Raw genomic sequence first — 55536 nt, forward strand, 5'->3', positions numbered from 1 at the left:
TGCCGCCGGTCAGATTCCAGAGGACCCAGGTGTCGGTGGTGCCGAAGAGGAGATCGCCCGCGTCCGCCTTCTCGCGCGCACCCTCGACGTTCTCGAGGATCCAGACGATCTTGGTGCCGGAGAAGTAGGTCGCGAGCGGGAGGCCCACGATCGACTTGAAGCGGTCAGCGCCCACGTCGCCGGCGAGGCGGTCGACGATCGACTGGGTGCGGGTGTCCTGCCAGACGATCGCGTTGTAGACAGGCTTGCCGGTTGTCTTGTCCCAGACGACAGCGGTTTCACGCTGGTTGGTGATGCCGACAGAGGCGATGTCATGGCGAGTGAGGTCGGCGCGGGAGAGGGCCTGGCCGATCACCTCGCGGACGTTGTTCCAGATCTCGACCGGGTCGTGCTCGACCCAGCCGGCGCGCGGGAAGATTTGCTCGTGCTCCTTCTGGCCGGTGGAGACGATTGATCCCTTCTTATCGAAGATGATCGCGCGGGACGACGTGGTCCCCTGGTCGATAGCAATGACGTAGTCAGCCATGAATGATTACTCCTTTGTAACGGGGTGAACGGCGGCTCAGAGGACAGGGAGCAGCGCCAACGAGGAGAAGCCTGCCAGCACACCGCCGACGATCGGGCCGGCGACGGGGACCCAGGCGTAGCTCCAGTCGCTGGAGCCCTTGCCCTTGATCGGGAGCAACGCGTGTGCGATGCGGGGTCCGAGGTCACGGGCCGGGTTGATGGCGTAGCCGGTCGGGCCGCCGAGCGACGCGCCAATCGCGATTACCAGGATGGCGACGGGGAGAGCGCCGAGTGCGGCGAGTCCGCCGTCGCCCTGGCGTCCGCCGCCGAAGCCGATGACGACGAAGACGAGGACGAAGGTGCCGATGACCTCGGTGACGAAGTTCCAGCCGTAGGAGCGGATCGCCGGGCCGGTCGAGAAGACGCCGAGCTTGTTGGCCGCGTCGGGCTCCTCGTCGAAGTGCTGCTTATAGGCGAGCCAGCAGAACACGGCGCCGAGGATCGCACCGATCATCTGGGCGAGGATGTAGACGAGGATCGAGGTGATGTTCACCGGGACACCCGAGCCGAATTCGGTCGCTCCGCTGGCGACGAGGCCCAGGGTGACCGCGGGGTTGAGGTGCGCCCCCGAGTTGTACGAGACGATCACGCCGGCGAAGACCGCAAAGCCCCAGCCGATGTTGACCATGAGGGTCCCGCCGTTCAGACCCTTGCTCTTGACGAGCGCGACGTTGGCGACGACTCCGCAGCCGAGGAGCACGAGCATCGCCGTCCCCACCACTTCGGCAAGGAACACCACTCCGAGATTGTCCACGTTGACCTTTTCCTTTTCGTGTGACGGATGCGCTGAGGCATCCGCGGCGGGCTGCGATGCCCGACGTGTGTGAAGTTATCGGCGCCCTGACGTAGCGACAAGGAACGGCGCGTGCACGTTTGTGCGTTGTCACGACGAAAGCCCCGGATGCGGTGTTATCGATCCGGGGCTCGCATCAGTCGCCGATCAGGAAGCCGGAACAGCGGTCGGGGCCTGCACCGAAGTGCCCCCGACATCGACTCCGTTGTACTCCTTAAGATGCGCGATGGTCGCGTCGACCTCGCTCGCCCGCCTCGCATCGTCCCACCCAAGCACAGCACCGGTGTGCTCGGCGAGTTCTTCGAGGAGCTCGCGGCTCAGTCCGCCGGTGAAGGCGTGATTGGTGCGGCGCATGACCAGGTCGATCAGGTGGACGACGCTCTCATGCTGTGCCAGGTAGCGGATCTCACCGGTGGTGAAGTCTTTATCGAAGTCGAGCGCCTCATCGTGGCCGTCGGCCAGCGCCTCGATGACCTCTTGCGCACGCGTGCCGTAGCGCTCGAGGAGTTGGCCTGTCCGTGCAGAGGACAATCCGGAGCGGTGCTGGCTGATCCACTGCGCGCGCGACGCGTCGGTGCGGGGGAAGCCCTTGCCACCTCCAATGGGGGTCTTCACCGTGGAGACGCGGCGAGTCACGCCGATCCGCGTGAAGACCTCGTTCGACAGGTGCTCGGACAGCGCACGGAAGGTCGTCCACTTCCCGCCGACAAGACTCAGGACGGTGGCACCCTTGCCGGGCAGCGTGGAGGGCTCGATGCGGTAATCGCGCGAGACGAAGCCGGGGGCCTCGTCGTCGTGACGAGGCAGCGGACGGATGCCGGAGAACTTGAAGACGATTTGCGAGCGATCCACCGTGATCGCCGGGAAAACGTGGTTCACGAGTTCGAAGAAGTAGTCGATCTCCTCCTCCGTGCACACTGCCGGCTTGGTCGGATCAGCGTCGATGTCGGTCGTGCCGACCATGACGCGGCCCTTCAGCGGATAGATGAGGACGATGCGGCCATCACTGTGCTCGAAGAACATCTCGCGGCCCTCGCACGCTTCGACCAGCTCGGGGTTGTCGAGCACGATATGCGAGCCCTTGGTGCCGCCCATGAACTGCGTCTTCGTGCCGAGCGCGGTGTTCGTGAAGTCAGTCCAGGGACCGGACACGTTCACGACGATGTCCGCTGCGAACGTGAACTCCTCGCCGCTCTCTCGGTCGCGGAGGACCACGCCCTTCTCGTCAGCGCCAACCGCTTCGACATAGTTGGCCGCACGGGCCTTCTTGCCGCCGACGAGCGCGTCGTGCAGCACGTCGAGCGCCAGACGCTCCGGCTCGTGCACCGAGGCATCGAAGTACGTGGCGGTGTACTTAATGTTCGGGTCAAGCTTGGGCAGCTCGGCGAGCGAGCGCTTGCGGCCGTGGAACTGGTGACGCGGAACAGTGCCGCCGTCGCGGGAGAAGAAGTCGTACAGCGTCAGGCCGACCTTGATCAGCAGCGCACCGCGTTCCTGCGGCTTGCCCGACTTGTGCGTCAGGAAGCGCAGCGGGGCCGCGAGGATACCCGAGAAGGTGGAGTAAATCGGAATGGTGGTCTGTAGCGGCTTCACATAATGCGGCGCAATTTTCAGCAGACCGTTGCGCTCGTGCACACCCTCGTTCACGAGTCGGAACTCGCCATTTTCGAGGTAGCGGATGCCGCCGTGGATCATGTGGCTCGAGGCACTGGAGGCACCCGAGACATAATCGCCGCGCTCGACGAGAGCCACGTCGACGCCGTTGAGCGCGAGCTCGCGGAACGTCCCGATGCCGTTGATGCCACCGCCGATGACCAGGACGGTTGCGCGGGGGGTGTCGCGGAGAGCAGCGACGCTCCCACGCAGAGCGGAGTTTTCGGGAGTTCCGTCGGACTGTGCCACTTCGTACTCGCCTTCGTGTCGTAGGGGTGTCGTCGAGGCCTTCACACATCATCGACGTCGGAGATGGACGATTGATTTCGCGAAGGAATACAGTCATCCTTGACCCGACAACACATCCGGTCAAGTCCGGTGGAAATCCGTGCAAGGAGCCCCAATGACCCCAGTCCGACCGGTCGTCGAACTCGACGAGACGACGCACGCAACTCACCCCGACAAGACACGGGACGCGCTGCGCGCGGCGCAGCTGTACTACATGCAAGACCTGACGATGGACGCCATCGCGCACGAGCTGCACACGTCCCGCTCCTCCGTCTCGCGCTTGCTGTCGCACGCCCGCGCGACCGGACTGGTGGACATTCAGATCCGCTCCCCCCTCGACCGAGCGAGCGCGCTTTCTGCCGAGGTACGCACTCACTTCGACATCACGGCACACATCGTGCCGGTGCCCGACCACACCAGCGAGATTGACCGGCTGGAGCGGGTGGCCCTCTCGGCGGCGCGCATCCTGGGGCAGTTCATCGACTCCAACATGATTGTCGGCATCGCCTGGGGATCGACGATGAGCGCGATCAGTCGCCACCTCATCGCCAAGGAGACCCATAACACTCAGATCGTGCAGCTCAACGGGGCGGGAAACACCGAGACCACGGGCATCAACTACTCCAGCGAGATCCTCCGCCGCTTTGGCGACGCATACGCGGCGAAGGTGCAGCAGTTTCCCGTGCCGGCGTTCTTCGATGACCCGATAACGAAGCAGGCGGTGTGGCGGGAGCGGTCCACGCGGCGGGTCCTCGAGCTGCAGCAGCGGATGGACGTGGCGCTGTTCGGGCTCGGGTCGCCGTTTGCAGCGGTGCCCTCGAAGGTGTACATCGGCGGCTACCTGGAGCCGACCGACTTCACCTCGCTCAGTGCCTCGGGAGTCGTCGGTGATGTCGCGACGGTCTTTTATCGGTCCGACGGAAGCTGGGACGACATCCCGATGAACGAACGTGCAAGCGGTCCGGATCTCTCCACCGTGGGTCGAGCGTCGCGCCGAATCTGCGTCGTCTCGGGCGCTTCGAAGCTGCCCGGCCTGCGCGGCGCACTCGCCGCCGGCCTGATCACTGACCTCATCCTCGATGAGGGCACGGCCCGCGCCCTCATCTCGGGCTAACGCTGCCCACTCCCTCCCTCCCCGCGAGATACGTCTTGGGTACGCGACACTCCGGGCGGGGCGTACCCAAGAAGCATCTTGCGGGCGGGGAGCGGGTCAGGGTTCGCGGGCGTGGGCGTCGAGGAACTCGTAGACCTCGGCGTCGTCAATACCGGGGAAGGTGCCGGAGGGGAGCGGGGCCAGCACGTGCGCATGCAAGCGGGCGCTGGGCCAGGCGTTGCCGTCCCAGCGAGCGGCGAGTTCGGTGGGGGCGCGGCGACAGCAGGACTCGTCGGGGCAGCGCGAGAGTTCGCGGCGGTCGGTGTCCCGGCCGCGGAAGAAGCGTGCCTCGGCGAAGGGGACGCCCACGGTGATCGAGAATTCGTCCGTCGCTGTCGTGCCGGTCTGTGACGCCGACCAAAAGGTTCCGGCCGGCGTATCGACGTACTGGTAGTACTCCGTCGTGCGGTTGGTACGGCTGAACGCTGAGCGCGCCGACCAGTAGCGGCAGACCACCTGACCCTCGACCGCACCGGTCACGTCGGTCGGGAGCGGGAGCCCGTCGTTCTCGTAGGCCTTCTGAATCGAGCCGTCGCCGAGGACTCGCAGGAAGTGCATCCGGATGTCGAGGTGCGAGGTCAACAGGTTTGTGAAGCGCAACGCCGCGGCCTCATGAGTGACGCCGAAGCCGTCGCGGAAGTCCTCGACCGAGATGTCTCGGTCGCGCTTCGCCTCGTGAAGGAACGCCACGGCAGGCTCGAGCGGCATCAAGCAGGCGGCGGCGAAGTAGTTGATCTCGAGGCGCTGGCGGAGGAAGTCGGCGTAGGTGACTGGGCGTTCGTGACCGAGGAGGCGGTGTGCCATGGCCTGCAGTGCGAGCGCGCGCAGGCCGTGCCCGCCGGGGATCGAGGCGGGTGGGAGGTAGATCCGCCCGTTGGCGAGATCGATCACCGAGCGTGCGGAGTACGGCAGATCGCCGACGTGAATGATCTCGAAGCCGAGGTGCCGCGCCATCTTCGAGACGGAGCTGTGCGTCAGCGCTCCCCCGCGGTGGCCGACGGTGCGCAGCATCTGACCGGCAACCTCCTCGATCTCGGGGACGTAGGAGTTGCGCTCGCGCAGCTCACGGCGCTGCGCCGTGTTCGCCCGACGCGCCTCCTCCGGCGTGGCGCTGGCCTCGCTGCGGCGGCGGGCAAGTTCGCGGTAAACGCCGAGGAACGCCGCCAAGACCGGCGTCGTCAGGCCCTTGTTGACCTTGAATTCGGGGAGGCCGAGCGAGCGGTAGAGCGACCCCTTCTGAACGCGGGCAAGTTCGATCTCTAGGGCGGCCCGGTCGCTGGGCGGCTCGTCCGAGAGCAGGGCGGCCAGCTCGACGCCGAGCGCCGCGGCAAGGCGCTGCAGGAGGGAGAGTCGCGGCTCGCGTCGGCCGGTCTCAATGAGCGAGAGCTGGCTCCCCGAGACGCCGACGCGTTCGGCTAGCTGGCCGAGCGTGAGTCCGCGGCGGGTGCGGAAGTGCCGCAGCCGTTGCCCGAGCAGCACGGCGTCGGAGCCCGGAGGAGTCGAGGGGTCGGTCACGGCAAACTCCTACGGTTAGTTGTGACGAAAGCGCAAAAAGGTCGATTCTTGATGGCTTTGATGCCGGGAATAGTACCTAATTCTCCGTCATTCTGGCTTCAAGCACCACCGAGAGCCCCTCCCGGCTCCGGCTGGCGACTCCCCACCCTCGTCGACGACGACCACCGAAAGCGGAGCCAGCATGAGCATCTTCAGCAACACCGTCCGACTTGAGCCAAGCACCTTGACTGCGCCGACCGCTGTCCCCGCGCCCGTCGTGCCGCCCGCGCCCCTGGCCCTGCGCCGTTGGGTGCGCGAGAGCGCCGCGGTCCTCAAGCCCGATGCGATCGAGTGGAGCGATGGCTCTCCCGCCGAGTGGTACCGGCTCACTGAGCGACTCGTTGCCTCCGGCACGCTCCTCCCGCTGAACCCGGAGTGGCGGCCCGGCTCGTTCCTCGCCCGCACCGACCCCGACGATGTCGCCCGCGTCGAGGACCGCACCTTCATCTGCACGACCGACGAGGCCGACGCGGGGCCCACCAACAACTGGAGGGAGCCGTCGGCGATGAAGGCCGAGCTCGCCCCGCTCCTCGACGGGGCAATGCGCGGGCGGACGATGTACGTCGTCCCGTTCTCGATGGGCCCGGTCGGCGGCCCGCTCTCTCAGCTCGGAGTGCAGGTCACCGATTCGCCTTACGCGGTGCTCAACCTGCGGATCATGGCGCGGGTCGGCGCGGAGCCGCTCGCCGCCTTCACCGAGGACACTGCGTTCGTCCGCGGTGTGCACACGGTGGGCCTCCCCCTCCGCGACGCCGACGGGGTCACCCGTGACGACGTCGCGTGGCCCTGCAACCCGGTGAAATACATCACGCAGTTTCCCGAGACGCGCGAGATCGTCTCGTACGGCTCCGGCTACGGCGGCAATGCGCTGCTGCCGAAGAAGTGCTTTGCGCTGCGGATCGCCTCGGCGATCGGACGCGAGGAAGGCTGGCTGGCAGAGCACATGCTTGTGATCCGCATCGTCTCACCGGAGGGGCGGCGCTACCACGTGGCGGCCGCGTTCCCGAGTGCGTGCGGCAAGACCAACCTCGCGATGATGCAGCCCGCGCTGCCCGGCTGGCGAGTCGAGACTCTGGGCGACGACATCACCTGGATGCGCCGTGGCGAGGACGGACGCCTCTGGGCAATGAACCCTGAGACCGGCTTTTTCGGCGTCGCACCCGGCACTGGCGAGAGTTCGAACCCGAACGCGGTACAGACGCTTTGGGGCAACACGATATTCACCAACGTGGCGCTTCGCGAAGACGGCGACGTCTGGTGGGAGGGATTGACCGATGAGGTGCCCGAGCACCTCACCGATTGGCGTGGGCAGCCGTGGACGCCGGAGTCAGACACTCCCGCCGCACATCCCAACTCCCGCTTCACCGCGCCAGCGCAACAGTGCCCCTCGCTCTCGGAGGAGTGGGATGCCCCTGCAGGCGTACCGCTGGACGCAATAGTTTTTGGCGGCCGGCGCGCGAGCAACGTGCCGCTGGTAACGCAGGCCATCTCGTGGCAGCACGGAGTCTTCCTCGGGGCGACCGTCGCCTCCGAGAAGACAGCCGCCGCGGAGGGAACCGTCGGTGAGCTGCGCCGCGACCCCTTCGCGATGCTTCCCTTCTGCGGCTACAACATGGCCGACTACTTCGCACACTGGCTCGCACTCGGCGCCGAGCTGGGCGAGCATGCACCGGCGGTGTTCCAGGTGAACTGGTTCCGCAAGGACGCGGACGGCGACTTTCTCTGGCCGGGCTTCGGCGAGAACGTGCGGGTGCTGCAGTGGCTGGTTCGTCGCCTCGAGGGGCTGGCCGAGGCGCGGCGGAGCCCGCTCGGCGACCTCCCGCTCGCGATCAATACCCACGGGCTGAATCTGACCCCTGAGCAGAAGCAGGAGCTGTTTTCGGTCCCGGTCGAAGCCTGGCTCGAGGAGTGCACGCTGACCGAGCAGTTCTTCGCTCGCTTCGGCGACCGCCTCCCGCCCGAGCTGACTGACGAGCTGCGGGCGCTGCGCCTGCGATTGCTGGCCGAGAAGCTGCCGTTGACCGCGTGAGCGGGGCGCCGGCTCTACTCCTCTCCTCGCTGACCGCCATTCCGCGCGGAAGTGGTGTTCGCAACCGAGGTCCAGACCGGCCAGGACGGCTTTTCACGGCCTCCACGGGCATCCTGACCTCGGTTACGGACAGGATCCCGGTCGTGAGAAGCGCCGACGCTAGGGTCAAAGCGTGAAACTCCCGATCCTCGTCGTCAACGGACCGAACCTGAATCTGCTCGGCACCCGCGAGCCCGGGCTCTACGGTTCCGAGACTCTCGCCGATGCGGAGGCACTCGCCGCCGCGACTGCGCGGCGCCATGGCTTCGAGATCGAGACCTTCCAGAGCAGCTCGGAGGGCGCGATCGTCGACCGGCTGCACGCGGCACGCGGTGCGGTTACGGGCGTCGTCCTCAATGCAGGTGCGTACACCCACACGTCGGTCGCCATCCGCGATGCGATCCTCGCGACCGAGCTGGTGATGGTCGAGGTGCACGTGAGCAACGTGCACCGGCGCGAGCCATTCCGGCAGCACTCCTACCTCTCGGACATTGCGCTCGCCGTGATCGTCGGTGCCGGCATCGCGGGCTACGGCTACGCGGTCGACGTACTCGCGCGGGCCGCAGTCCCGCGCTGAGCCGCCTTCGCCGGCCCGGGTCTGGGGCTCCTTGACCGGCCTCGGCGCGGGCGAGCGCGCCTCGCGCCTCCTAGACCTCGTTCGGGTCGCCGCCCACGCGACCCGCGCGCTCCAGTGAGGTGATGGCATCGCGCTCGTCGTCGGTCAGCTCGAAGCCGAAAAGGTCGATGTTCGAGGCGATGCGTGCCCTGGTCGCGGACTTGGGGAACACGATGTGGCCGCGGTCGAGGTGCCAGCGCAGAACGATCTGGGCCGGCGTCACTCCGTGCGCCTCGGCCGCGGCCGTGATGACGGGCAGCTCGAGGAGCGGGTACTTGTTCTGCCCAAGCGGCCCCCAGGCCTCTGTGGCGATACCGTGCTGCGCGCCGAACGCGGTGACGGCCGGTTGCTGGTGGTACGGGTGCAGCTCGATCTGATTGACCGCCGGGACGACCTCGGTCGCCTCGAGAAGTCGCTCGAGATGCGGAACGAGGAAGTTGGACACGCCGATGGAGCGAGTACGGCCGGCGGCCTGAAGTTCCTGCATTGCCTCCCAGCTCTCGACATAGCGGTCCTGCTTGGGCACGGGCCAGTGGATGAGGTAGAGGTCGACGGCGTCGAGGCCGAGCTTCTCGAGGCTGCGATCGAGCGCTACCGGTGCGCTCTGGCGGCCCTGGTCGTCGTTCCACAGCTTGGTGGTCACGTAGAGCTCGTCGCGAGGGATGCCGGCAGAGGCGAGCGCCCGGCCGACGCCCTCCTCATTGCCGTAGATAGCGGCGGTGTCGATGTGCCGGTAGCCGAGTTCGAGCGCCTCGGCGACGATGCGCTCCGTCTCCTGCGGGTCGACCTTGAAGACTCCGAAGCCGAGCTGGGGGATGCGCGTACCGTCGGTGAGCGTGAGGGTGGGGATGCTGGTCATGGCCCCAGCCTGTCAGCGGGTTACACGGTAGTCACCGGGTTGCGTCGAACACCGGGTTGCGTCGAACACCGAAAGCCCAGACTAAGTCACGCGGCATGTGCGGCTCGTCAGCGTAGTCGCCCGCCGAAACGGGGGACGATCCGGATACCCGTGTCGGCGAGTTCGCGCCGCAACTCCAGGACGATCCGGTCCCCTTCTTCGCGCCAGGCACGTCGGACAGCGGGCGAATCGAAGCCGCCGTCCCACGGGCGCTGGCTTTCCCACACCTCGTACCAGGCCGTGATCCTGTCCTCAAGTTCTTGGCTCGCGCCGAGCTCGGTTGCTGTGGGGGTGATATTTTTCACTCCCGACGCCCAGAGACACCACGACGCGGTCACGTCGGGGAAGAACCGAACTTCCCGGAACTCATCCTCCATTTAGCAAACCTCCTTAGCCTGGGGGAAACTCGTGATCAGGCGATCGCTGTCACTCGCCCACACCGCCCTCGCGCGGAAAGAATATACGGGCTCTCCGGAATTGACTCTGTAAAAAATTACCTCACTCACTGCACAACGTGTCTTATTTACCGTGTTCCCACCCCTGAACTCGGGATAGCGAATGGCCTGCCCCGCAGAGAAGGACATCAGATCATCCCAGGACTCCATCCTGTCGTTCTGAGGATCCCAGCCCGCCGCTCGCGCCGCGTCGAACTCATCCTGCCAGTTCCCCTCGTGCTCGCCGCGGATGTGCTTGTAGCCCCATCCGGTGTCCTTCCCTCCGGTGCCGCACTTCAACCTCACGTCCTGTGATGCGCCGTCCCACCAGTGCACGTACTGCGCGAAGACGTCGTCCTCATGATTCAAACTGAAACAGCCGTACCACTGGTTCCAGTCGATCAGCTGCGGCCTCACGTCTCCGCCCTCTCCGGGAGACCGGTCGGGAAGCCCGAGAGTCGCAGCGGCAATGTCGGCAGGGTCAGCGGGAGTCAGAACGCCGTCGATCATGACTCCGATCCGCACCTCTGTATCCGTGTGTGCCTCGTCGGCGAGCGTGGCCGGAGCGAGAAGGCCACCTACCATCGCGATCGACGCGATGTGCGCCAAGAACTTCGAATGGAACACGTGACTCCCTTTCATTAACTCTGACCGCACAATCACGCTACAAAGATCCGATGGCTCCGGGGCGAAAGTGGCGTGAGGGAGTTCTCAAGGGAAGCGAACGGAATCCCATTCAGCGCCGCGGCAAAAGTCGCGGGGGCGAGCGACCGCCCAGACTCTCACTGAGATCGCCCTACTTGACACGGATGTCTAACGCCGTTCGCTTGCTACGAGTCCACCGCCGGACGCCGAGCCACATGATTAAACCAATTCCTGGGAATAACAGGAGGACGACTCCCCAAACCACCTTATAATATGAGGAGATTCGTTCCTCTCGGACCATTATTGCGAGAGCCCAGATGGACCACGCCACGACGATAGCCGAAAGGCCGAGAAATATTACGTGAAAATATGAGGTATCAGTAATCATGATCAATATGCCTTCCTGGAGTGACGCTTCGTGCGCCTACGGCCAAAGATGCTGCCGACTCGAAGAGAACTGACGTGCACTTCATCGTCGTCTCCTCTCAATCGTCGGCTGCGAGTATGAGGCGAATGCAAAATTTAGGTGGGCTTGAGAAAGACCGAGGCGCGCTCATTGAGTATGCAAGAGCATTTTGCATAAGCTTCTCTGTAATCTCGTACGAGCAACCAGAACTTCGAAAGGAATATGTGACTCCTCTACGATTAACTCTGATCGCACAGTCACGCTAGACAGGTCTGATGTCTTCGATGCGAAAATGGCGTGAGCGAGTTCTCAAGGGATACGAACGGAATCTCTCACACGGACCGAACAACCACTTCCGCGCGGTTCGTCTCCGTCCGTTCACCTCGACCAGTGGGCGCGCGCCGTCAGACTCCTCGCCGGTCGGATGCCGACTACCCTCGGAAGGCGCCGAATGGCGTTCAGTATCGACGCCGAGCATCGAGAACACACAGGGAGAATCACACGTGAGCATCATTGCCGCCGCAGACGGATCCGCACTGGGCAACCCCGGCCCTGCCGGCTGGGCCTGGTACGTAGACGAAAACCGCTGGGCGGCCGGCGGCTGGGCGCACGGCACGAACAACATCGGCGAGCTCACCGCGGTACTCGAGCTGCTGCGGGCGACGAAGCAAGAGGAGGAGCCGCTCCACATCCTGTGCGACAGCCAGTACGCGATCAAGGCCTGCACCGAATGGCTGCCGGGCTGGAAGCGGAAGGGCTGGCGCAAGGCCGATGGCAAGCCGGTGATGAATGTCGAGATCATCCAGGCGCTCGACGAGGAGCTGCAGGGCCGCGCGGTCACTTTCGAGTGGGTGAAAGGGCACGCACACCACCGGATGAATGAAGCCGCCGATGTGCGCGCGCGCAACGCTGCGACCGCCTACCAGCGCCGGCAGCCGGTCGACGTGGGTCCCGGATGGCCGACCGCATCGGCACCCGCCTCCCCCGCCGCTCCTGTCGCCGAAGACTCGACGACGCTCTTCTAACCAGAGCTCTCCCGATCAGGGCAGGCGCAGCACACCCGTCGCGACGAGTTCGCGCACGCGCGGGAGGACCGAGTCGGCTACCGCCTGCTCCTGCACCTCCAGGAGCGACGCGACCGCCGCGACGATCGCCGCCACTGAGAGGTCGCCGTCGCAGGCGCCGACCACCGCGGCAAGCGCGGTGTCGACCTCCTCGACGCGCGCGAAACCTCCGCCCTGGCGCAGCCGCAGCACCGTCGGGTCGTCGTTGCCCGGCCAGTAGTGCCGCTCCTCCGTAACGTCGCCCGCCACCACGAGCGGCAGAGCCGCTAAGGCGCGGTCGTCCAGGGCCGAGAGTACCTCCGCTGCCTCGAGGCAGGACGCCAGGTGCCCGCCAAGCCCGGCCGTCGCGACCGCGGTGGTGATGCGCTCAAGGCGCCGGATCGGTGGCCTCGGCTGCTCGGGGAGGCGAAGGGTCACGAAGCCGAAGCCCACCCCCGTCACGCCGCGCCGCTCGAAGTCGCTGAGCCAGGCCTCGACCAGCGCGTCGACGTCGGCTCCGCGGACCGTACCGCCATCACGGATCCACGTCTCGGCGTAGACCGCGGGGTCCTGGCGCTCGCGCTCCACGATCCAGACGTCGAGCGGGGAGGCCGTGCTGCCGATCCAGGCGTCCAGACCGGCGGGCTCGGGCTCGAGGGCCTGCTCCAGAGGACTGCGGACGTCGGCGAGCCAGTCTGCGATCCGGTCGAACGCATCCGCGCCCTCCCGGTACTCCCAATTGCCAAGCAACTGCGCGACCCCGCCGGGCTTCAGGTGCTGGGCGGCGCCGAGGATCACCCGGCGAACGATCTCATCGCCCTCGAGCCCGCCGTCGCGGTACTCGTAGGAGGGGACGCCGGCGGCTCGCGGAGTGATGACGAAAGGCGGGTTCGTCACGATCTGGTCGAACCGCTCCCCCGCAACCGGTTCGTAGAGACTGCCGAGACGGAACTCGATGTTCTCGATCCCGTTCAACGCCGCGGTAAAGGCGGCGAGGGCGAGCGCCCGTTCGGAGATGTCGGTGGCCACGACATGCTCCGCATGGCGGGACGCGTGTAGCGCCTGGATCCCGCAGCCCGTACCGAGGTCGAGGACCCGACCAACGGGGCGCTGGATCATCAGCCCGGTGAGGCTGAGGCTCGCGCCGCCAACCCCGAGTACGTGGTCCTCATCGAGGGGGCGGCCGAGGGCGAGCTCGCCGAGATCGGAGGCGATCCACCACGAGGCCGCGCCGCGCTGGTCGACGACGTCGTATGGCCGCAGGTCGAGCGCGGCAGTGACCACCGCGCCGGCAGCGACCCGCACGAGGCCGAGTTCCACGGCACCCTCCAGCGCGAGAGCGCCGAACGCCTCCTCCGCCTCGTCCGCCGAAACGGGGTCGGCCAGGAGAAAGAGGCGGGCAAGGGTCGCCAGTGCATCGCGGTCGCCTGCGCGCTCCAACGCCCGACGAGCGGGGACGCGGTCGCCTCGGTGCAGGGCCTGGGCCGCCTCGTCTCCCCACAGCCCGCGCACCTTGTCGACGCGATAGTGGGCGCGGGTGAGGTCGTCGCGTAACAATGCGATGCGGGGGCGGTCCACGTGGTCTGCTGGTTGCACCGCTCCATCCTCGTGCACGTGGGTCGGCCGCCCGGCCCGCCGCGGCCGTACGATCGGAGCATGCCCCTGACCGGAGAGTACGAACCGAGCACGTCCGAGTGGGCCCGCGAGCAGGCGGAGCTCTACGAACGCACCGGCGGAGCCGAGGGCAACCTCCTTCGCGGTCGCCCCATCATCGTGTTAACCACCGTCGGCTCGACGAGCGGGAAGCTGCGCAAGACCGCGCTGATGCGTGTCGAGCACGACGGGGAATACGTCGTCGTCGCTTCCAAGGGCGGCGCGCCCGAGCATCCCGTCTGGTACGGAAATATGCGCAAGGAGCCCCACGTCGAGCTACAGGACGGGCCGGTGAAGAAGGACTACACGGCGAGCGTCCTGGAGGGGGAGCTTCGCGACACCTGGTGGGAGCGCGCCGTCGCGGCGTGGCCGGACTACGCCGAGTACCAGACGAAGACCGAACGTCAGATTCCGCTCGTCCTGCTCACGCCCTGGTCGTGAGCCGCGGCCTGGCGCCTCGGACCCTTGTGGCGCCTCAGACCCTCGTGGCGCCTCAGACCCTCGCCGCAATCAGGTCGAGCACCCTCGGGTGCGAGAGCAGCGCGAAGTGCCCGACCACCGATACCGCGATGTTCTCGTGCGCACCGACGAGCCTGCTCCCACCCGGGATGTACTGGTCGCGCATCCCGTAGATCGACGTGATCCGTGCGTCGGCCTCGCGCTCCTCGAGCAGCCGCCGAATGAGCGGGCGGTGCGGCGAGAATTCTCGCAGGCCTCGGGCCGGGGCAATGCGCGCCAGAGGCGACCCGTTGAACGGAGTCGAGACGGCGATCATCCGCTCGATACGCTGCTCGTCGCGGTCATCAACGACCATCATGTGCTTGCCGATCAAGCCGCCCTTGCTATGAGCCACGATGACGACTCCGCGCAGGTCGTGCTCGCGGAGGTAGTCCTGGCCGAGACCCGCCGCGGCGACAATCGGACGCGTGTTGTAGCCGAGCGCGGGGAGCACGTGGATGGGATGCCCGGCCGCATGCAGCCGTTGCGCGATCGGGCGCAGGAACTGCCAGGTCTCGTAGATGCCCGGGATCAGCAGCACGGGAGCGCCGTCGCCGGACGAGTACCGCGACACATCCCAACCCTCGCGCAGGTGCGTGAAGCGCGAGCCATAGGCGTAACGGTAGTCACGCAGATACGCGGCGCGGAGCGAGACCGAGCGGCGCGCGAGGCGACGGACGCTCCTGGCCGCGGGGCTCCCCTCGCCTGAGGTCAGAGCGGATTCACCCCGAACGCGGTCGCGAGCTTGTCGATCTTCTTTGCCCGACCCAGGCGCGGCAGGTCGCTGCCGTCGCGGATGACGCGGCCGCGGGCTTCGAACTCGTCGAGGAAATCGCGAGCCCAGGCGACGTCGGAGGGTGTCGGGCTGATGACCTCGTTGATCACGGCGAGCTGTTCGGTGTCGAGGCACAGCTTGCCCGTCAATCCGAGCGAGACGGTCAGCGCGGACTGCTCTCGCAGCACCGGGTGGCTGTTCGAGACGGTCGGTCCATCGATGGGACCGGGAAGGTCGCCGATGCGGGAGGCCACGACAAGACGCGAGCGCGGATAGGCCATCGCCAGGTCATCCGCGCTGGTGCCGGTATCGCGGCGGTAGTCGCCACTCCCGAAGGCGAGGCGGAAGGTGCCGCGCGCGCGGGCGATCGCGACCGCCTCCTCGATTCCCAGGGCTGATTCGACGAGCGCGAGCACCGGAGTGGCGCCGCCGAGCCGGTCGAAGGTCTCGGTGACGTGTTCGCCCGCCTCGGTCTTGGCGAGCATGACGCCGGCAAGACCCGGCAAACCTTTGAGCGCGTCGACGTCGTCCGACCAGAACGGGGTGGAGTGGTCGTTGATCCGGACCCAGGCACGCTTATCGCCCCTCAGCCACTCGGCCACGTCGGCGCGGGCGTCCGGCTTGGCCTTGGGGTCGACCGCATCCTCGATATCGAGGACGATCTGGTCGGCGCGGGAGGTGTGCGCCGCGTCGAAAGTCTCGGTACGCGCGGCGTTCACTAGCAGCCAGGAGCGCGCGATCTCGGGGGCTATGTCGCGCCCCTTGCGCTTCGCGAGGGTGGCGGCGGTGGTCTCGGGCAACGTCACAGGGGACTCCTCTCGGTGGCGCGGTGCTCGCTCCGCGGGCACTAGGAAAGCGGCGGCGCCGGGAACCAGGGTAGCGGTGAGCGTCGGCCGCTCGCTCCTCAGGCAACGTCTGGGCACACCCACAGGGTCAGCAGGACCGTGGGGAGACGGACCGCACAGCCCTAGGAGACCGAACGCTTCGCGAGCCCCTTCGCGAACGCCGCCTGGCCGACGTGCTGAGTGTCATCGTCGATCACCGACATCAGACGCACGGCGAGCGTGACGGGCGGATCCCACTGCTCGTCGACGACGCGGGTGAGGTCGTCGTCGGCGAGGGTGGCGAGGAACGCGAGCGTCTGCTCGTGGACGGCGTCGATATAGGCCGCGAGCAGCTCGGCCGGGACAGCGGCGAGCGCCGCCACCTCCGCCGGCTCCTGGCCGTACCCGGTGACTCCGGGGCCGAATGGCACTCCGGAGCGCTCATGGAAGCCGTCTGTGGTCCACACCTGCTCGTGGCCGGCGAGTGGGGCGAGATGGTCGTCCTGCACCCGCGTCAGGTGCCAGATGAGCCAGGCAGGGGAATTCGAGCGCGCATCAGCCCGGAAGGCGAGCTGCCCTGGGCTGCTGTCGTCGAGGACCGCGTGCACGTTCTCGTGCACCCGACCGAAGGCGTCGCGGAGGAGGTCGATGGCTGAACTCATTCCGCCAGCCTGCCGCTTCCACGTGTCGGGCGGCACCCCCCTTCGCGTGCCGTGGAGCAACTGCGGTGGCGCATACCGGATACTCGATTCGTGACTTCCGGATCCTCGAACCTGGCAACGAAGCCGTGGCTGTCCTCCTATGCGGAGGGCGTCCCCACCGAGATCGACCCGCCCACCCAGACCCTCGTCGATCTGCTCGAGGACTCGGTCGCCCGGTACCGCCGAGGCGTCGCGCTGGAATTCTTCGGCGCGAGCACGAGCTACGCGGAGCTGGGCGAGCAGGTCGAGCGCGCTGCGGAGGGGCTGCGCCGTCTGGGCGTCCGGGCCGGTGACCGAGTCGCGCTCGTGCTCCCCAACTGCCCCGAGCACGTCGTCGCGTTCTACGCCGCGCTGCGGCTAGGGGCGGTCGTCGTCGAGCACAACCCGCTCTACACCCCGAGGGAGCTGCGGCGGCAGTTCGAGGACCACGGCGCCCGCGTCGCGGTGGTCTGGAACAAGGTCGCCGACGTCGTCGCCACTATGCCGACCGACCTCGGGATCGAGCGCGTCGTGTCCGTGGACCTCACCCGCTCCTTCCCACTCGGCAAGCGGCTCGCGCTGCGCCTTCCCCTGCCGGCAGCGCGGGCGGCGCGCACCAAGCTGACCGCGAGGCCGCGCTCACGCTCCCTTGTGACGTTCGCGTCCCTCCTCCACCACCACCGCTTGTCCCACTCGTACCCGCGACCCGCTCTCGCCGACACCGCGCTGCTGCAGTACACCAGCGGCACCTCGGGCCTGCCGAAAGGAGCGATTCTCTCGCACGCGAACCTGCGCGCTAATGCTCTCCAGGGGCGCGCGTGGGTGCCCGGCCTGAGCGAGGGCGACGAGACGTTTTACGCCGTTCTCCCTCTGTTCCACGCCTACGGGCTCACCCTCTGCCTGACCTTCGCGATCAGCATCGGCGCGAAAGTCGTGCTGTTCCCCACATTCGACGTCGATTTGGTCAAGGCCGCCGTCACGAAATCGCCGCCCACCTTCCTGCCCGCGGTGCCGCCGGTGTACGACGCGCTCGCCCGCGCCTCCGAGCGCCATGAGCTCGATCTGCGCAGCATCCGCTTCGCCATCTCGGGCGCGATGAGCCTTCCGGTCGCGACGGTCGATCGGTGGGAGCGGGCGAGTCGGGGACTCCTGGTCGAGGGGTACGGAATGACCGAGAGTTCCCCCGTCGCGCTGGGCAATCCGGTCGGCCCCACCCGCCGACCCGGCACAGTGGGCGTGCCATTCCCGAGCACGACGATCCGCCTCGTCGACCCGGATGATCCGTCCGTCGATCGCGGTCCCGGCGAGTCCGGCGAGCTGCTGCTGCACGGGCCGCAGGTGTTCCAGGGCTACTGGAAGCGGCCGGAGGAGACCGCCGAGGCGCTCCTGCCCGGCGGCTGGCTCCGCACCGGCGACATCGCCACGGTCTCGGCCGACGGCTTCGTCACGATCGTCGACCGCGCGAAAGAGCTCATCATCACGGGCGGATTCAACGTCTCCCCCACCGAGGTCGAGGGCGTGCTGGAGACACATCCGGACGTGATGCGCGCGGCGGTCGTGGGGCTGCCCCGCCCGGATGGTGGCGAGAGCGTGGCGGCGGCCGTGGTGCTGCGGGCCGGCACCGCTGTGGATCCGGAGGCACTGCGCGACTTCTGCCGCCTGCACCTCACGCCCTACAAGGTGCCCAAGCGCATCGTGCCGGTCGCCGAACTCCCAACCTCGCTCATCGGGAAAGTGTTGCGGCGCGAGGTGCGCGCCAGCATGCTCGACTGACGGACGATTCGGGCGAGGAGGTCCGGACAGGGTGCCGTTTGCGCTCGAACGCGGTGGGCGCGTCGTTGCGACGGCAAGCTTGGCGGACCACGACGCCCTCACCGGCGCCGTCCGTTCGCTCTTACCGTCACGAAGGAGTCAGCCGTGCCGACCGATGACACCACCCCCGTGATCCTCCACGGCGCACGCACTCCGTTCGCCCGCTTTTCCGGAGTCTTCGCGCCACTCTCGGCCGTTGACCTCGGCGCGAGCGCCGTCAGGGCCGCCCTCGAACGCTCCGGTGTCTCGGCCAGCGACGTCGACGCGGTAGTCCTCGGGCAGGTGCTCCAGGCAGGCGCCGGGCAGGGTCCGGCTCGGCAAACCGCCATTCGAGCAGGCCTGGGCTGGGACGTGCCGGCGGTCACGATCAATAAGCTCTGCCTCTCGGGCCTCACCGCAGTCATCGACGCCGCGCGGATGATCCGGCTCGGCGAGGCGGACGTGATCGTTGCGGGCGGCCAGGAGTCGATGACCGCTGCGCCGCACCTGCTCCTCGGCGCTCGCTCGGGGCTCGGCGTGGGCGCGCGAGCCCTCGAGGACGCGCTGCTCCATGACGGGCTCCTCGACCCGTTCGATCAAGAATTGATGGGACGCGTTACCGACGCTGGAAACGCGGAGCGGGACATCCACCGCGAACGCCAGGACGCCTTCGCGGCGCTCTCGCACCAGCGGGCCGCGCACGCTCGCTCATCGGGAATCTTGGCTGAGGAGATCGCGTCGGTCACCGTGCCCGGTCGCCGAGGAGCGGACTTCGTCGTGACAGAAGACGACGGGATCCGCGACGACAGCACGGTCGAATCGCTCTCCCGACTCGCCCCCGCCTTCTCACCGGAGGGCACGATCACGGCCGGCAACGCGTCACCGATCACCGACGGTGCGGCCGCACTGGTCGTCGCTTCGCGCGGCTGGGCCCTCGCGCACAAGCGTCCCTGGCTCGCGGTCATCGCCGAGCACGGCCAGGTGGCGGGGCCGGACAACTCTCTGCACTCCCAGCCGTCCGCCGCGATCTTCCAAGCGCTCGACCGTCGAGGAGCCCCAGTGGGTGACCTCGACCTGATCGAGATCAACGAAGCCTTCGCCTCCGTCGTGCTGCAGTCGGCGGAGGATCTTGGAGTCTCGCCGGAGTCGGTCAACCTCGACGGAGGCGCTATCGCGCTCGGCCACCCCGTTGGCGCCTCCGGTGCTCGAGTGGCCCTGCACCTCGCCCTCGCGCTGCGGCGCCGCGGCGGCGGGCTCGGTGTCGCCGCCCTCTGCGGCGGCGGCGGGCAGGGCGAGGCGCTGATCCTTCAGGCATGAGGCGGCGGGCCCAGGCATTGCCGCACCCTCACAAGCCCAGCGGCACCTCCGGCTACGCTCGCGGGATGAGCATCCTCAGCGCCGACGGCCTCGCGTTCGTGACCGAGCGGCACCTCGCCACCCTCTCCACTCCCGGCCGTCAGGGCCGACTGCACGTCGTCGCCGTCGGGTTCACCTATGAGGACGGCGTGGTGCGCGTCATCACGTCGCGCGAGAGCCAAAAGGTGCTGAATGTGCGTCGCGGCGGAACCGCCACCGTCGGTCAGGTCGACGGCATCCGCTGGCTGAGCCTCGGCGGCTCAGCTTCCATCGAGGAGGAACCAGAAGCCGTGCAGCACGCCGTCGAGCTGTACTCGCAGCGCTACCGCACTCCGCGGCCAAACCCCCTCCGCGTCGCTATCAGGATCGACGTCGACTTCGCTCTCGCCTCGTCCGGGCTGCGCGCAGACTAGCCTGATGACTCGCGCAGACGCGCTCGGCGGCGCCATCAGCTCGCTGCGCACCTACCGCTACGTCCGGCTCTCAGTGGTGGCCGCCGTTGTCCTGCTCGGCGCCGGTATCGCGTGGCAGTTCGCCACCATCGGACCGCTGAGTTCGATCAGCGCCTCGTACTACGCGCCGATCCGTTCCGTGTTCACCGGTGCGCTTTTCGCGGTCGCAGTGGCGCTGGTGGTCCTCGCCGGGAGGAGCATCCGCCGCTTCCTCCTCCTGCTCGCCGGGATGACCGCTCCCGTGGTCGCTCTCGTCCCGGTCCCGCTGGCATCGGATCAGATTCAGCACCTCTTTGGCACGGCCTGCTCAGGCGATGCCGTCACCTGCCTGCCGCCACAGACAGTCGCCGAGGTCGCCGCGGTGCTGCCCGCCTACCTCATCACGGCCGCCACTCTTCTGCTCGTCTCGGTGGTCCTCCTCGCACTCGACCGTGCCCTCGACCGCTGGGCGATCATCAGGACGGGGATCGCCGCAGCCCTCCTCCTGGCACTCGTCGTCTGGAGCACTCTCCCCTCCTTCCTGCTGCTCGCCCACTACGCGGCCGCCGGCGTCTTCTTCCTCCTGATCGCAGTCACGGCCGGGCTCCATGCCGTCGCCGTGCGCGAGGAGGGCGCCTCCGGACCCGGGACCCCGCGCTTCTACTCCCGCTGCTATGCCACTGTCTCGGTGCTCATTGCCGCAGTCGACGTCATAGTGATCGTCCTCCTGCTGACACGCAGCGGAGCCGCCCTGCTCGGCGAGCAGTGGCTCCTTCTCGGCGAGTCGGCGGCGCTCACACTCTTCGGCGTGTTCTGGATACTGCAGACGGTGGAGAACTGGGATGAGCCGGACGCCACACTGCTCGCGACCGGTGATCCCCGGATGCCTCGCCGACCCGCGCGAGGGCTGTAATGCCTCGGTGCCCAGGTCGGGTGCCTCGGCCAGCAAGGGGCATCCGCGGTTCTCTCGCTCTGCTCTGCCACATGGTGCAACGGGACGACGGGGAATTCGCACGAAGAACGATCCCGGCCGTCGCCCCGCTGATTGATCCGCTGGAGGCGATCCGTCCTCACTGAGGAGAACGAAGGGAGGGAGTCGCCAGAGACGCCCCCTCCCTGCCTTAGCGAGTGAGGACGATCGAGGAGCTGCGTCCATAGTTGCCCGCCGCGTCATAGGCGTGCGCGACGATCGTGTACTGCCCGTCCGGGTAGGTCCAGGAGGAGACGGTCAGCCGCCACGAGCCGTCGGCCGACTTCGCCGCGTCGCCCACCTTCGCCGCACCACTCCAGAAGCTCAGCCGAGTCGTGCCGACGGCGTCCTTCGACGAGGCGACGAGCGTCACCGAGCCTCGCACGGTTGAGCCGCTGGTCGGAGCGGTGATTCGAACCGCCGGGGCGGTCGTGTCACGCGCCGGAGTTGGCGTCGGAGACGGGGAGGACTGGTTGGCCAGACCCCACGCATCCCACAGCACGTCCGCAATCATCGCCTGACCGGCGATATTGGGGTGGAACCAGTCGATATTCGTCGAAAGCTGGCTGAGCGAGACCGGTGTCCTGGAGAGCGCGCCGCCGTCCCACACACAGTCGTTGACGGAGGCCGCGCAGGCCGATGCGAGCGCCGCATTGAAGTCGACGGCCCGCTTCGCAGCAGCAGCGACAGATTCCGAATACGCCGTTCCGGTAAGAGGGACCCCGGTCGCGGCATCGACACCCCGCGTGGTCCGGCAGACGCCGGCTCCGGCCCAGACTGAGGCCCCGGGCGTCGACTTGACGGCATTCCATTCGGATGCCACGTTCGGGACCGACGAGACAAGCACTGTCGCGGACGGCCACGCGGATGAGATCGAGCGCATGATCCCTGTCGCGGCAGAAGCAAAACTTGCAGCGGACGTCATCGCGTAGCCGTCGTTGGCGTTTGGTGAGAGCGTCAGCGAGCACAGGTCGTTACCGCCGATCAGAAGGGTGACGACCTGCGGCCGCTCCCCTGCTGCGACCGCGGCGCCGATACGCGACGTCACCCCGTTGATGAGGCTGCCCGACTTTGCGTAGTTCGCCGTCCGCACTGACGTCGCTGTCTCCGCCGCCTCGAGTCGGCTCGCGATCGAGTCGACCGCGCTCGCCGAGCCCGTTGCCCACGAGTTCACCGCGCAATCAGTGTTGATCCCGCACGTCGTCGCGGCCCGCGTGATTGAATCTCCTAGTGCAAGCACCGTCTGCGTTCCGGCCGCCTGCGCCGGTTGCGCAACGACGAGACCGCCGAGCAGCGCCAGCGCACCAACCCCCACCCCGAGCATCCGTCGCCAGGATTTTCCAGCTGTGTACCCCATGTCGCATCCGTACCCGTCTGTCATCTGAGTGAACATTCATGCCCCAAGGGCTAAGAAGGCCGAGCGTAAGTTCGGCTTTCTGCCCCGGCGGTTCGGCGGAGGACGGCTCCGACGCGGTGAAACCCAGACGGGGGAGCCCAGGCGCGATGTGGGATCACAACGCGCCAATTCCGAGCTGACCTGCCAACGGCGTTGGCAATCGCCCGCTTCTCCACGCGCCAGCGCCGCCGGGGTCAGGAAATCGCGTGCGCCGAGAGAAGCTGCTCGAAGCGGTCGCAGAGGTCGTCGGCCTGCTCCAGAGTGAGGATCAGAGGTGGCCGGATCTTCAGGACATTGCCGCGGCCATAGCGCGAGGTGCGGATAATCAGTCCGAAATCCATGGCCTTCCGTGCGAGCTCATTGGTGAGTTCGACGCTGGGTGTGCCGTCCGCTTTGGCGATCTCCACACCGATCATGAGACCGACACCGCGGACATCGTCGATCACCGCATACGTCTTCTTCATTTCCTGCAGGCGGCCAAGAATCCGGTCGCCGGTCGCCCGCACGTGAGCGAGGAACTCCTCGTCGTCGATAACGTCGAGTGTCGCATTCGCCGCCGCCGCAGCAAGCACGTTCGACCCGTAGGTAAACGAGTGCTGATCCGCGGGCAAGCCGGCCAGCTCGTCGCTGGTCAGGATCGCCGCGACCTGCGCTCCTGATCCGCCCAGACCCTTCGCCAGCGTCATCGCATCGGGCTCGACACCGAAATGCTCCGCCGCGAACATGCGGCCCGTGCGGCCAATTCCGGTCTGAACCTCGTCGAGAATTAGCTTGATACCCAACTCATTGCAGAATGTGCGCAGATGATCGAAATAGCCCTCGGGCGGAATGATATTGCCACCGTTTCCGGAGATCGGTTCGACGATGAACGCCGCGATGCTTCCGCTGCTCGCGTACTCCACGAAGTCGTACAGCCGATCGGTGCAGAGCATGCCACATGTGTCTCGGGAGTGGCCGTAGAAGCAACGATGGCAGTAAGGGTCGGGGACCTGGAGGGAGTTGTGGAACAACGTCTGAAACGGTTCGCGCCTGAAAGCATTGCCCGACATGCTGGTCATCATCATGGTTTGACCCGAGTGTGCGCGGAAGAGCGTCATCACGTCACGCTTCCCTGTCGCCCTCTGCGCCATTTTGACGGCACCCTCATTGGCTTCCGAGCCGCCACCTACCTTCAAGTGAGCCTTCGCGATCCTCGCTGGAGCGAGGTCAACGAGTCGCCGCGAGAGACGATTGATTGGATCTGTCTGGAAACCGCTCGAGACGTGGATCAGCTGATCCGCCTGCTCCTTGATCGCAGCCACAACAACAGGATGTGAGTAGCCGAGACTCAGATTGAACGTCGCCGACGCGCAGTCGAGGTAAGCGTTACCCTCATCGTCGAAGAGGAAGACCCCTTCGCCCCGCACCATCTTTCGAGCTGATACCGGGTAGTAGAGGGCACTCGGATCCGTCATCTGGTCGTTGCTGCTCGCGAACATTCTCTCCCGTTCCAAAGGTGATGATCGCCGCGAAAGGGACAGCAGTGCAGCACGTCCGCCCAGGTATCGGTCTACTCTGCGAATACATCTAGGCACGCTGCTCAGCCGGCGACCCCTCCCCCGGTGTCGCTCCCACGCTAGCCAGCGATGCCACAGAATGGTCGGATTCACTCGTTCGGGGGTAATCGGACCCATCGCACGTCACGAGAGGGACGATGCCTCGCGAAGCTGGTTATCCGTGCCCAGAGCCCGCGCACGCCGCCGCCAACCGACGCGATCAGGGTGTGCGGATCAGGGAACACACCGACGCGCTGACATCGCAACGTCGAGTACAAGCCGCCCGTCCCGGCGACGACGAGCCACGACGGATCGGACAAAAGAGAAGCCTTGCGCGAATCGACGTCAGCGTCTGAAGCGGTCGATAGACATTCGGTCCGCGGCATGTCCGATCATGCTGTCAGGACCTATGCCTCAAGATGGGCACACCCGAACGGGGCACCCTTGTTTTTCGTCAGGCATTCCGCCTCTTTGTACCCCGAAGTGTCCCCTCTTAAGACGACCTGCCTTCGCAGCTCTCTGCGCATAGTCTCCCGGTGTCGTCGGATTCAATAGTGAGAGCGTCTCTCAGAAAACCTGCTAGGAAGCTCTCGAGACACTTGCATCGGACGTCGTTCTTCTTCCAATTTTTTCACCTTCAATCAAGGAGATTCGACAAAATGAAGGTTCACACAATCGAACGGGCGATGACCGTCATCGGGATATCGCTCTGCCTGATCATCTCGGGAGCAACGGTCGCGGAAGCCGCACCAGGGCCCGGAGAAGACCGAATCAGGTGCACCGTCACTCTGGAATACCCACATCAGTCCGGGCTCGTGAACGGGACGATCAGCGCTCAAGGCCGGGTGGCGTGCACTGCAACAGTGAAGGAGATTTACATCACGACGTCCATTCGGCAAGTGGTCAACAACACAGTCGCATCCCAGACGTTCGATAGCTTCAACGTCAGCAGCGGATCCGCCGTCGGAGCGAGGCCGTGCTCTGACGGCCCTGCGACCTTCATGTCGCAGGCAGACGTCCGGGTCGACTTCCCCCTCGGTTATACACCGACACCGCAGATGGCGAGCGAGTACAGCCCGAATGTTTCTGTGGCGTGCGGTGACGCTCAGAGTGCGCCCGGGACAAGCAAAGGAGCTGACGCCGTGAGCCCTGACACCGCGACGTGGACGATAACGGCAGTCAAGAACTAGTCGTCAGAGCTGGTCATGTGAGCGGGCCGTCCTCACTCAGGGAGGCCCGTTCACGCCGAAGACGCTCGCAACGGCGAAACCATAAGATATCCATTCGTCACGGCCACGAACTCGCCCTCTTCGCCATGCTCATACGCACGCGCCGACAAGCCGCAGGCGACACGTCAGAAACACAAAAGACCCCCTCATGAAAGCAGGTCTGGTGCCGAAAATACTTTGGCACGCTTGCTTACGAGAGTAGTGAATAAGAACACTGTGGTGGATCCGAGGGGATTCGAACCCCTGACCTCTTCATTGCGAACGAAGCGCGCTACCAACTGCGCCACGGACCCGTGCCTTCGCACCGTCATCGGCACGAACAACTCCCCCACAGTATCACGGACGAACTGCCGCCCCGGACGCGCGTCAGGCCCCGCGCCGTCGCTGGAGCGCCTGGTCGAGATCGATCGCGTCGACCCCGTCCACAACGCCCATCGCAGCGAATCGGGACGAGGGCCGAGGAACGTCAGGAGCCGGGGCGGCGCGCGGGACGCGCAGTGGAGTGGCCTCGGCAGCAGCCGCACGCTGCGCAAGTTCTGCCTCCGCTGCCGCCGACCGAAGTCGCTCAACCGCATCGATTGACGCCATCGCGGAGGCCGCGACCGTTCCGCGAGAAAGATACAGCGGCTTCGGAAGCGGCTGTGGCGTCCAACTCGCGCGTTCGTCGGCAGCATCTTCGTCAACTGCTGACTCAGCCTCCTCTTCCGCGAGCTCCGCCTCGAAGACCTCAGCACGGCGCCGCTCGGTTGCGGCGGTCGTCGTCTCGACTGCGGCCGGAGCGACGGCCCTTCGGCGCCCGGGTGCCAACAGGATCAGCGTGCCGAGGCCCGCCGCGAACAAGAGGACCCCGACAAGCGGCACCACCCCTGCACCGCCGAACGGCAGCATCACGAGCCCCACTAGCGCGGCAACCAGGCCGACCAAAACGGTCAGCGCGGCCCCCTGCCGCCAGTGCAGGATCGAGGGTCCCGTCCGCGCGCTCCGCCGTGCGCTCGCGGTTGCCCGTCGCAGCGCCTCGCGCGCCGCCTTCTCCGCCTGTGCCAGCTCCATGGCCTGTGCCTTCTCTTCGGCTCGTCGTTGTGTCTCGGTCACCCGGAGCCGGCGCTGCTGTAGCGCGACCTCGCGGGCCGTCGCCTCCGCACGCACGTGCTCGGGCACTTCCGCGGTCTCGGCGAGGATCCGCAGCGTCTGCTGCAGCCTCACCGCGTTGCGCTCGGTCGCGTTGTACGACCGACGGCGCATCCATGTGGGGATCAGATAAGCGACCCACAGGACGGCGGCGAGCGCCCAGACGACGCCCCCACCTAGCCAGTCGCTACTCATGCGACCAACGCTAGGAGTACAGGGCACTCCCGTCCGTCATTACGGGTAGGTGTGTCCGTACGGATCGCGGATGAGACGGCTCCCTGTCGGGGGGACGCCGGCACCGTCGGGAGGTCCAGAAAGCCCTGATCGATGCGAAGCGCGCAGGTCGGCATCGCTCGGGACGCCGGTGTCCTGCGGCACCTGGCCATCGAGAAAGCGGCGGAGGACACCGCGCGGCACCTCCTCCGACACCAGCGCGAAGCAGAAATGGTCGCGCCAATCGCCGTTGATATGGATAAAGCGACGGCGCAGGCCTTCGTAGCGAAAGCCGAGCTTCTCGACCACGCGCAGGCTCGGTCGATTCTCGGGGCGGATGCAGATCTCGATGCGGTGCAGACCGACATCGAGGAAGGCGTGATCGGTGGCGAGGGCAACGGCCAGGGGGGTGATGCTGCGCCCAGCGAAGCGCTCCGCCACCCAGTACCCGATCGAGCCGGAGGACAGCGAGCCGTAGCCGATGTTCGAGATATTGAGCTGTCCGGCGAGTTCGCCGTTCCACTCGATGAGGAAGGGGATTCCTCCCCCTGAGCGGGCGTTCTGCTGGAGTGAACGAATGCTGGCGCGGACATCGAAGGCAGCGCCGCCGCGGGGATCCGAGGCCTCCCATTGACGCAGCCAGGCGCGGTTAGCGATCAGCTCGCGCTCCAGCGGGCGGGCATCGCGCACGCGAATGGGGCGAACGGTGACACGACCCTCGGAGAGTGTCGGGATCGGCAGCGGCATGATGCGACCCTACTGCTCTGCCACTCTCCGGGAAGGGGCTGGACTCGTCGCCGCTCCAACGGTCGCGAGATATGCCGGAACGGACGAAATCTCCTGCCGCGGCGGGCGATCTCGTCCGTTCGGAGGCATCTCGCGACATTTCGCGAGAAAGCAAGGGAGGGGGGCGGGAGAGGGGGGTTAGAGGGTGGCGACGAAGTCTTTGAGCCAGGGCTTGAGGTCGGTGCCGAGGTCCTCGCGGTCGGAGGCGAGCTGGACGATCGCCTTGATGTAGTCGAGCTTGTCGCCGGTGTCGTAACGGCGTCCACGGAACACGACACCGTACACGCCGCCGAACTCAGCCGGGTCCTGCGCCATTCGCTCGAGGGCGTCGGTCAGCTGAATCTCGCCGCCCTTCCCGGGAGCCGTGTCATCGAGCACTCCAAAGACGTCGGGCTTGAGGACGTAGCGGCCGATGATCGCGAGGTTGGAGGGCGCGTCCTCCTTGGACGGCTTCTCGACGAGACCGGTGACGCGCACCACGTCGTCCTCATCGGTCGCCTCGACCGCAGCGCAGCCGTAGAGGTGGATCTGGTCGGGGTCGACTTCAAGCAGCGCGACGACCGTTGTGTCGCGTGCCTCCGCCACCTCGATCATGCGTGAGAGAAGCGGATCGCGAGCGTCGATGAGGTCATCGCCAAGCAACACGGCGAAAGGCTCGTCGCCGACATGGCGTTGCGCGCGCGAGACAGCGTGGCCGAGGCCCTTGGGCTCGCCCTGGCGAACGAAGTGCACGTCGGCAAGGTCGCTGGCGTACTTGACGTGCTCGAGCTTCTTGTCGTCCTTCTTCTTGGACAGGTTCTGCTCGAGCTCGGGCACCGAATCGAAGTGGTTCGCAAGCGCGTTCTTGTTGCGCCCGATGATGACGAGGACGTCCTGGAGACCGGCGTCTGCCGCCTCCTCGACGACGTACTGGATCGCCGGCTTATCGACGACCGGCAGCATTTCCTTGGGGATGGCCTTGGTCGCCGGCAAGAAGCGGGTGCCGAGACCGGCGGCGGGGATGACGGCTTTGCGGATTCGAGTGCCCATGGGGCGTCATCATAGCGGCGGCCGAAGTCGCCCGAGTTTCACGCCTCTTGCACGCAGCACACAGCTCTCCTGATCGGACCGCTCGCTCCCGAGCAGCAGGGGTGGCGAGACCCGCTTGATCCCGCCGGTTCTAGACTGAATGTATGCCTGCCGACATCTCGCACGAGAAGCGCGCCCTACGCGCCGAACTGCGCGAGCGACGCCGTACGCAGACGTCGACAACGCGTGAGCAGGCGTCCGAGCAGATCACTGCTCACTTGATCGAGCTCGCCACGCGGATCGGCGCCCGCTCGCTCGCCTGCTACCTCTCCGCACCGGAGGAGCCAAGCACCCGCCCGTTCCTGGGCTGGGCCGAGAGCCGGGGCATCCGAGTCCTCTTCCCCATTTCGCGTCAGGACGGCCTACTCGACTGGGCCGTCGGCGACGGGCACACCGAGACGCAGGGGCTGTTCGGGATGCCCGAGCCCGTCGGGCAGCTGCTCGGACCGATCGCGATCAACGACGTCGACCTCATCGTCGTCCCAGCAGCAACTGTCGACCGGCAGGGCATGCGGATGGGCTGGGGTCGCGGCTACTTCGACAAGACCCTCGGCTCAATGGAGAAATGCCCACCCGTCTACGCCGTCGTCTTCGACAGCGAGTTCGTCGACCAGGTGCCGAGCGAAGTCCACGACCAGGCCGTCGATGGGGTCGTCACGCCGTCCGGCATCGTCGACCTGCGCCACTGACCTGTTCCCTCTTCCCTACCCGCCCTCGAGGAGCCTCCTGTGCCCACGTATTCCTACCGCTGTACACAGTGCGGCAACGCTTTTGACATCCAGCAGAAGTTCACCGACGACAGCCTCACGGAGTGCCCGAGCTGCCAAGGAGCACTGCGCAAGGTGTTCAGCGCGGTCGGTGTGACGTTCAACGGCTCAGGGTTCTATCGCACTGACTCGCGATCTGGCGGCACGTCGGGCGAGGGCTCGACAGGCGCGGCGGCACCCGCCACGTCCGGTTCGCCAGCGTCGGGGTCTGGATCGGGCGGCTCCGAGTCGTCCGGGTCGGGATCGTCCGCGTCGAACGGCTCCGGATCGAAAGGCGCGGGATCGAACGGCTCCGGATCGAAAGGCTCGGGCTCCTCCGGGTCGGGCTCTTCGTCCTCGGGCTCCTCCGCGTCCCCCTCCTCGGGGAGCTGACCGCAGCACCTCCGCCCGCCCGCAGAAACGGAACGACATGATCAACGGCTTCAAAGAGTTCATCCTCCGCGGCAATGTCATCGACCTTGCTGTTGCCGTCGTCATCGGCGCGGCGTTCACGTCGATTGTCAACGCGATCGTCACGGGAGTCTTCAATCCGCTGATCGGCGTGATCTTCGACGCTTCGTCGCTCGAAAGCCTTACCTGGACGATCCGCCCCGGCAGCGATGGTCGGGAACCCTCCGTCATCGCCTGGGGCAGCGTCCTTTCGGCGCTGATCCAGTTCGCTATCGTCGCGTTCGTCCTGTACTTCGCCTTCGTCCTGCCGATCAATCACCTGAAGAACGCCGCCTTCGCTCAGAAGGCCGCCGACGACGCCAAGGCACCCACAGAGCTCGAACTCCTGGCCGACATCCGCAACCTCCTCGCCCGCGCCCCCTCCGACTGACCCGCATCTCGCGAAATTTCGCGAGATGCGGGTCAATGGACGAAAAACCCTGCCGAGGCAAGAGATCTCGTCCGCAGCACGCAATCTCGCGACGCGTCAGTAGTGCGGGGGAACATCCTGGCGGAGTCGGGCGTCGTTCGGACCGGTGTCAGGAGTGGCCGCAAGCCCGGACACATCTGCGGGTGCCGCATGCGGGGACGGGTCGGTGCCGGGCTTCGCGGGGAGGGACGCGCGCCGACCACCGCGGGTGCGCCGCAGCGGCCGGTCCTCGCCCGCAGGCGCGTCGGGATCGGACGCCACGGTTAGTCGCGCGGCAGCGGCTCGACGGGCTGAGTCGCACCCGACGCCGGCGGCGCGGCAACCGCAGTGGCGTCCCCTGCCACATCGTCGGTCGTCGGCGCGCCAATCAGCCCGGCCACGCGGGCGGCCACCGCCTCCGGGTCGGCAAACAGTTCGAAATTGTGCACCCGCAGGTAATGCCAGCCGAGCCGCCGCAGCAGCTCCGGACGCAAGCGCAACGAGACCCGCAGGCTCTGCGTGCTCACATCGCGGTCGGTCTCGACCACCGCCGCCCGCGTCCCGTGCGCCGCAACCAGGGCCAGCTTGCCCTTATGGCCGATGTTCACCCGGAGACCGCGGCGCTCGAGGCGCGCGGCCAGATCGACCAGCATCGGCTCGGAGTAGTCATCGCGGTCACTCGGCTGGACCCTGTCCTCCGCCTCCTGAAGCACCTGCGCCAGCGCCACCATGCCGTAGCGCATTCGCGACTCGTCGATGTCGCCCGGGCGGAAGCACGAGACGATGTCCATCGAGCGGCGCGCGCGGGTCATCCCGACGGCGAGCAGTCGCTCTCCCCCGGGCTCGGCGAGGGCACCGAAGTTCGAGAGCAGACGGCCGTGCGGAGTGCGTCCGTAGCCGATCGAGAAGATGACACGGTCGCGGCTTTGCGCCACCGACTGCTCCAGCGTGACCACCGCGAACGGCTCGGGACGATCACCCAGGATGAAGTCGTTGAGGTCCGTCCGCTTGGCGAACGCCGTGAGCACTGCCTGTTGCACCCTCACCGCGTGACGCGGACTGGCTGTGATGACCATCAGCGATTCCCGCGGCCGGATCACGGCGTGCTCGAGGACCAGCTCGACGACCTTCGCGACCTCGGCGTCGACTGACTCGACCGCTCCGGAGTCGTTCTCGGGCATGCCGTGCCCGCTGGCGATGTAGTGGAACCGGAGCGAGTCATGACCGAGGAACGAGCCGGCCCACGGGAGGGAGTCGATACGCCCGCCGTAGAAGCGGCGGTTCACGAGCTCAGCGAGGTCCTCGCCACCCGCTCGGTAGCTGCGGGTGAGCGTGACCGTGTTCAGCAGCTCGCCGAGTCGCGCGAGAGCGGACTGCGCGTGCAGTGCCTCCACGTCGGTCCGTGAGGCGGTGGCACCGAACTCGGGCGTCTCGTCAACCCGTAAGGCGAACGGAGTGGGTGTCTGCGTCACCGGATCGCCAAACGCGACGACCTGCTTCGCCCGGCGGATCGCTCCGACGTTCTCGGCGAGCGTGGTCGCACCTGCGTCGACGAGGAAGACCGCATCGAACGTCGTCTCAGTGCCGATCCGGTGCACCTCGTAGGGCGAGGCAAGCCAGGCCGGAGCGAGCACGCGGGAGAGGTGGGGTGCCGCCTTCTGCAGCTCCTGAGGCGTCGTCGACTCGGTGCGGAGTAGCTCCCTCAGCGCATCGCGCTCCTGCGGCCAGTCGACAAGACCGATCTTCCAGGTTTCCGAGAGCTTCCATGCCAACAGCTCGGCGCTCGATGCCGCATGTGCCTCATCAACGAGCTTGAAGTCAGCCTCGAGCCGGTCGAGGACGCCGGTGTTGCCGCCGAGCAGCGCGCGCTCGTCGGCCAGCATGATCTCGAGCGCGGAGCGCCACCAGGCGAGGTCGATCTCGGCCGCGACGAACTCGGCCGGCACGTGGCGTCGCGAGAGGTCAGCAAGCAGCGGATCCAGGCCCCAGTCGCGCAGGGTGGTCAGGAGGGTCGTGCGCTCCTGAAGATTCGCCAGTACCTCGCTGTCCTCGGCGAGACCCGAGATGATGGAGGCCAGTTCGGCGAGTGGCAGGGAGGCGAGCTGGAGGTTGGTGCCCCGTCGGCCGAGCGGCTCGTCGACTCGGCTGAGCTCATCGGTGACCTGCTGGTGCGCGACCTTCACATCCGCGACACCGACCGGCACCTCGGGGATCGTCCCCGCGACGGCGTAGCGCTGCCACAGCGTCCGCTGTTGCTGCACACGACGAAGTGAGGCGTTGAGGTCGGTTACGTGCGCTCCGGGCCGGAGGTACTCCCGTGCGAGCTTCTTCAGGCGACGGCGGTTCGTCGCCGACATCTCGGAGGCCTCGCGGCGCGGCGCGGTGGCGATGATGAGGTCCTGGATCGAGCGGTCGAACACGGCCGGCTGGAACTTGTCCAGCGTCTCGCGCACGTCCTGCAGCAGGCGCAGGTAGATGCCGAGCTCGGCGACGGATTCGAACGGGCGCATCCGGGTCTGCCCGATGACGTCCTGAGCCCGATCGAGCAGGCGCGGCAGGTCACGCAGGTGCAGGCGCTTGGCCAGCTCGTGCGCGACCTCGGCGTCGGCTGTGGAGTCGAAGTGCGCGCCGTACCAGGGCGAGTCGCCCGGCCCATAGCGGAACTCGCCGAGGCGCGCCGACTCGATGAGCATGCGCGTCGCCTCCGGTCTGCTCTGCGCGAGCGCGCTCACGGTGCGGCGGTCGAGCCGGGCGGCAGTCGACGGAGGCGTGCGCAACTGCGACAGGCGCGCCAGCTCCTCAAGGGCTTGCAGAGCCGAGACTCCGAAGTTCTCGTCGCGGCGCGAGAGCGCGCCACGGTAGTCGAGCAGCACCTTGCGCAGGCGCAGGAGTGCGTCGTCGATCTCGCTGACGGAGGGGCGCGAGGCCTTCTCGTTGCGGGCGATCGACTGGATAAGGTCGCGGCGGAGCGTCCGCGGGCCGACCGCGACCCCGCTGAGGCCCGCGGAGAGCAGGCGCTGGTGAATGCTGTCGAGGCTCGAGCGGCGTGCGCTCACCACGAGCACGCGCTTGTGCTGGGCAGCGAGCGCCCCGATCGCGTTGACGACTGTCTGCGTGCCGCCGGTGCCCGGCAGGGTTTTGACGACGAGCGAGTTGCCGGCCGCGATATTCGCGATGACCTGCTCCTGCTCAGCGTCGGCGTCGAGCAGAAGAGTGTCGGTCGCGGGCGGGCGCTCGTCCTGCGGGATGATCGACGCGACCTTCTGCGACTGCTGCAGCGCGCGCTTGGCAGCCGGGTTGCCGGCCACGGCGTCGAGCACGGGATGCTCGAGCATCCGGGCGTCACGGAGCATGTCGCCCGCGACATCGGCGAAGCTCGACACCACGAGACGCGGATGAACGGCGAACCACGGTAGGTGGGAGGTCATTCCGCGGAGCTGGTCGATGACCGGTTGCGGCTTAAAGACGCCGTTCTGCACCGCGAGTTGGACGAACTGCTCCGGATCGATGGTGATGCCGAACTGCTGCCTGAGGGCACGGGCGAGCTGCGGGTTGAAGTAGGGCTGCCCCTTGAGCTTGAGTTCGAAATCGCGCCCATAGCGGCGGATCGCGAGGGGACGCAGCAGGACGGGAGCGGTGAACTCGGTGTCTCCGGCACGCCACTGAGCGAGGCCGATCGCGAGGTGGACGCCCTCAATGCCGCGGACGGAGCGCAACTCGATCCCCTTGTCGGTGATCGCGCCGGCGGCGCTCTTGGCCGTGCGCAGAGCGAGTTCGTCGCGAATGAGCGAGGAGAGCAGCGTGGTCTTACCCGAGATGAACGGCGGCAATCCGCCGGGATGCGTCGTCGAGAGTTCGATGCGCGTGAGCGGCGAGTCGACGAAGTGCAGCAGGGGCGAAGGACCGCCCACTTTTGCGAGCTCGTCGCGCCAGGACTGCCACACGGGCTCGGCCACATTGCCGCCCTGGTAACCGGCCTCGCCGCTGGTCACCTGCACGGGAGACGTGGGGGTCGGAGGAAGTCGGTGAGCGGTCGCCTCCCCCGGGTCACCGGACTCGGGGGGGGTCGCCACCGGTCCGGCTCCAGGGAAATCATCGACTCGTTGCACACGGACACCCTAAACCGGGCGCCTCCGAAAGACCGTAGCGACGCGGGTGGGCGTCGCGCCACCCTCATTCGGGCCAGACAGCTAGCGGCGGCACGGTCTCGAGACGGCGCTCGTCGCCGACGACGTGGATCCGGCTACTCACCCGATCGTGCCCGGCGGCAGCGGCGACCGCAATCATGACGAGTTCGGCGTGATCGCGAGTGAGGTGGCCGAAGGCGAACCGCAGGTCGACGGGACGGCCGGTCGCGAGCGAGAGCGCGACGCGAGCGACCGCCTCCTCCGAGAGGTCGAGGACGCCCGCGTGCTCGGCAAGAGCGGAGAAGTCGACCTCCGCGTCAACACTCGTCACCCACGGGTGCTCGGGGCGGAGGCAGCCCGAGCGGGCGAGGAGCTGCTCGGCCACCTGCGCGGCGGGTCCTGCCAGAGCCAGGCTCACGAGTGCGCCCGCCCGCCGCGCCGACCACGGACGCGGACGGCGACGGAGACCACGGCCACCAGCAAACAGATGATTCCTGCGACGAGCGGCGCGAGCCAGCCGAGGACGCTCACCTCATCGACGTCGGGGCCGAAATACTGCCAGTGCGCAATGGCGAAGACGAACAGCGAGAAGAAGCACAGGGCGACTCCGGTGAGCGCCGAGACGAGGTCTGCAGGCCGGACCAGCGGGTCGCGGTCGAGCGGCACCACGGCGTCGGGGGCGACGATGCCGGAGGGGGTCGGGACATCGGTGCTCGGATCTTCGATACGAGGCTTCTCGAGGATGCCGGTGGTGCTGTGCTGCGTCATGCCTTGATCGAAGCAGTCGGAGCTGTCATCGGCGTCCTCCGCTGGCATGACGTCGCGAGCCGAGCGGATGGTGTCGCGTGGACAGATCCTCGTGGGGCCTCAGGCGGAGCGGCGGCCGAGCGAGGACTGGAAGCGGAGAAGGTATCCGTCGGGATCGGCGACGACGAGCTGGCGTACACCCGCCTCCTCCGCGCCGATGCGGTACCAGCGAGTCTCGAGCGGCGAGAAGGGCACGACTCCCGCCTCCGCCAGCGCCAGCGCACTGCGATCGGCGTCCTCGACGTGGATCTGGAGGTTCATCCCGCGCCCGAGTGGCTGGTCCAACGCGCCGGCAAGCCAGTGACGGCCCAGCCCGGCTTGCTCAAGCATCACGTGCGCGGTGCCGAGGACCAGGTAGGCGAACCCCTCCTCGGGTCGGGAGTAGCGGATCCGGAACCCGCAGGGACCGCACCAAAAGGCGAGGCTGCGCTCCAGGTTCTCGACAAGGAGTTCGGGGACGAGATCGGGATCGGTCATGGAGACGATGCTGACAGGCGCCGAGCGTGGGGCCCGCCTCCGCGACACCCTGTTAGGACTGGACGCAGGACGTCTGGCTTTGGGCCGTCCGGCTCACGCCTTCGCGCCGTCGGGCCGCTTCGTGCGGCCGGGGAGCAGCAGCAGGCCGGAGACGCCGACGACGATCAGGAGGATCGCAACAACGGTGACGAAGGAGGCGAGGGCGAGCACGGGCATGATGATCGTCAACACGCCGGCGATCACCGAGGCGATGCCGGCCGCGATCGGCAGCCAGGCAGGACCTGCCACGGTGCGGCCACTGGCGATGCTCGAGATGCCATCAAGGATCCAGCCGAGGCCGATCACGAGGCCAAGGACGGTCAACGATCCGAACGGGTTCGAGAGGCAGAGGATGCCGGCAACCAGGATGAGCGCGCCGAGCAGACCCGCCAGCCAGCGCACCCGGGCATCCAGGCGTGAGGCGGTGAAGGCCAGCAGCAGCCGGAACACACCGGCGGCGATGAGATGGATGCCGAAGACGATCGCGACCGTGAGCAGGGTCGGTCCCGGGATCACAACGGCGATCACGCCGAGGCCGATCGCAATCAGCGAGACGGCGATGATCCAGCCCCGCTCAACGGCAGTGCGGGACATCATGGGCGCGGCGGTCTCGGACATGGCGTTCCTTCGCGTCGGGGAGTAGTGACCCTCCGACGGTAGGGCACCGGAGTGCCCCGGCGCGGGACCTTGCGGGCACGGCGCGAAGTGGGTCAGCCCCGCGAACCGGTGCGCGCGGCGGCGCGGTGCCTCCGGACGCTGCGCACGACGAGCGCCAGCACCAGCACGCCGATCGCGCTGTAGATGACGGCATCGAGAACGCCCGCGTACTCATCGACGAGCTCGTACTGGGTGCCAAGCGCCGCGCCGAGCCCGATCAGGAGGCCGTTCCAGACTCCGGAACCGAGAATCGTCAATCCTGAGAACAGGAGCAGGTTCATCCGCTCGGCGCCCGCCGGGAGCGAGATCAGGCTGCGGACTCCTGGAATCAGCCGGCCGACGAGCACCGCCCACGTGCCGTGACGGCGGAACCAGCCGACCGCCTTCTCAAAGTCCTCGCGGTCGACCAACGGCAGCCTCGAGAGCAGCCGGATCGAGCGCTCGGTGCCGATACGGTGGCCGAGTCCGTAGAGGATGAGCCCGCCGAGGTACGCGCCGAGTGTCGCGGTGACGACGACCAGCACCAGATTCATCCGCCCCTGCTGCGCGAGAAACCCGGCCAGCGGGAGAACCAGCTCGCTCGGGATGGGCGGGAAAACCGTCTCGATCAGCGTTAACAGGCCGACGCCCGGCTCGCCGAGCGCGGCGATGATTCGGGCGGCAACGCCGACGAGCCCGGAGAGTTCGTCGATGCTGCCGGAGGAGGAGGTCGCCAGAGAGGCGGGGGCGAGGGCGAGAGTCGCGATCGTCATGACTGAGAAGCTACTCAGTCCGTCGAACGCTCACCTGGGAACCGTCCGCGCTCAGGGGTGCCCGGTAAGTACGACTGTGTCCGAATCCTGCAGACGCACCTCGACCGACGCGATCTCGGACAGCGGCAGACCGGTCGCCAGGCTCGGCTCCATCGTGGTGCCAGGCGCGCTGGTCCACGAGCCGACCGCCTCGGTGCCGCCCGAGGTGTCGGTGACGTAGAGGACGTAGCCCGTGGAGCCCGCGAATTGCTGAGCGGTCGCGCCCCAACTGCAGTCCATGTCGATCCGGGTGCCCCACTGCTGGGGCACGAACTCTACCGAGGCCTCGACCGGAACGCCGGGCGCGGCAGCCAGCGACACCGTCGAGCCGACTGTCTCGATCGGCGTGAGTGACGGAGCAACCGCCAGCGGGAGAGCGATGGCGGTTGCCGCCGAGACTCCCGCAGCGGCGAGGACGAGGGCGGCGACCCGGACCCGCGTGCGCCGGCGCAGCGACTCGGCGGCGGCGGCGAGGCGGGCGAGGAGCGCGGGCGGGGCCGACTCGTCGGTGCTCGCGTCCGGCTCCTCGAGGAGACGCAGTGCCTCACCCTGCGGAAGATGCGCGAGCAGACCGGGCAGGGGAACGAACTCAGCCAGGCTCTCGCGGCAGGGGGGGCAGCCGCGCAGGTGCAGCTCGAAGGCGCGACGGTCCGCCGCGGAGAGGGAGCCGAGCAGGTAGGCGGCATCCCAGTCGCGGAAGGAGTCGTCATGCGCCTCGTCGGAGAGCGGATCGTTCGTCACAGCTCGGTCACCCCTCGCTCCTGCAGTGCGAGCTTGAGTGCCCGCATCCCGTAGTGCATCCGCGACTTGACGGTGCCCGGCGCGATCCGGAGCAGTTCGGCGATCTCGGTCACCGAGCGGCCACCGTAGTAGGCGTGCACGATCACGGCACGATGGTCGTCGCTGATGCCGCTCAGCGCATCGGAGAGCAGCCAGGCGTCGAGGACCTGGTCGGTGCGATCGGCGGTGGGACGCTCGGGGACCTCGTCGGTGCCGAACTCGCGGGCGTACCGGGCACTGCGGCGGTCATCGATCACGATGTTGCGGGCGACGGTGTAGAGCCAGGAGCGGGCCGCCGCCTCCCCCTGGGCGAGAATTTCAGGATGCTTCCACGCGCGCAGGAGCGCCTCCTGCACGACGTCCTCGGCCATCTGCCGGTCGCCCGTCAGACGCAGAACGAACCGCCAGAGCGCGCTCGCGTGCTCGTCGTGTAGCGCGCGCAGCATCTCGGCCTGATCCTCGGACATCTCCACCTCTTCCTGCTCCAACGTACTGGGGACTCTGGCGGTTCACAGAGGCACCTGGGCCCTCCTCGCGTCGCGGCGCACATTCTGGTAATTCGGAGTCGATGAGCATCCACGACATGCTGGAGCGGACGACGCTGCGTGTCTCGAGCCTCGGCGAGGAGCCGGAGCAGAGTAACGCCGCAGCGGGATAACGCACTACAGATGAGGGAGCACGGATGACACTGCAAGAATCGCGCCCGGTGGGCGTCGTGATCGAGGCCCCGGCCGCGGAGGTCTACGCCTTCGTTTCCGACCCCGCCAACCTGCCACGCTGGGCCGCGGGCCTCGCTTCCTCCGCCGTCGAGGAGGTGGACGGACGCTGGTTCGCCGACTCGCCGATGGGCCGGGTGGAGGTGCGCTTCGCTCCGCAGAACCCGTTCGGTGTGGCGGATCACGAGGTGACACTGCCGGACGGGACGGTGGTGGACAATCCGCTTCGGGTGCTCGTGAACGGCGACGGGGCTGAGGTCGCGTTCACCGTGCGCCGGCGGCCGGGAGTGAGTCTGGAGGACTGGGACGAGGACTGCGCTCGCGTCGCCGACGATCTCGAGACCCTCCGGCTGCTGTTCGAGCGCGGTGCGCTGTAGGTTCGTTCCAGCTCCGGCGCAGGGCCGGCACCCGTGAGAACGAGGACGCGATGACCTCCCCCGATTTTCCGAGCACCCGCCCCGCCGGCGGTATCGAGCTCAACGGCCTCGACACGATCACGGAGTCGGAACGGCACGGCCGACCGCGCGACCTCTTCTGGCCGTGGTTCGCCGCGAACGTGTCGGTGCTCGGACTGAGCTACGGCTCGTTCCTGCTCGGCTTCGGCCTGTCCTTCTGGCAAGCCACGCTCGTCGGCGCGATCGGGATCGTCGTCTCCTTCCTCTTCTGCGGCTTCGTCGCGGTCGCGGGCAAGCGCGGGTCGGCGCCGACGATGGTGCTCAGTCGCGCGGCCTTCGGCGTCGACGGCAACCGGATAGTCGCGGTGATCTCGTGGCTGCTCACGGTCGGCTGGGAGACGGTGCTCGCCTCCCTCGCCGTGCTCGCGACAGCGACCGTGTTCGAGGAGTTCGGCTGGGACGGCGGCGTGCTCACTAAGGTTGTCGCGCTCATCGTGGTCGCCGCGCTCATCGTGATCGCGGGGATCGCCGGCTTCCGCCTGATCATGCGGCTCCAGCTCGCGATCACGGTTGCCACGGCCGTCCTGACCGTCGTGTACGTCGTGCTCGTGCTCGACCGGATCGACCTCGCGGCCGTCGGGAGCCTGCCCGCCGGCTCGACTGCCGCCGTCATCGGCGGCCTGGTGTTCATGATGACCGGCTTCGGGCTGGGCTGGGTGAACGCTGCGGCCGACTACTCCCGCTACCTGCCTCGGACGGCACGCACGGGCTCAGTCGTGGCCTGGACGACGATCGGCGGCGCCGTCGCTCCCGTCGTGCTCGTGATCGTCGGCCTGCTGCTGGCCGCCTCGTCGCAGGAACTCTCCGATGCGATTGCCACCGACCCGATCGGGGCGCTCGCCGGCATCCTGCCGACCTGGTTTTTGCTCCCCTTCATCGTCGTCGCGCTGCTCGGACTGATCGGGGGCGCCGTGATGGACATCTACTCCTCCGGGCTCGCGCTCCTCAGCACAGGGCTGAAGGTCTCGCGGCCGGTCGCCGCCGGGATCGACGGGGTGCTGATGGTGCTCGGAGCGATCTATGTCGTGTTCATTGCAGGTGACTTCCTCGGCCCGTTCCAGGGCTTCCTGATCACGCTGGGCGTGCCGATCGCGGCCTGGCTGGGAGTGTTTCTCGCCGACCTCCTCCTCCGCCGCCGCGACTACGACCAGGAGGCGCTCTACGATTCCCGCGGCCGCTACGGCAGCGTCTCGGCGGCGCCTGTCGCGCTCGTGCTCGTCGGATCCGTGATCGGCTGGGGGCTAGTCGTGAACTATTCGCCCGGCTTCGAGTGGGAGGGCTACCTCCTGGGCCCCATCGGCGGCCGCGAGGGCGACTGGGCGGGGGCGAACCTCGGCGTCCTCGTCGCGTTGGTGATCGGCGTTGTCGGCACTCTCGCTCTGTCGCGCCCGGCGGTACGGCGTCAGGAGGCATCGACGTGAGCCTGCTCGTCGCCATCGACATGCAGCATGTCTTCGCCGATGCTCGCTCACCCTGGGTGTGCAGCGACTTCACCCGGGCGGCCGACGGCACGCGGCGCCTGCTCCCCGCGTTCGGGGATCGCGCCGTGACCACGCGCTTCGTGGCGCCGGAGCAGCCGAGCGGCGCGTGGATCCGCTACTACCGCGACTGGCCGTTCGCGCTCGTGCCGGAGGGCGACCGGCTGTACGAGCTGGTGCCGGGCTTCGAGGGTCACCGCACGATCACCGCGACGACATTCGGCAAGTGGGGCCCGGCCCTGGACGCCGAGTTGGATGACTCGCGCGATGTCGTGCTGACCGGCGTCTCGACCGACTGCTGCGTGCTCTCGACCGCGCTGGCGGCGGCAGATGCGGGCGTTCGGGTGCGCGTGGTCGCGGACGCATGCGCGGGCGCCTCCGAGGCCGACCACCGGCGGGCGCTCGACGCCATGGCGCTCTACGCGCCGCTGATCGAAGTGACCACGGTGGACGCCGTGCTGGCGGGCGTGCGTAACCGAGGCTGAGAGGAGCGGAAGTGGCGCGAAAAGTGCTCTGACGCCCAACTGACCTCGGGAACGAACGCTCCTGCGTCGCGAAGGGCACCCATCTCCCGGCATGATGGCCGCATGTCCCCCTCCGACAACCGCGACGTCGCGGCAGCCCGCATTCTGGTCATCGGCGAGGCGCTGATCGACATCGTCGAGCACGACGGCAGTGTCGTCGAGCACGTCGGCGGCTCCCCCGCCAACGTCGCCCTGACGCTCGCTCGTCTCGGCCGCCCCGCCATCCTCGTCACCGACATCGCGGACGACGAGCGCGGTCGCCGCATCGTCGAGCACCTCGCGTCCTCAGGAGTGGAGGTACGGCACGGGGACGCCGAGCGCACGTCGACTGCCCGCGCCGTACTCGCCGAGGACGGCTCGGCGCGCTACGTCTTCGACCTGTCCTGGAACCCGCCGGCGGCCGATCCGTCTGGCGTAGCCCATGTACACACCGGTTCGATCGCGATCTTCCTCGAGCCGGGCGGCACAGCGGTGCTCGAGCTGCTCGAAGCGTTGCCCGCCGGGATCACGGCGAGCGTCGATGCGAACATCCGCCCCGCGCTCGTGGGGACGCATGCCGAGGCCCTTACCCGTTTCGAGCGCGTCGCGAGCGCTTGCGAGATCGTCAAGCTCAGCGACGAGGACGCGGAGTGGCTGTACCCGACGATGCAGCTCGACGAGGTACTGACGCGGCTGCTCGGCCTGGGCGCGCAGCTCTCCGTGGTGACGCGCGGCGGTGACGGGCTCCTGCTCGCCTCCGCAGCAGCCCGGGTGAGCGTGCCCGCGGCCCGGATCGTCGTGGCCGACACGATCGGTGCCGGTGACTCGGCGATGGGCGCTCTCCTCGACGAGGCCTTCCGGCAGGGCCTCGGCGCGCCGAATGGGCCGCTCCTCGACGGTCCCGCCCTGCACGCCATCGGCCACCACGCCGCGCACGTCGCCGGCATCACGACGTCGCGCCCTGGCGCAAACCCGCCCACCCGCGCCGACCTCTGATCCGCCCGCCCGCCCGCTCCCTCCCCCGAAATGTCGCGAGATCGCGAGTGGCGGTCGAGAAGCCTCGCCCTTCCGGCCGATCTGGTCCGCGCTCGGGGATCTCGCGAGATCGCGAGTGCGTGTAGCGCTCGGGTGGCGCCGAGAAGATACTGAGCGCACCAGTCAACGAGCGCACCACTGAACGAAAGGCGTGCCAATGTCCACCTCGCTAAGTCCCTACATCGGATTCCGCGGAGAAGCGCGGGAAGCCATGGCGTTTTACCGCACCGTCTTCGGCGGCGAACTCACGTCGAGCACATTTGGGGAGTTCGCAATGAGCGAGGACCCCGCCGACCAGGACCTCATCATGCACGCGCAGCTCGTGACCCCGAGCGGACTGATCCTGATGGGCTCCGACACACCCGCTTCGATGCCGGCAGACACAGGAAGCCGCATCACCGTCGCGCTCTTCGGCGACGACGACGCCGAACTCAGCGGCTACTGGGGCGGGTTGGCCGACGGCGGCTCTGTCACCGTGCCGCTGGCCCCGTCGCCCTGGGGTGACCAGTTCGGGATGCTCATCGACCGCTACAGCGTCGGCTGGATGGTAAACATCACGACTCCCGCGACCTGAGGCTCCTCCACAGGGCGTCATTGAGCGGATCCCTCCCCAGGGTCCCTCCTCGGGTCCCGCTGGTCCTCCCCGCAGGCGCAGAATGGGGGAACGCTCCCGATCCGGGGGCGGTCCTCCCTCTCACGAAGGCTGCAGATGACCATCACGCTCGGGTACAAGGCGTCGGCGGAGCAGTTCGGTGCGCGCGAACTCGTCGAACTCGCGGTCAGCGCCGAGCGGCACGGCTTCGAGAGTGCGGTCGTCTCCGACCACTTCCAGCCCTGGCGGCACACAGGCGGGCACGCACCGTTCTCGCTCGCGTGGTTGGCGGCGGCAGGAGAGCGCACGTCGAGCATTCGTCTTGGCACGTCTGTCATGACTCCGCACTACCGCTACAACCCGGCCGTCATCGCGCAGGCCTTTGGCACGCTCGGGGTGCTATACCCCGAGCGGATCATGCTCGGCGTCGGCACTGGCGAAGCGCTCAACGAGGTCGCGACCGGATACCAGGGTGCCGGTGAGCAGACCTGGCCCGAGTTCAAGGAGCGGTTCGCGCGTCTGCGCGAGGCCGTCCGCCTCATGCGTGCCCTCTGGGCCGGAGATCGGGTCACCTTCGACGGCGAGTACTACTCCACTCACGAGGCGTCTATCTACGACAAGCCGGAGGACGGCGTCCCCGTCTACATCGCTGCGGGCGGCCCAGTGGTCGCGAAGTACGCGGGTCGCGCGGGCGATGGCTTCATCTGCACCTCGGGCAAGGGCATGGACCTCTACACCCAGAAGCTTCTGCCCGCGGTGGAGGAGGGAGCGACGGCGGCTGGCCGCGACTCCTCGACCCTCGACCGGATGATTGAGATCAAGCTCTCCTACGACCCCGACCCGGCACTCGCCCTCGAGAACACCCGCTTTTGGGCTCCGCTCTCGCTGAGTCCTGAGCAGAAGCACTCGCTGACCGATCCCGTCGATATGGAGCGCGCGGCCGACGAGCTGCCGATCGAGCAGGTGGCCAAGCGCTGGATCGTGGGCTCCGATCCCGACGAGACGGTCGCGCAGATCGCGCCCTATGTCGACGCTGGCTTCACCCATCTCGTCTTTCACGCCCCCGGCGACGATCAGCAGCGCTTCTTCGACAGTTTCGAGCGCGACCTCGCACCGCGCTTACGCGCGCTATGACCCGCTTGCCGATTCCCTCCGAAAGGGCCGCCCCCGCATGACCACGGCCACCCTTCTCGCCCGGCTTGACCGCGGCGAGCCGATCACGCGCGCAAGCGCCGAGGACCTGCTCGGCTCCCGCGGACCCGACCTGGACCTGCTCCTTGATGCCGCTGGGCGCCTCCGCGACGAGGGGTTGGTCCGCCGCAGTCGTCCCGGAGTGATTACCTACTCCCGCAAGGTGTTCGTCCCGCTCACGAAGCTCTGCCGCGACCGCTGCCACTACTGCGTTTTCGTCGAGACTCCCGGTGGGCTCGCGGCCAAGCGTGAATCGACCTTCATGGAGCCCGAGGAGATCCTCGAGGTTGCTGGAGCAGGTGCCGCGCTGGGCTGCAAGGAGGCGCTCTTCACGCTCGGCGACCGACCGGAGGACCGCTGGCCGGTTGCTCGCGCGTGGCTCGCCGAGCACGGTTACGCCTCGACTCTCGAGTACGTCCGGGCTATGGCGATCCTGGTGATGAGCGAGACGGGTATGGTGACCCATCTGAACCCCGGCGTGATGTCCTGGGCCGAGTTGCAGCGGCTGCGTCCCGTGGCCCCCTCGATGGGGATGATGCTCGAAACCACCGCCGAGCGCCTCTGGTCAAAGAAGGGCGGGGTGCACTACGGCTCCCCCGACAAAGATCCGGCGCTGCGACTGCGCGTGCTCGAGGACGCGGGCCGCAGCCGCATCCCCTTCACGACCGGAGTGCTGCTGGGAATCGGCGAGAACGCCGTCGAGCGGGCCGACGCGCTCTTCGCGATCCGCGAGTCACACGAACGCTGGGGTCACGTGCAGGAGTGCATCGTGCAAAATTTCCGGGCGAAGCCGCGGACCGCAATGCAGAACGAGGTCGATCTCGAGTTGCAGGAGTATGCGGCGAACGTCGCCGTCGCGCGGCTGGTCCTCGGCGCAGATGCGACGATTCAGGCGCCACCGAACCTCACCGATGAGCAAGAGCTCGGGCTACTCCTGCGCGCCGGAATCGACGACTGGGGCGGCGTCAGCCCCCTGACCGCCGACCACGTGAACCCCGAGCGCCCCTGGCCGAACATCGACGACCTCGCCCGGCTCACGGCTGCCGCGGGGTTCCGCCTACACGAGCGCCTCACCGCGCATCCGCACTATCTCCGCGACGCAGCAACCTGGATCGACCCGCGGGTCGAGCCGTACGTCCTCGCCCTCGCCGACCGCTCGACGTGGCTGGCCGACGAGGCGGCACCGGTCCTCCCGCGCCCGTACCGCGAAGCACTCGACGCCCCACCCCGACCCTCCGCTCCGACGCTCGGCGCAGTGCTCTCCCGAGCCCGCGCCGATCCGGCTGGGCTCGCCGACACCGACTACCTCGCTCTGCTCGCGGCCGACGGAGACGACCTCGACGCGCTCGCCGCGCTCGCCGACGATGTCCGCCGCGAGAGCGTCGGCGACGTGGTCTCTGTCGTCGTCAACCGCAACATCGACACCTCCCTCTGGGGCGCGGGTGGGCTCACCGTCGAACGCCTGGAGGAACTCGCCGACGAGGCTGTCGCCCTCGGCGCGACTGAACTCTGCTTGCAGGGCGCACTCGGGCCGGAGCACCCGGGCGACGACCTTCTCCTGATCGTGCGCACTCTCCGGCAGCGGCAGCCGACGCTGCACCTGCACGCCTACCGTCCGGGCGAGATCCTTGAGATTGCCCGCCGCACAGGCCGCACCCTGCCCGCGATGCTCGATGCCCTGCGCGACGCGGGGGTGGACTCCGTCCCGGGCACGGCCGCGAGAATCCTCGATGACGGCGTGCGCGCAATACTGAGCGAGGGCGCCGATCCGAGCGCCGCAGAATGGCGAGAGACCATCACCGCCGCTCATCGCAGCGGCCTCCGCTCGACCTCGACCATGGTCTACGGTCACGTCGAGACGCCCGCGCAGCAGCTCGCCCACCTCCGTACACTGGCGGCGATCCAGGATGAGACAGGCGGATTCACCGAGTTCATCGCGATGCCGTTCGTCCCGGCCGAGGCACCTCCCTCCGTCGTCCACGCAAGCCGCGGAGGCCCAAGCCTGCGCGAGACCCGCGCCGTGCACGCCGTTGCCCGGCTGGTGCTGCACGGCCGGATTGACCACATGCAGACAGCCTGGACCAAGCTCGGGCTGCAGACCGCGCAGGTCCTGCTGCGCGGTGGCGCCGACGACCTCGGCGGTCTGCTGCTCGACGGCGTGCTGCGGCCCGAGGCGGGCGCGGAGGCGTTCCGCACCCTCGACATCGCCACAGTCGCCCGGATCACCGCGGAGATTGGTCGCGGCTGGCGCCAGCGAACCACGACCTACGGCGTCGTCACTCCCGATCGCGCGCTACAAGCCGAACTGCCAAGAGCAGCGGAACCCAGACGGCTTCGGCTCCCCGTACGCGAGTCCCGTCCGTCATGAGCACTCCGTCGGACTACCTCGCACGGCAGGCCGCGCTGGTTGGTGAGGAAACGGTGCTCAGCGGCGGCGCCCGGGTGCGGATGCTCAGCGGCGGTTCTGTTCAGCCGTCCGTCGTCCTTCTCGTGACCGGCGCCGGGCGGGGGGCCCGCGCCGACACCTCGTTCCTGCTGCCCATGCTCGCCCGACGCCACCGAGTCGCCGCGCTCGAACTTGCCGACCTCGAGGACCCCTGGGCAGACGCTCCGCGAGCCATCAGCGCCGCCCTCGACGCACTCGGTGGCGCCGAGGCCGTCGTCGTCGGGCATGCGCTCGGCGCCTGCGTCGCCCTTGCCGCCGCCGATACCGACCCACGCGTGCGCGCCCTCGCCCTCGTGGCGGGCTGGCTGCGTCCGACCACACGCCTGCTCGGCACTGCCCGACTCTGGGCGCTGCTTGCCGACTCTCCGGACGCACGTGACGAGGCGGCGCGACTGCTCGCTCTGCGCTCACCCAGCTGGGGATCGCCCGGGTCCCCACCGCCCTGGGACCACAATGCCGAGCGGATGCTGGCCGCCTCCGCTCGAGCCGACACCAGCGCAGCCGCCGCTCGCCTACGCGTCCCCGCCCTCGTCGTTGGCTGCACCTCGGATATGGTCGCCGGGATCGAGGGTTCGGAGGCGCTGCTTGGCGCAATCGAGGACGCCCGCTACGCCGTTGTCGACTCGGGCCACGCCGTCCTCGCCGAGCGCCCGGCCGAACTCCTCGCCGTGCTCGAGCACTTCCTCGCCGATCCTCGCCGCGATCCGGCGGGCAGCGTCCTTCCACGGATGACGGTCTGATGGGCGCCGTCGACGTCGACGTCGTCGTGGTCGGTGCCGGATTCGCCGGCCTCGGTGCCGCGACGCGCCTCGAACGCCGCGGTCGAACCTCCTTCGTGGTGCTCGAACGCGCCGAGCGTGTCGGCGGCACCTGGCGCGACAACGTGTACCCCAACGTCTCCTGCGACATCCCCTCGCACCTCTACTCCTACTCGTTCGCCCCCGAGTCCGACTGGTCCGCGTTCTACGCTCCCGGCGCCGAGATCCAGGCTTATCTCGAGCGCGTGGTCGAGCGCGAGCAGCTCGGCCCGCGCCTGCGCCTGGGCACCGAGGTCCTTGAGGCGGTCTTCGACGAGGAGGCACACCGCTGGCTCGTCCGCACCACTCGAGGCGACTACTGTGCCGCCGTGCTCGTGCTCTGCGCTGGGCGCCTCTCGGAGCCGAGGCTGCCGGCCGTCCCCGGCCTCGATTCCTTTCCCGGCCCGGCCTTCCACTCGGCCCGCTGGCGCGATGACATCGACCTCGAGGGAGCCCGCGTCGGGATCATCGGCTCCGGCGCCTCCGCCGTGCAGATCGTGCCGCACCTGGCCCAGCGCGCTGCCCAGGTCGTCCTCTTCCAACGCTCCGCACCCTACGTCGTCCCCCGACGCAACCGCGCATACCGGCCGGAGGAGCGCCGGGCTCTCGCCCGCGCACCGGGCGCCCTGGCGCGCCTTCGCGAGGAGCTGTTCTGGCAGGCCGAACTCGGCTTCGCAGGCCGCGTCGGCGTACCTGAGGCGATTGATCGGCTGCGAGCGGAGGCGCGTCACCACCTCACCACGCAGGTCTCCGATCCCGAGCTGCGCGCCGTCCTCACCCCCGACTACGAGATCGGTTGCAAGCGGGTCCTGCTCTCAGACGACTACTACCCCGCGCTCGCACAACCGCACGTTCGCGTCGTGCCCGGGCCGCTGCGCACCATCGAGGGCTCGGCCGCTGTCGGCGACGACGATGTGCCACACGAGGTCGACGTGCTCGTCTTCGCTACCGGCTTCCACTCCACACGTCCACCATTCGCCCGGCGAATCCGCGGTCGGGGCTCTCTGCTGCTCGCTGAGTGCTGGGCCGACGGGATGGCGGCGTACGCCTCGACGACTGTGCACGGCTTCCCCAACCTCTTTGTCGTCAACGGCCCCAACGCCAGCCTCGGCCACAACTCCGCCGTGCACATGATCGAGTCGCAAATTGAGTACGTCCTCGCCGCCCTTGATCACCTCGAGAACACGGGCTCTAGCGTTCTTGAGGTGAGCGTCCACGCCGAGTCCGCCTCCGTCGCCCGCATCGACGCGCTGAGCGCCGACACCGTGTGGACCAACGGCGGCTGCGAGAGCTGGTACCTCGGCCCGAACCGACGCCTCTCACTGCTCTGGCCCGACTTCGCCTTCGCCTTTCGCGAGGACCTGAGCCACTTCGACCCGGCAGCGTATTCGCCGTGACCGCGCTCTCGCTATCGTGACCGCATGACCGACCGCGTGCTCGCCCCCGAACCACCAGCCGACGGCACGAAACCGAAGGGACCCGCCTCCTACTTCCCCAGCATCGAGAACACTTACGGCCGCCCGGTGCAGGAGTGGCTTGACCTCGCCGACGAGCGACTGCACCACGACCCGCACCTACGGGTCGTCGCCTGGCTCAAGGCCGAGTACGGCCTCGGACACGCACAAGCGATCGTCGCCTACGTCCGCTCCGCCCGCACCTGAAGGGCCGGGCCGCACAGGCTCCTCATCGCCGCTACCTCGTCCGCCACCCGCAGCAGACACAGCAGCAGCTGCGTCGTGCGCAGACGCACAGCGACGATCCGCACAGGCTAGGGGCCGCCCGTGCCTCCGACCAGCCGTCCTCGCCGCCTGCGTCACCAGAGGATAATCGGGGGAATGCGAGAAGACGACGATGTCGATCTGGTGATTGACGCGTGGGCCGGGGCGTTGCCTGATCTGGACTTCGCTCCCCTCGACGTCCTCTCGCGCCTTCGTCGATTGAGCCCGCGCGTGCAGGAAGTGCGTCGGCAGTCCTTCGCCGCCAGCGCCCTCACCCCGTGGGAGTTCGAACTCCTCTCCCTCCTGCGCCAGCGCGGACCGAACGGGATGACGCCATCCGGCTTGGCGGCCCGACTCGTTCTCTCGAGTGGCAACCTCGCCAGCCGCGTCGACCGTCTTGCCGCCCGCGGCCTCGTCGTCCGCGAGCAGAACGCGGCAGATTCGCGGAGCAAGATCGTCTCGCTCACTCCGCGCGGCACCAAGCGGGTCGACGAGGCCATGCGGCACCTCGTTGCCGCCGAGGGCGAAGTACTCGCCGCTCTCGACTCCGCTCAGGTGTCCGTGCTGATCGAGTGCCTGCGCAGGATCAGCGACACGCTCGACCGTCTGCAGTAGTAGACCCGCCGAACCTGGGAGGTCAAGCCCGTTCAGGAGGGTTCGCACCGGTCGTAGCGTGAGGCGTGCACGGCCGAGACGCCAGCCACCCGTGTCGATGAACGCGAAAGCGGAGAGCACCATGACACAAATCCCCACTGTCCAACCCGCGCGATGGAGCCGGAACGGAGTCAGGATCGTTGTCGTGCCCGGCGCAGACCTTCCCCGGTTCCGACTCGAAATCGACCCGCTCCTCGCGTCCAGCGCCCTGCCCGTTTCGACGGGATTCTTCTCGAGTGTCGAGGAGGCCGAGCGCGCTGCCGAAGCTGCCGCTGCTCTGCTCCGGCTCAAGATCCCAGCCTGAGCCTCACTCCCGACGAAGTTCTGGGAGCGGCCCGGGCGGCACGGCGATCCACAGCCCTCCCGGCGGCGGGGCTGTGGATCGAGCAGGTGCGGCTGACGCCCCGCTGAGGAGGGGCCCGTCGATCTCCGCCTTGGGTCCCCCGTCCGGGGTCAATCAGCCCGCGAGTGGCCTAGCGTCAGGCTCGACGACTCCCCGCCGTCTCCCTCCCCGAGAGAAGGTCTCTCATGCGATACTCGCCCTCTTATCGTCCGCAGATCGCGACCCGCCGGGTGCGCCTCCTCGCCGTCGGCGCTGTGCTCACCCTCGCCGCCGCCTTGGTTCCCGCCCAGACAGCCTCCGCCGCCACCCCCGCCGCCCTCTCTGTGGTGAGCCTTGGTGACTCGATCACCCAGGCATTCGGCACCTGCGGCTCCTTCGCCGACTGCCCACGCAACAACTGGTCCACCGGGACCAACTCCACGGTGAAGTCGTTCGCCTCACGTCTGCGGGCCACCGTGCCGAGCACCACCGTCACGACCGCGAACGTCGCCACCACCGGCGACGTCGTCGCGCGAGTGCCCTCTCGGATCGACGCCGCCGTCGCTGCAGGCGTGAAACCGGACATTGTCACGCTGTTGATCGGCGGCAATGACCTCTGCTCGCCGGACAACCGCGTCGCCGCCGACGGCTACACGATGACGCCGGCCAGCACCTTCCGTACAGGAGCGTCCGCCGCGATCACCAAGATCCGCACCACCTGGCCCTCGGCTCGCATCGTCCTCTCCTCCGTGCCGAATATCGCCTCGGAGTGGTCGGTCGTGCGCACCGGAGTCGGCGCGCTGGTCTGGTCGGGTGGCGATCTGTGCCGGACCACTCGCGGCGTTAGCTCGACCGGTCGACGGCTGAGCACGACTGCCGCCGCCGCCTCGGCGGCCGCTGCGAAGACGCGGACAGCGCAGTACAACACCGCCCTCCAAGCTGCGTGCAGCGCTGCCGGTCAGCTCTGCGACTGGGACGGTGGCGCGCTCACCGCGACACCCGTCACGAAGAGCCTGATCGGGACCACCGACTACTTCCACCCGAGCATCTCCGTCCAGTGGTCATCCTCGAACTTCGCTACCAGAAACTGACTTTTGTCTCGCCCTTTTTGGGGCATGTCAGAACAATCCGATCAGGTCTCGACTCCTCTACGGTCGATGCCGACGGCTCATCACCCCCGTCACGATTGGATTGATCATGCGTAAGACCCCCACTATTCGCCCGTCCTCCAAGGGAGTACGCCGCGCCCTCGCCGCCGGCGCCGCGGTCGCCTTTGCCGCAGCACTCGTCCCGGCTCAGGCCGCGTCCGCCGCGACCCCCGGCTCCCTGTCCGTCGTCGGCCTCGGCGATTCGCTCACTCAGGCGTTCGCCAGCTGCGACGCTCTCGAGAACTGTCCGACCAACAGCTGGTCCACCGGGACGAACCCCGCGGTGGACTCCTTCGCCTCCCGCCTTGGAGCAGCCATGCCCGGAGTCGCCGTGACGACCGAGAATTACGCCAGCTCAGGAGACGTGATCGCCCAGGTTCCGTCGAGAATCGACGCCGCCATAAAGGCGGGCGTCCACGCCGATGTCGTCACTCTCCTGATCGGCGGCAACGACCTCTGCGCGCCGAACGTTCCCGTCGCCTCCGATGGCTACACGATGACCCCCGCCAGCACCTTCGCGGCCGAAGCCTCGGCCGCAATCACGAAGATTCGCACCACCTGGCCCTCTGCCCGCATCGTCCTCTCCTCCATGCCGAACGTCGCCGGGGAGTGGTCGGTGATGCGGTCAGGATCGGCGCCGTTCTATTGGGCCGCCGCCAATGCGTGCCGCACCACTCGCGGCGTCGACTCGTCAGGCGCCGCTCTGAGCCCCGAGGCGGCAGAGGCCTCCGCTGCCGCTGCGCAGACCCGGACCGCCGAGTACAACTCTGCCCTGCAGTCCGCGTGCTCCGCCGACGGACCGCTGTGCGACTGGGATGGGGGCGCGATGACCGCCGTCGAGGTCCAGGAGAAGTTGATCAGCACCACTGATTACTTCCACCCGAATGTCGAGGGGCAGGCGAAGATCGCCTCCATCGAGTGGGCTGCGTCCGACTTCGCGAAGAAGATCTAGGCGCCGGGGCGGCCGTTCACGCGTCGAGCGGCCGCTCCCCCTCTCGGCGTCGACGCTGCTCCTCGGCGAGCCGCGCGTAGTGCGCCTCCTCCCGCTCCAGATCGGCGAGCTGCTCCTCCGTGCTCTTCTGCGCGGGCCGGAGAACGACCGTCGAGGGTGGCTGCGGGCGGCGACGCCGCGGAGTATGCCCGCCGGGGACGAACGAGCCGCCGTCGCCGCGCTTCCACTCGTGACCGAGGAGGAACCACAGCGAGACCCCAATGATCGGGATGAATACGATCAGCAGGACCCACACGATCTTTGGCAGATTACGGACAACGCTGTCCGGCTGCCGCACGACATCGACGAGCGCCAACACCATCAGCACGATGATGAGCAGCGAGAACACAAACCCCATGTCCACGAGCGTACGACGCCCCGGCGGCGCGGGCGCGGGTTGCCTCGGCGGACGATGATCGGAGCGGCGGAGTGTTCGCGACCGAGGTCAGCTCGCCCGATCCGCCCGTGAACGCGCCAGCTGACGCCTCTCATCCTCGGTGAGGCACACTCCCGATGTCCTCGGTCGCCTACCGCGCGTCCGTGGCACGATCGGACGATGACCGAAACGCAGCCCGGACCCCGGCCGACCGCGGTGAGACGAGCGCTCAGCGCCCGCCGTCTCACCCTGCTCGTGGGCCTCGTCGTGGTCGCCGTTGGTCTCGTCATCCTCGCCCTCGTACCGCTGCAGTACTGGACCCTCAGCACTCAGGGCTTTGACGACGCCTGCAATAGCAGCCTCGGCGGTGTACCGCCTGAGTCGGGCGAACTCGTTCGGGGATTCTGGTCATGGTGGCCCCTTGGCGAGGCGTGCGAATGGACCCTTCTCGACGGAACGTACGTGATCGACCGCCCGGACTCATCGACAACGGCGGTCGCGATCATCGGTGCCGTCCTGCTCCTCGCGGGCATTGGACTGACGATCGCGTCCCGATTCCTCAGCCGTCGCGTGCCGGCGGAGGCTTAGCGGTCGAAGAAGCTTCCGAGATCACCGAGCCCCGGAAGCGAGATGTCCGAGCCGAATTCCGACACGTGCTGCCCCAGCCCCGACATCTGCTCTTCCGCCCCGGAAACCGCGTCCCCCGCGCCGCCGGTGATGTCACCGAGATCCCCGGCACGGCTGTCGACATCCGCTCCGAACTCCGCAGCCTGTGCCAGGAGCGGGCCTGCGACGCTACTCATCACTGCGCCGCCCGGGACCGCCGCGAACAGTCCGCCCGCGGCTCCGATCCCGATCCCCGCCGCTCCGCCACCGACTCCCGCGAGAGCGCTGCGCCCGCCCGGCACCGAGAACATCCTCCGCAGGAACCCCGGACTGGTCGCCTCGGCCCGCGTCGCCGCGCGGGCGAGATCCTCCGGCGCTGACGACCACGGCTGTTCGTTCGCGGGTAGTTCCTCACGCAGGCGTTCTTCCACCTGCGCGCGCTGCACCGGTGTCAGCTTCGCGAACGACTCGCGATGCACCTGCTCCAGCTGCTCACGGTCGGCGGTGCGGAGGAGGTAGTCGTACCGGGCGATTGCCGCGCGGTCTTCCTGACTCGGTGCCGACTGCTCGGGTCGAGCGTCCTGAGGCCGAGTGGAGGCGCGCGGCTGTGTAGACGTCGTCCGGGAGTCTCCCGTCACCGTGTCTGCGGCCGTGCGGACCAGCTGGCGCGCCGAATACTTCCCCTGCAACCCTCTTGCAAAACTTCGATTGTCCCAGGTCGGAAGCAGAGAGTCCATGGTGCTTATGAAAACCTGGGAAAACGCAGTCCGCCACCCATGTACAGAACTCGAATATTAGAGGGGTGATCGGGCATTTCCTCGCCCGCCATTCTTACTGTGCTTTTCTGAGAACTTTCGAGGTTCGACTGAACGTGGCACACTCGAAACGAGTCGAAATCCACGACTCTTCACATCTACCCTAAAAAATGAACACGAGTTATCGGGGGGTAACACATGATCAAGAAGAAGCAGACTACAACGGTCTCCATCCTTGCTGCGGCCGCCTTGGCCATGACCGCGGCGACGCCCGCGCAGGCAGAGACGACGACGCAATGGTTCAGCGGGAGTGCTACTGCAGGAACGAGATACGCGGAAAGCAACGGACATTCGGACCACGAGGGGATCAGGGCAGGACTCGCCGAGACCTCGGCCTTCGGCTCCGCCAATGTCCAGGCGTGGTACGGCCCGGTCAAGGTCGACGCGTGGGATGCGGAGATCGCGATCGACAGTACCCACGGCCCTCAGGAAGGCGGATTCAGGTGGACCTCTGCCAGCGGAATCGGGGCAGCCAAGGCGAATGCCTGGGCTCTCGGCGCAGGCACCCACGCTCAATCGGCACCAGAGGACACTCCGAAGCGTCCTGCTGACGGTGCTCCCGCTCCTTCCGCATCACTGGTCTCACTCGCCGCAGCCTTCGGATTGTCTCTCGGCGATCTGACCTTTGCAGGAGAGTACGAGGAAGTCGCGCTCTGGACGGCGGCGAGTGCCTCGCACACGTTCCTCTTCGCCGGCACCGCCACCGGCTACGCCCTGTCCGCTCGAGTATCAAACGAACGCTTTCAGCAGGGCGCACTCTCTGTTCGCAGCACCATTCCCGGAGCCGATGGGGTCGACCATACTTATCAATTCATCCTCACCGATGACGCTCACGCAAAAGAGGTCGCGGCCGTAGCCGGTCTGGTGAGAATCGGAGGCAACGTCTTCGTCGACACTTCCGTTGGCGACCGGGCAGACGATCAGATCACCTCGTTCACCGCGGCTGGAGCGATTCAGATCGGCGGTGGAGCGGGCGGAGGCGCTGGTGCTGGTGCCGGCGGTGAGATCGGCGGAGGCGCACACGGCGGGTTCGGCGGAGGCGCAGGCGGCGGAATCGGCGGCGGAATCGGCGGGGGCGCAGGCGGCGCAATCGGCGGCGGCGCAGGCGGTGGAGCGGGCGGAGGCGCAGGCGCTGGTGCCGGCGGTGAGATCGGCGGAGGCGCACACGGCGGGTTCGGCGGAGGCGCAGGCGGCGGAATCGGCGGCGCAATCGGCGGAGGCGCAGACGGCGCAATCGGCGGCGGCGCAGGCGGCGCAATCGGCGGAGGCGCAGGCGCAGGCGGCGGCGCGGGCGGCAGCGCAGGCGGAATCGTCATCGTGGTGGGCGGCGGCGCAGGCGGCGGCGCGGGCGCAGGCGGCGGGTTCGGCGGAGGCGCAGGCGCAGGCGGCGGGTTCGGCGGAGGCGCAGGCGCAGGCGGCGGGTTCGGCGGCGGAATCGGCGGCGGATTTGGTGGGGGAATCGGCTTCGGCGGCGGAATCGGCGGCGGAATCGGTTACGGTCTCGCGCTTTCCGGCGGAGAGTGACTACTCCACGGCCGACACCGCGCAGAGCCGGCACGACGGGGAGTCGACAGTGACTCGCCCTTGACGTGCGGAGTGGGGCGCAGCACGACCAGTGCTGCGCCCCACTCCGCACCAGCTCAACCCCTTAGCTCACCCTGGGCCGCGCCCACCCGCAACTGCTGGTGAGTTGGCCGATCACGATGCGACCGTGGCAAACCTTGAGGACCAGCAGCCGATAGTGGCGCGCAGAAGCTCTGACGGGTTTTCATCGCATCTCGTCAGAGTTCCTCATCGCCATTCTTCTTTTCACCCCGTCGGCGTGACCCGGTGAAGAACACCGAGTCAGCACCACAAACATGTCGCGCTTCAGACGTGTCATAGATGAACCCGAAGTAAGCTTCTTCGCCACAACGACGATCGAGAACGTCTTCTGCCCACCGGCATCGAGAGCACTTC

At 67.8% G+C, this 55536-nt stretch carries 57 protein-coding genes and 1 tRNA gene (1 of these 58 running past the window's edge); 29 read left to right on the plus strand and 29 right to left on the minus strand.

Translation table 11 applies throughout. The features are described from left to right. The 3 genes from glpK to B0H03_RS06425 all read right to left on the minus strand — a co-directional run. Positions 1 to 526, minus strand: partial view of a glycerol kinase GlpK gene (gene glpK / locus B0H03_RS06415; protein WP_104264995.1) — the 5' end (the start) only. Its footprint begins 989 nt before the window's first position; only the first 526 of its 1515 coding nucleotides appear in the window; the start codon lies at positions 524 to 526; its stop codon lies beyond the left edge, outside the window. Between the two features lie 36 nt (positions 527 to 562). Next, positions 563 to 1273 (minus strand): MIP/aquaporin family protein, encoded by a 711-nt coding sequence (locus B0H03_RS06420; RefSeq protein ID WP_202129968.1) that lies wholly within the window; start codon positions 1271 to 1273, stop codon positions 563 to 565. Between the two features lie 234 nt (positions 1274 to 1507). Next, a complete protein-coding gene (locus tag B0H03_RS06425; protein ID WP_104264997.1) occupies positions 1508 to 3262 on the minus strand; it encodes a glycerol-3-phosphate dehydrogenase/oxidase in 1755 nt (584 codons plus the stop codon). Between the two features lie 154 nt (positions 3263 to 3416). Here B0H03_RS06425 and B0H03_RS06430 point away from each other — a divergent pair, with 154 nt between their 5' ends. Beyond that, positions 3417 to 4415 carry a sugar-binding transcriptional regulator gene (locus B0H03_RS06430; RefSeq protein ID WP_104264998.1) on the plus strand — a complete coding sequence of 333 codons (999 nt, stop codon included), beginning with the start codon at positions 3417 to 3419 and terminating at the stop codon, positions 4413 to 4415. Positions 4416 to 4511: 96 nt separating this feature from the next. On the opposite strand, the gene B0H03_RS06435 is transcribed toward B0H03_RS06430, so the two are convergent. Beyond that, positions 4512 to 5969 carry a helix-turn-helix domain-containing protein gene (locus tag B0H03_RS06435; protein WP_104264999.1) on the minus strand — a complete coding sequence of 486 codons (1458 nt, stop codon included), beginning with the start codon at positions 5967 to 5969 and terminating at the stop codon, positions 4512 to 4514. Positions 5970 to 6150: 181 nt separating this feature from the next. Between B0H03_RS06435 and B0H03_RS06440 the strand changes: the two genes are divergently transcribed. Next, positions 6151 to 8037, plus strand: a complete 1887-nt coding sequence (locus B0H03_RS06440; protein ID WP_104265000.1) for a phosphoenolpyruvate carboxykinase (GTP) — start codon at positions 6151 to 6153, stop codon at positions 8035 to 8037. Positions 8038 to 8209: 172 nt separating this feature from the next. After that, complete coding sequence (gene aroQ / locus B0H03_RS06445; RefSeq protein ID WP_104265001.1) at positions 8210 to 8653, plus strand: type II 3-dehydroquinate dehydratase; 444 nt, start codon at positions 8210 to 8212, stop codon at positions 8651 to 8653. A gap of 70 nt (positions 8654 to 8723) precedes the next feature. Here the strand turns inward: aroQ and B0H03_RS06450 are convergent, their stop codons facing one another. The 4 genes from B0H03_RS06450 to B0H03_RS17435 form a co-directional block, all read right to left on the minus strand. Beyond that, positions 8724 to 9551 (minus strand): aldo/keto reductase, encoded by an 828-nt coding sequence (locus B0H03_RS06450; protein WP_104265002.1) that lies wholly within the window; start codon positions 9549 to 9551, stop codon positions 8724 to 8726. Between the two features lie 107 nt (positions 9552 to 9658). Continuing rightward, positions 9659 to 9967 (minus strand): hypothetical protein, encoded by a 309-nt coding sequence (locus B0H03_RS06455; protein WP_104265003.1) that lies wholly within the window; start codon positions 9965 to 9967, stop codon positions 9659 to 9661. Next, positions 9968 to 10534, minus strand: coding sequence for a hypothetical protein (locus B0H03_RS06460; RefSeq protein ID WP_127843950.1), 567 nt, complete (start codon positions 10532 to 10534; stop codon positions 9968 to 9970). It lies immediately after the preceding gene. 286 nt (positions 10535 to 10820) lie between these two features. Further along, complete coding sequence (locus B0H03_RS17435) at positions 10821 to 11057, minus strand: PLDc N-terminal domain-containing protein (RefSeq protein ID WP_104265005.1); 237 nt, start codon at positions 11055 to 11057, stop codon at positions 10821 to 10823. Between the two features lie 521 nt (positions 11058 to 11578). Here B0H03_RS17435 and B0H03_RS06470 point away from each other — a divergent pair. Continuing rightward, positions 11579 to 12100, plus strand: a complete 522-nt coding sequence (locus B0H03_RS06470) for a ribonuclease H family protein (RefSeq protein WP_104265006.1) — start codon at positions 11579 to 11581, stop codon at positions 12098 to 12100. A gap of 15 nt (positions 12101 to 12115) precedes the next feature. Here the strand turns inward: B0H03_RS06470 and B0H03_RS06475 are convergent, their stop codons facing one another. After that, a complete protein-coding gene (locus B0H03_RS06475; RefSeq protein WP_104354329.1) occupies positions 12116 to 13714 on the minus strand; it encodes a DUF7059 domain-containing protein in 1599 nt (532 codons plus the stop codon). Positions 13715 to 13774: 60 nt separating this feature from the next. Between B0H03_RS06475 and B0H03_RS06480 the strand changes: the two genes are divergently transcribed. Next, positions 13775 to 14212: a nitroreductase family deazaflavin-dependent oxidoreductase gene (locus B0H03_RS06480; RefSeq protein ID WP_104265008.1), complete on the plus strand. Its 438-nt coding sequence runs from the start codon at positions 13775 to 13777 to the stop codon at positions 14210 to 14212. Positions 14213 to 14264: 52 nt separating this feature from the next. On the opposite strand, the gene B0H03_RS16520 is transcribed toward B0H03_RS06480, so the two are convergent. The 3 genes from B0H03_RS16520 to B0H03_RS06495 all read right to left on the minus strand — a co-directional run bounded on the left by B0H03_RS16520 (position 14265) and on the right by B0H03_RS06495 (position 16530). Continuing rightward, entirely contained in the window at positions 14265 to 14843 is a 579-nt protein-coding gene (locus tag B0H03_RS16520) for an esterase/lipase family protein (protein WP_104265009.1), read from the minus strand. 137 nt (positions 14844 to 14980) lie between these two features. Next, the gene (locus B0H03_RS06490) at positions 14981 to 15844 is read right to left on the minus strand and encodes an HpcH/HpaI aldolase/citrate lyase family protein (RefSeq protein WP_104265011.1); all 864 of its coding nucleotides are present in this window, start codon (positions 15842 to 15844) and stop codon (positions 14981 to 14983) included. A gap of 167 nt (positions 15845 to 16011) precedes the next feature. Continuing rightward, positions 16012 to 16530, minus strand: a complete 519-nt coding sequence (locus B0H03_RS06495; RefSeq protein WP_104265010.1) for a mycothiol transferase — start codon at positions 16528 to 16530, stop codon at positions 16012 to 16014. A gap of 90 nt (positions 16531 to 16620) precedes the next feature. On the opposite strand from B0H03_RS06495, the gene B0H03_RS06500 reads away from it, so the two are divergent. The 4 genes from B0H03_RS06500 (at position 16621) to B0H03_RS06515 (ending at position 21039) form a co-directional block, all read left to right on the plus strand. Further along, positions 16621 to 18321 carry a long-chain-fatty-acid--CoA ligase gene (locus tag B0H03_RS06500; RefSeq protein ID WP_104354330.1) on the plus strand — a complete coding sequence of 567 codons (1701 nt, stop codon included), beginning with the start codon at positions 16621 to 16623 and terminating at the stop codon, positions 18319 to 18321. Between the two features lie 144 nt (positions 18322 to 18465). Then, entirely contained in the window at positions 18466 to 19656 is a 1191-nt protein-coding gene (locus tag B0H03_RS06505) for an acetyl-CoA C-acetyltransferase (protein WP_104265013.1), read from the plus strand. Positions 19657 to 19721: 65 nt separating this feature from the next. Further along, entirely contained in the window at positions 19722 to 20108 is a 387-nt protein-coding gene (locus B0H03_RS06510) for a pyridoxamine 5'-phosphate oxidase family protein (protein WP_104265014.1), read from the plus strand. 4 nt (positions 20109 to 20112) lie between these two features. Continuing rightward, entirely contained in the window at positions 20113 to 21039 is a 927-nt protein-coding gene (locus B0H03_RS06515) for a hypothetical protein (protein ID WP_104265015.1), read from the plus strand. 208 nt (positions 21040 to 21247) lie between these two features. Here the strand turns inward: B0H03_RS06515 and B0H03_RS06520 are convergent, their stop codons facing one another. Next, on the minus strand, positions 21248 to 22453 hold the full coding sequence (locus tag B0H03_RS06520; protein ID WP_160487268.1) for an SGNH/GDSL hydrolase family protein: 1206 nt from the start codon (positions 22451 to 22453) through the stop codon (positions 21248 to 21250). A 233-nt stretch (positions 22454 to 22686) separates the two neighbouring features. Then, complete coding sequence (locus B0H03_RS06525) at positions 22687 to 23970, minus strand: aspartate aminotransferase family protein (RefSeq protein ID WP_202129946.1); 1284 nt, start codon at positions 23968 to 23970, stop codon at positions 22687 to 22689. Between the two features lie 716 nt (positions 23971 to 24686). Between B0H03_RS06525 and B0H03_RS06530 the strand changes: the two genes are divergently transcribed. Beyond that, positions 24687 to 25217 carry a hypothetical protein gene (locus B0H03_RS06530; RefSeq protein ID WP_104265017.1) on the plus strand — a complete coding sequence of 177 codons (531 nt, stop codon included), beginning with the start codon at positions 24687 to 24689 and terminating at the stop codon, positions 25215 to 25217. 256 nt (positions 25218 to 25473) lie between these two features. Here the strand turns inward: B0H03_RS06530 and B0H03_RS06535 are convergent. The 4 genes from B0H03_RS06535 to galU form a co-directional block, all read right to left on the minus strand. Then, positions 25474 to 25549, minus strand: a tRNA-Ala gene (locus B0H03_RS06535). 73 nt (positions 25550 to 25622) lie between these two features. Further along, on the minus strand, positions 25623 to 26579 hold the full coding sequence (locus B0H03_RS06540; protein WP_104265018.1) for an AAA family ATPase: 957 nt from the start codon (positions 26577 to 26579) through the stop codon (positions 25623 to 25625). Between the two features lie 39 nt (positions 26580 to 26618). Then, on the minus strand, positions 26619 to 27344 hold the full coding sequence (locus tag B0H03_RS06545) for a GNAT family N-acetyltransferase (protein WP_104265019.1): 726 nt from the start codon (positions 27342 to 27344) through the stop codon (positions 26619 to 26621). A 177-nt stretch (positions 27345 to 27521) separates the two neighbouring features. Further along, positions 27522 to 28412: a UTP--glucose-1-phosphate uridylyltransferase GalU gene (gene galU, locus B0H03_RS06550; RefSeq protein ID WP_104265020.1), complete on the minus strand. Its 891-nt coding sequence runs from the start codon at positions 28410 to 28412 to the stop codon at positions 27522 to 27524. Between the two features lie 143 nt (positions 28413 to 28555). Here galU and B0H03_RS06555 point away from each other — a divergent pair, with 143 nt between their 5' ends. The 3 genes from B0H03_RS06555 to mscL are packed head-to-tail and all read left to right on the plus strand — an operon-like array spanning position 28556 to position 30038. Next, on the plus strand, positions 28556 to 29140 hold the full coding sequence (locus B0H03_RS06555) for a 5-formyltetrahydrofolate cyclo-ligase (RefSeq protein WP_104265021.1): 585 nt from the start codon (positions 28556 to 28558) through the stop codon (positions 29138 to 29140). Between the two features lie 39 nt (positions 29141 to 29179). Next, the gene (locus B0H03_RS06560) at positions 29180 to 29590 is read left to right on the plus strand and encodes an FmdB family zinc ribbon protein (RefSeq protein ID WP_104265022.1); all 411 of its coding nucleotides are present in this window, start codon (positions 29180 to 29182) and stop codon (positions 29588 to 29590) included. Between the two features lie 40 nt (positions 29591 to 29630). Next, positions 29631 to 30038 carry a large conductance mechanosensitive channel protein MscL gene (mscL, locus tag B0H03_RS06565; RefSeq protein ID WP_104265035.1) on the plus strand — a complete coding sequence of 136 codons (408 nt, stop codon included), beginning with the start codon at positions 29631 to 29633 and terminating at the stop codon, positions 30036 to 30038. A gap of 96 nt (positions 30039 to 30134) precedes the next feature. On the opposite strand, the gene B0H03_RS16880 is transcribed toward mscL, so the two are convergent. From B0H03_RS16880 to B0H03_RS06610, 9 genes are all read right to left on the minus strand, one after another. Further along, positions 30135 to 30338 (minus strand): hypothetical protein, encoded by a 204-nt coding sequence (locus B0H03_RS16880; protein ID WP_104265023.1) that lies wholly within the window; start codon positions 30336 to 30338, stop codon positions 30135 to 30137. Positions 30339 to 30340: 2 nt separating this feature from the next. After that, positions 30341 to 34129, minus strand: coding sequence for a DEAD/DEAH box helicase (locus tag B0H03_RS06575; protein ID WP_419956897.1), 3789 nt, complete (start codon positions 34127 to 34129; stop codon positions 30341 to 30343). A gap of 100 nt (positions 34130 to 34229) precedes the next feature. Further along, positions 34230 to 34601, minus strand: coding sequence for a hypothetical protein (locus B0H03_RS06580; protein WP_127843952.1), 372 nt, complete (start codon positions 34599 to 34601; stop codon positions 34230 to 34232). Continuing rightward, a complete protein-coding gene (locus B0H03_RS06585) occupies positions 34598 to 34951 on the minus strand; it encodes a hypothetical protein (protein WP_127843953.1) in 354 nt (117 codons plus the stop codon). Before B0H03_RS06585 ends, B0H03_RS06580 begins: the two co-directional genes overlap by 4 nt. Positions 34952 to 35050: 99 nt before the next feature. Beyond that, complete coding sequence (locus B0H03_RS06590; protein WP_104265026.1) at positions 35051 to 35467, minus strand: bleomycin resistance protein; 417 nt, start codon at positions 35465 to 35467, stop codon at positions 35051 to 35053. Positions 35468 to 35560: 93 nt separating this feature from the next. Further along, the gene (locus B0H03_RS06595; RefSeq protein ID WP_104265027.1) at positions 35561 to 36124 is read right to left on the minus strand and encodes an HdeD family acid-resistance protein; all 564 of its coding nucleotides are present in this window, start codon (positions 36122 to 36124) and stop codon (positions 35561 to 35563) included. Positions 36125 to 36216: 92 nt separating this feature from the next. After that, on the minus strand, positions 36217 to 36915 hold the full coding sequence (locus tag B0H03_RS06600; RefSeq protein WP_104265028.1) for a DedA family protein: 699 nt from the start codon (positions 36913 to 36915) through the stop codon (positions 36217 to 36219). Between the two features lie 51 nt (positions 36916 to 36966). Further along, the gene (locus tag B0H03_RS06605; RefSeq protein WP_104265029.1) at positions 36967 to 37695 is read right to left on the minus strand and encodes an anti-sigma factor family protein; all 729 of its coding nucleotides are present in this window, start codon (positions 37693 to 37695) and stop codon (positions 36967 to 36969) included. After that, complete coding sequence (locus tag B0H03_RS06610) at positions 37692 to 38201, minus strand: sigma-70 family RNA polymerase sigma factor (protein WP_104265030.1); 510 nt, start codon at positions 38199 to 38201, stop codon at positions 37692 to 37694. Before B0H03_RS06610 ends, B0H03_RS06605 begins: the two co-directional genes overlap by 4 nt. 215 nt (positions 38202 to 38416) lie before the next feature. On the opposite strand from B0H03_RS06610, the gene B0H03_RS06615 reads away from it, so the two are divergent. The 14 genes from B0H03_RS06615 (at position 38417) to B0H03_RS06680 (ending at position 51741) form a co-directional block, all read left to right on the plus strand. Then, positions 38417 to 38827 carry an SRPBCC family protein gene (locus B0H03_RS06615; protein WP_104265031.1) on the plus strand — a complete coding sequence of 137 codons (411 nt, stop codon included), beginning with the start codon at positions 38417 to 38419 and terminating at the stop codon, positions 38825 to 38827. A 50-nt stretch (positions 38828 to 38877) separates the two neighbouring features. Continuing rightward, the gene (locus B0H03_RS06620) at positions 38878 to 40326 is read left to right on the plus strand and encodes a purine-cytosine permease family protein (RefSeq protein ID WP_104265032.1); all 1449 of its coding nucleotides are present in this window, start codon (positions 38878 to 38880) and stop codon (positions 40324 to 40326) included. Beyond that, positions 40323 to 40868: a cysteine hydrolase family protein gene (locus B0H03_RS06625; RefSeq protein ID WP_241560428.1), complete on the plus strand. Its 546-nt coding sequence runs from the start codon at positions 40323 to 40325 to the stop codon at positions 40866 to 40868. Before B0H03_RS06620 ends, B0H03_RS06625 begins: the two co-directional genes overlap by 4 nt. Positions 40869 to 40970: 102 nt before the next feature. Beyond that, positions 40971 to 41882: a carbohydrate kinase family protein gene (locus B0H03_RS06630; RefSeq protein WP_104354003.1), complete on the plus strand. Its 912-nt coding sequence runs from the start codon at positions 40971 to 40973 to the stop codon at positions 41880 to 41882. Positions 41883 to 42078: 196 nt separating this feature from the next. Continuing rightward, positions 42079 to 42495 carry a VOC family protein gene (locus B0H03_RS06635; RefSeq protein WP_104265037.1) on the plus strand — a complete coding sequence of 139 codons (417 nt, stop codon included), beginning with the start codon at positions 42079 to 42081 and terminating at the stop codon, positions 42493 to 42495. A gap of 135 nt (positions 42496 to 42630) precedes the next feature. Continuing rightward, complete coding sequence (gene fgd, locus B0H03_RS06640) at positions 42631 to 43647, plus strand: glucose-6-phosphate dehydrogenase (coenzyme-F420) (RefSeq protein ID WP_181075054.1); 1017 nt, start codon at positions 42631 to 42633, stop codon at positions 43645 to 43647. 37 nt (positions 43648 to 43684) lie between these two features. Continuing rightward, positions 43685 to 46072 (plus strand): 7,8-didemethyl-8-hydroxy-5-deazariboflavin synthase CofG, encoded by a 2388-nt coding sequence (cofG, locus tag B0H03_RS06645; RefSeq protein WP_202129945.1) that lies wholly within the window; start codon positions 43685 to 43687, stop codon positions 46070 to 46072. After that, entirely contained in the window at positions 46069 to 46890 is an 822-nt protein-coding gene (locus B0H03_RS06650) for an alpha/beta fold hydrolase (RefSeq protein ID WP_104265040.1), read from the plus strand. Before cofG ends, B0H03_RS06650 begins: the two co-directional genes overlap by 4 nt. Continuing rightward, a complete protein-coding gene (locus B0H03_RS06655; RefSeq protein WP_104265041.1) occupies positions 46890 to 48344 on the plus strand; it encodes a flavin-containing monooxygenase in 1455 nt (484 codons plus the stop codon). Before B0H03_RS06650 ends, B0H03_RS06655 begins: the two co-directional genes overlap by 1 nt. A gap of 24 nt (positions 48345 to 48368) precedes the next feature. Beyond that, entirely contained in the window at positions 48369 to 48608 is a 240-nt protein-coding gene (locus tag B0H03_RS06660) for a DUF4287 domain-containing protein (protein ID WP_104265042.1), read from the plus strand. Between the two features lie 174 nt (positions 48609 to 48782). Next, positions 48783 to 49280, plus strand: coding sequence for a MarR family winged helix-turn-helix transcriptional regulator (locus B0H03_RS06665; RefSeq protein WP_104265043.1), 498 nt, complete (start codon positions 48783 to 48785; stop codon positions 49278 to 49280). Positions 49281 to 49401: 121 nt separating this feature from the next. Further along, positions 49402 to 49623 (plus strand): hypothetical protein, encoded by a 222-nt coding sequence (locus B0H03_RS06670; RefSeq protein WP_127843956.1) that lies wholly within the window; start codon positions 49402 to 49404, stop codon positions 49621 to 49623. A 224-nt stretch (positions 49624 to 49847) separates the two neighbouring features. Further along, positions 49848 to 50732 carry an SGNH/GDSL hydrolase family protein gene (locus B0H03_RS06675; RefSeq protein WP_104354004.1) on the plus strand — a complete coding sequence of 295 codons (885 nt, stop codon included), beginning with the start codon at positions 49848 to 49850 and terminating at the stop codon, positions 50730 to 50732. Between the two features lie 106 nt (positions 50733 to 50838). Beyond that, positions 50839 to 51741: an SGNH/GDSL hydrolase family protein gene (locus tag B0H03_RS06680; RefSeq protein WP_104265045.1), complete on the plus strand. Its 903-nt coding sequence runs from the start codon at positions 50839 to 50841 to the stop codon at positions 51739 to 51741. Positions 51742 to 51757: 16 nt separating this feature from the next. Here B0H03_RS06680 and B0H03_RS06685 read toward each other — a convergent pair whose 3' ends face one another. After that, on the minus strand, positions 51758 to 52138 hold the full coding sequence (locus B0H03_RS06685; protein ID WP_104265046.1) for a PLD nuclease N-terminal domain-containing protein: 381 nt from the start codon (positions 52136 to 52138) through the stop codon (positions 51758 to 51760). 198 nt (positions 52139 to 52336) lie between these two features. Here B0H03_RS06685 and B0H03_RS06690 point away from each other — a divergent pair, with 198 nt between their 5' ends. Then, positions 52337 to 52744, plus strand: coding sequence for a hypothetical protein (locus B0H03_RS06690; protein WP_104265047.1), 408 nt, complete (start codon positions 52337 to 52339; stop codon positions 52742 to 52744). On the opposite strand, the gene B0H03_RS06695 is transcribed toward B0H03_RS06690, so the two are convergent. Beyond that, positions 52741 to 53499, minus strand: coding sequence for a hypothetical protein (locus tag B0H03_RS06695; protein WP_127843957.1), 759 nt, complete (start codon positions 53497 to 53499; stop codon positions 52741 to 52743). The two genes, B0H03_RS06690 and B0H03_RS06695, sit on opposite strands and share 4 nt — an antisense overlap. A gap of 216 nt (positions 53500 to 53715) precedes the next feature. On the opposite strand from B0H03_RS06695, the gene B0H03_RS16525 reads away from it, so the two are divergent. After that, positions 53716 to 55101: a hypothetical protein gene (locus B0H03_RS16525; RefSeq protein ID WP_119854494.1), complete on the plus strand. Its 1386-nt coding sequence runs from the start codon at positions 53716 to 53718 to the stop codon at positions 55099 to 55101. The last annotated feature ends 435 nt before the right edge of the window (positions 55102 to 55536 follow it).

The sequence above is a fragment of the Rathayibacter iranicus NCPPB 2253 = VKM Ac-1602 genome (assembly GCF_003149025.1).
Classification (GTDB): domain Bacteria; phylum Actinomycetota; class Actinomycetes; order Actinomycetales; family Microbacteriaceae; genus Rathayibacter; species Rathayibacter iranicus.

Excerpts from the sequence above, each read along its gene's own strand:
- B0H03_RS06420 (WP_202129968.1), bottom strand. The coding sequence starts at position 1,273 with ATGCTCGTGCTCCTCGGCTGCGGAGTCGTCGCCAACGTCGCGCTCGTC.
- B0H03_RS06430 (WP_104264998.1), top strand. The coding sequence starts at position 3,417 with ATGACCCCAGTCCGACCGGTCGTCGAACTCGACGAGACGACGCACGCA.
- B0H03_RS06440 (WP_104265000.1), top strand. The coding sequence starts at position 6,151 with ATGAGCATCTTCAGCAACACCGTCCGACTTGAGCCAAGCACCTTGACT.
- B0H03_RS06450 (WP_104265002.1), bottom strand. The coding sequence starts at position 9,551 with ATGACCAGCATCCCCACCCTCACGCTCACCGACGGTACGCGCATCCCC.
- B0H03_RS06455 (WP_104265003.1), bottom strand. The coding sequence starts at position 9,967 with ATGGAGGATGAGTTCCGGGAAGTTCGGTTCTTCCCCGACGTGACCGCG.
- B0H03_RS06460 (WP_127843950.1), bottom strand. The coding sequence starts at position 10,534 with ATGATCGACGGCGTTCTGACTCCCGCTGACCCTGCCGACATTGCCGCT.
- B0H03_RS17435 (WP_104265005.1), bottom strand. The coding sequence starts at position 11,057 with ATGATTACTGATACCTCATATTTTCACGTAATATTTCTCGGCCTTTCG.
- B0H03_RS06480 (WP_104265008.1), top strand. The coding sequence starts at position 13,775 with ATGCCCCTGACCGGAGAGTACGAACCGAGCACGTCCGAGTGGGCCCGC.
- B0H03_RS06495 (WP_104265010.1), bottom strand. The coding sequence starts at position 16,530 with ATGAGTTCAGCCATCGACCTCCTCCGCGACGCCTTCGGTCGGGTGCAC.
- B0H03_RS06510 (WP_104265014.1), top strand. The coding sequence starts at position 19,722 with ATGAGCATCCTCAGCGCCGACGGCCTCGCGTTCGTGACCGAGCGGCAC.
- B0H03_RS06515 (WP_104265015.1), top strand. The coding sequence starts at position 20,113 with ATGACTCGCGCAGACGCGCTCGGCGGCGCCATCAGCTCGCTGCGCACC.
- B0H03_RS06520 (WP_160487268.1), bottom strand. The coding sequence starts at position 22,453 with ATGGGGTACACAGCTGGAAAATCCTGGCGACGGATGCTCGGGGTGGGG.
- B0H03_RS06525 (WP_202129946.1), bottom strand. The coding sequence starts at position 23,970 with ATGTTCGCGAGCAGCAACGACCAGATGACGGATCCGAGTGCCCTCTAC.
- B0H03_RS06530 (WP_104265017.1), top strand. The coding sequence starts at position 24,687 with ATGAAGGTTCACACAATCGAACGGGCGATGACCGTCATCGGGATATCG.
- B0H03_RS06540 (WP_104265018.1), bottom strand. The coding sequence starts at position 26,579 with ATGAGTAGCGACTGGCTAGGTGGGGGCGTCGTCTGGGCGCTCGCCGCC.
- B0H03_RS06545 (WP_104265019.1), bottom strand. The coding sequence starts at position 27,344 with ATGCCGCTGCCGATCCCGACACTCTCCGAGGGTCGTGTCACCGTTCGC.
- galU (WP_104265020.1), bottom strand. The coding sequence starts at position 28,412 with ATGGGCACTCGAATCCGCAAAGCCGTCATCCCCGCCGCCGGTCTCGGC.
- B0H03_RS06555 (WP_104265021.1), top strand. The coding sequence starts at position 28,556 with ATGCCTGCCGACATCTCGCACGAGAAGCGCGCCCTACGCGCCGAACTG.
- B0H03_RS06585 (WP_127843953.1), bottom strand. The coding sequence starts at position 34,951 with ATGACGCAGCACAGCACCACCGGCATCCTCGAGAAGCCTCGTATCGAA.
- B0H03_RS06590 (WP_104265026.1), bottom strand. The coding sequence starts at position 35,467 with ATGACCGATCCCGATCTCGTCCCCGAACTCCTTGTCGAGAACCTGGAG.
- B0H03_RS06595 (WP_104265027.1), bottom strand. The coding sequence starts at position 36,124 with ATGTCCGAGACCGCCGCGCCCATGATGTCCCGCACTGCCGTTGAGCGG.
- B0H03_RS06600 (WP_104265028.1), bottom strand. The coding sequence starts at position 36,915 with ATGACGATCGCGACTCTCGCCCTCGCCCCCGCCTCTCTGGCGACCTCC.
- B0H03_RS06610 (WP_104265030.1), bottom strand. The coding sequence starts at position 38,201 with ATGTCCGAGGATCAGGCCGAGATGCTGCGCGCGCTACACGACGAGCAC.
- B0H03_RS06615 (WP_104265031.1), top strand. The coding sequence starts at position 38,417 with ATGACACTGCAAGAATCGCGCCCGGTGGGCGTCGTGATCGAGGCCCCG.
- B0H03_RS06620 (WP_104265032.1), top strand. The coding sequence starts at position 38,878 with ATGACCTCCCCCGATTTTCCGAGCACCCGCCCCGCCGGCGGTATCGAG.
- B0H03_RS06630 (WP_104354003.1), top strand. The coding sequence starts at position 40,971 with ATGTCCCCCTCCGACAACCGCGACGTCGCGGCAGCCCGCATTCTGGTC.
- B0H03_RS06635 (WP_104265037.1), top strand. The coding sequence starts at position 42,079 with ATGTCCACCTCGCTAAGTCCCTACATCGGATTCCGCGGAGAAGCGCGG.
- fgd (WP_181075054.1), top strand. The coding sequence starts at position 42,631 with ATGACCATCACGCTCGGGTACAAGGCGTCGGCGGAGCAGTTCGGTGCG.
- cofG (WP_202129945.1), top strand. The coding sequence starts at position 43,685 with ATGACCACGGCCACCCTTCTCGCCCGGCTTGACCGCGGCGAGCCGATC.
- B0H03_RS06650 (WP_104265040.1), top strand. The coding sequence starts at position 46,069 with ATGAGCACTCCGTCGGACTACCTCGCACGGCAGGCCGCGCTGGTTGGT.
- B0H03_RS06655 (WP_104265041.1), top strand. The coding sequence starts at position 46,890 with ATGGGCGCCGTCGACGTCGACGTCGTCGTGGTCGGTGCCGGATTCGCC.
- B0H03_RS06660 (WP_104265042.1), top strand. The coding sequence starts at position 48,369 with ATGACCGACCGCGTGCTCGCCCCCGAACCACCAGCCGACGGCACGAAA.
- B0H03_RS06665 (WP_104265043.1), top strand. The coding sequence starts at position 48,783 with ATGCGAGAAGACGACGATGTCGATCTGGTGATTGACGCGTGGGCCGGG.
- B0H03_RS06670 (WP_127843956.1), top strand. The coding sequence starts at position 49,402 with ATGACACAAATCCCCACTGTCCAACCCGCGCGATGGAGCCGGAACGGA.
- B0H03_RS06675 (WP_104354004.1), top strand. The coding sequence starts at position 49,848 with ATGCGATACTCGCCCTCTTATCGTCCGCAGATCGCGACCCGCCGGGTG.
- B0H03_RS06680 (WP_104265045.1), top strand. The coding sequence starts at position 50,839 with ATGCGTAAGACCCCCACTATTCGCCCGTCCTCCAAGGGAGTACGCCGC.
- B0H03_RS06685 (WP_104265046.1), bottom strand. The coding sequence starts at position 52,138 with ATGGGGTTTGTGTTCTCGCTGCTCATCATCGTGCTGATGGTGTTGGCG.
- B0H03_RS06690 (WP_104265047.1), top strand. The coding sequence starts at position 52,337 with ATGACCGAAACGCAGCCCGGACCCCGGCCGACCGCGGTGAGACGAGCG.
- B0H03_RS06695 (WP_127843957.1), bottom strand. The coding sequence starts at position 53,499 with ATGGACTCTCTGCTTCCGACCTGGGACAATCGAAGTTTTGCAAGAGGG.
- B0H03_RS16525 (WP_119854494.1), top strand. The coding sequence starts at position 53,716 with ATGATCAAGAAGAAGCAGACTACAACGGTCTCCATCCTTGCTGCGGCC.